Genomic DNA, 56300 nt, shown 5'->3' on the forward strand with positions numbered 1-56300 from the left:
GGAATGTGGGGGGTTTCGCGCTGTCGGGGGGGCCCCGCCCCCGCGGCCGCCCCGTAAGCACGAGCCCGCGCGGCCTGACGCGACGCACGAACCGGTTGCCATGGGCGCCCATGGCAACCGTTTCGTGCTTCTCGAGCGCAGGGACACGGCCGACCTCCCACGTCGGCCGCCGTCCCGACCGCGCCCGCCGCCCTGACGCCCCGTCGGCCGCTCAGGCGGTGATGGTGGCGGTCGAGGAGCCCGACGCGCTGCGGCGCACGTGGATCTGCTCGGAGATCTGGGTCTTGAGGTCGCCGACGTGGCTGACGATGCCGATGGTGCGGCCGTGCTGGGCGAGGTGGCCGATCTCGGCGACGACGGTCTCGAGGGTCTGCGGGTCGAGCGAGCCGAAGCCCTCGTCGATGAACAGGGTCTCCATGCGCACTCCACCGGCCTCACCGGTGACGATGTCCGCCAGACCCAGGGCGAGGGCGAGGGAGACGAAGAAGGTCTCGCCGCCGGAGAGGGTCTCGGGCACGCGCGCCTGGTCGGTGCGTCGGTCCATGACGAGCAGGTCGAGGCCGGTCTTGCGGGCGCCGCGGGCGCCGTCGTCGCGCAGCAGCTCGAGGTCGGTGCCGGAGAAGCGGGCGAGCCGCGCGTTGGCGGCGTCCACGACGTCCTCGAACCGCCGCATGAGCACGAAGGTCGACAGCGGGATGCGGCGGCCGTCGGCGGAGCGGGCGGTGGCGAGGTCGGCGACGCGCACCACCACGCCGGCGCGCTCGCTGACGCCCCTGACCTCGTGCATCGCCTTGTCGAGCGCCTCGAGGACGGCGGCGGAGCGCTCGGCGACGGCACCGAGGCGGGCCGCGACGGCGGAGGCCTCGCGCAGGGCGTTCTGCGCCGCGACGAGCTGTTCGCCGGCGGTGGAGGCGGCGACGCGGGCGGCCTCGAGCGCCTCGTCGCTCGGGTCGGCATCGGACACGCCGTCCTCGGCGAGGCCGTCGGCGTGGCGCGACTCCTCGACGGCGCGCTGCTGGAGGGAGGCCGTGAGAGTGCGGCGCTCGGCCTCCGGCAGCACGGCCTCGCGCACGGCGGCGTCATCGGCGAGGGCATCGCCGTCGACGAGGGCATCGTCGTCGACGAGAACGTCGTCGTTGGACGCGGCGTCGCGCGGCGCGCCCGCCGCCGACGTGTCGTCCTCCGTCCGCTCCTGGGCTGTCCGTTCCGCCTGCTCGCGCAGTGCAGCCCGCGCGTTCTCGCGGGCGGCCTCGGTCTCCTCGGCGAGGCTCTCGGCGCGCGCCGCCTCCTCGGTGGAGGCGCGAAGGGCCTCGCGCAGGGCGGTCGCGGCGCGGGCGCGGGCTGCGTGGTGGCCGCGGCGCGCGGCGATCGATTCCGCCTCGCCGCAGGCGTCCGCCACGCGCGCGCGATCCTTCTCGAGTGTGGCCGACGCCTCCTGCTGCGCGGTGCGCTCGCGCTCGAGGGCGAGGGCCTGCTGGGAGCGCTCGGCGGTGAGCTGCGAGGTCGCCTCGTCGTGGGCGGTGATCGCGGTCTCCGCTTCGGAGGCCTCGGCCTGTGCGGCCGTGGCCTGCGCGGTGGCCTCGCGGGCGGCCGTGTGCGCGGCCTCGGCGGCGTCGGTGTCGAGGCCGCCGGCGCGCTCGCGCAGGGTCTCGAGCTCGCCTTCGATGACGGCCTTCTTCTGCGCGGCATCGTGGTAGGTGCGTTCGGCCTGCTGGCGCTGGGCCTCCGCCTGCTCGACCTGCTCGGCGTCGACGGCATCGTGCGTGGGGGTGGCGGGATGCGGGTGGTCGGCGGATCCGCAGACGGGGCACGGGGCGTCGTCGCCGAGATCGACGGCGAGCTCGGCGGCGATGCCCGCGAAGCGGCGTCGACGCAGGTCGGCCTCGGTCTCGGAGGCGAGGCGCGCGGCCTCGAGGGTGCTCGCCGCGAGGGTCTCGGCCTGGGTCAGCGCGGTCTGCTGCTGAGCGGCGGCGCGGGCGGCCTGCAGGCGTTCGGCGGCGGTCTTCTCGGCGAGGCGCGCGTCGGCGAGGCCGGAGGCACGGGTGCGGGCGTCGTCCCGAGCGGCGAGGAGCTCCTGCTTCGCGGCGGGACGGGCCGCGATGGTCTCGTCGAGGGCGGCGAGGTCGCGGGCGGCACGGTCGCTGCGCTCGGCACGGTCGGCGAGCTGTGCGCCGCGGTTCTCGAGGCCCTCCTCGAGGGAGGCGAGGTCGGCGAGGGCTCCGGCGCGTGCGGTGTCCTCCTCGGCGGAGGCGCCGAGCGCGGCGGGGGCGTCCTCACCGGACAGGAGGTCGGCGATCTCGGGATGCTGGGTCCGGGTGGTCTCGGCGAGATCCGTGAGGTCGCGCTCGGCCCGGGAGGCTGTGCTCGCCGCCTGTTCGCGGCGGCGCAGCAGCTCGGCGACGGGGCGGGCGGCCTCGTCGCGGGCGAGGCGGGCGCGGGCCGAGCGGATCTGCGGCGCGGCGGCGTCGAGGCGCGCGCCCAGGGCGTCGAGCTCACGGCGGCGGTCGATACGTGTGCGCGCGAGGGCGGTCTGCTCTGCGTGGGCGCGGGCGGACGCCTCGGAGGCGGTCTGGGCGTCCTGGTCCTGCGCGGCGTCGGCCGCGGCCTGCCGGCTCGCTTCGAGGTGCTCGCGGGCGGCGGCGCCGAGCTCGTCCAGGCGCAGCGCCTCGGCATGGCCCTCGAGAGCGTCGAGCGGCTCGCCCTCCACGCCGACGGCCTCGACGAAGCGGGCGAGGGAGCGGCCGAGGGATCCCTTCGCGGCGTCGACCTCGCGCTTGGCCTCCTTGCGCATCTCCTCGAGCTGCTTCTCGACGTCCTGGTAGATCTCGGTGCCGAACACGCGCTGCAGCACCTGCTGGCGCTCGGCGGTGCCGGCGCGCAGGAAGCGCGCGAACTCGTTCTGGGGCAGCAGGACGGTCTGGGTGAACTGCTCGCGGCTGAGGCCGACGGCGCGCTGGATCTCACGGCCCACCTCGTCCAGTCGGGTCGCCAGGGGCTCCGCCGCGCCGACCGGGGACGATGCCGCGTCGGCCGCGCCCGCCGCGCCCGCTATGCCCGACGGGGCGTCCGTTCCGTCGGCCGCTCCCCCGGTGACCTCCTCGATCACGCCGGGCAGTTGCTCGGGCGAGCCGAGCCGCCACAGCAGCGCCTTGGCCTGCTGCTTCGTGGTGCCGGTGCCGCGCTTCTTGGCGCGCTCGTACTCGGGTTCGCGGTGGACGCGGAAGATGCCGGCGCCGGTCTCGAAGACGAGGTCGACCACGCTCGCGGAGTCCGCGGAGGCGAACTGGGAGCGGATCCGGTCGCTGCTCGCGCCGCTGCCGGCGACGCTCCCGTACAGGGCGTAGACGATCGCGTCGAGGATCGTGGACTTGCCGGAGCCCGTCGGCCCCTCGAGGAGGAACATGCCGCTCGCGCCGAGCGCGGCGAAGTCGATGTCGACGGCTCCCGCGAAGGGGCCGATCCCTCGCAGGTGCAGGTGGTGGAGCTTCACGAGGCCTCCTGATCGCGCGAGCGCACGGCCGTGTACGCCTCGTCCATGACCTCGTGCTCGCGCGCGCTGGGCTCGCCGCCGGTGACGTAGCCCAGGAACTCGTCCATGACCTCGAGGGGATCGGCCTCGCGTCGCACCTCGGGCGCCGCCTCGCCGGCCTCGCGCCCCTCGGGCTCGTAGGAGGTGAGCAGCAGGTGCGGGTAGGCGGCGCGCAGGCGCTCCTGCAGGTGGGCGGGACGGGCGATGTCGGTCACGGTGGCCTTCAGCCAGTCCTCGCCGTGCGCGCCGGCCTGCGCGAGCAGGGACTCGAGGTCCCCGCGCAGGGCGGTGAGGCGGCGGGGCACGGGCGTCCCGATGCGCTCGACCTCGATCTCCCCGGGTGCTCCGAGCTCGACGAGGAGCACGGACTTGCGGTGGTCCTTCTCGGAGAAGGAGAAGGCGAGCGGGGAGCCCGAGTAGCGGGCCGGGGAGCCGACGGACCGCGTGAGGTCCTGGCATCCGTGCAGGTGGCCGAGGGCCACGTAGTCGAACCCGGCGAGCACGGGCGCCGGGACGGAGTCGACGCCGCCCACCGAGAGGTCCCGCTCGGACTCGCTGGGCTCGCCGCCGCTGACGAAGGTGTGGGCGAGCACGACGGTGCGGGCCCCGGGATGCTCGCCCGCGCGCTCGCGCACCCGGTCCAGGGCGGCGCGGGTGACGGCCTCGTGGCTGCGGCCCAGCGGCTCCTCGCCCTCCGCGACGAGCCGGTGACGGGCCGTGTCCGGCTCGAGATAGGGCAGGCCGAAGAACAGCACCTCGCCGTGCTCGTCCTCGACGCTCACCGGATGGTCGAGCCCGGGGGTGTCGGTGAGCAGGTGGACGCCCGCACGCATGAGCTCGCGACCGAAGCCCAGGCGGTCCGCAGAATCGTGGTTGCCGGGAGTCAGCACCACGGTCGCGGTCTCCGCGAGGCGCGAGAGGGTGCGCCCGAGCAACCGGATCGCGGGGATCGGCGGCACGGCGCGGTCGTACACGTCGCCGGGGATCACGACCACGTCGACCTCGCGCTCGCGCACCAGGTCCACGAGCCAGTCGTGGAAGGCGACCTGGTGTTCGTGCAGGTCCTCGCCGTGCAGGGTGCGCCCCAGGTGCCAGTCCGAGGTGTGCAGGATCAACATGTCAACGAGCCTATGCGGAGGCGCGGACATCCGAGCCGGCGACGCCCCGGCCGCGTCCGGTGCAGACCGCCGTCCGGCGCTGACCGCCGTCCGGCACTGATCGCCGTCCGGTGCGGCTCGTCTTGAGCCGCTCGGACACCGGCGCGAGGATGGCTGCATGACGTTCACCCGACGCACCCTGCTCTCCGCCGCCGCGATCACACCGGGGGTCCTCTCGGCCTCCGCGGCCTGCGCCGAGCCCGCTGCCGACGCCGAGCGGGGAGGCGCACGGCGGGGCTTCCGCCGGGCGCTCGCGGACCTCGAGACCGCCCACGACGCCCGGATCGGGGTGAGCGCCCGCGTCGTCGGCGGCTCCGCTGCTCTCACCCACCGCGGCCACGAGCGCTTCGCCCTCGCCTCCACGGGCAAGGTCCTCACCTCGGCGCTCGTCCTGGGAGAGGCCACCGACGAGCGGCTCCAGCAGATCATCCGCTTCACCGCCGAGGATCTCGAGGAGTACTCCCCCGTCACGAGCGAGCACGTGGACGAGGGGATGCGCCTCATCGAGCTCATCGACGCCGCGCTCACCCGCAGCGACAACACGGCCCAGAACCTGCTGTTCACGGAGCTGGGCGGACCGCGCGCGGTGCGGCGCCGACTCCGGCGCCTGGGCGACAGCATCACCCGGACCGACCGCACCGAGCCCGAGCTGAACACCGCGATCCCCGGCGATGCCCGCGACACGACCACCCCCGCCCAGATGGGGGCCGACCTCGCGCACGCGACGCTCGGCCACGGCCTCGGGCGCAATGCCCTCGGACGCGACCGCTCGGCGCAGCTGCTCGCGATGATGCGCGCGAACACCACGGGGGACGCGGCGATCCGCGCGGGTGTCCCGTCGACCTGGACCGTCGCGGACAAGACCGGCGCCGGCGGCTACGGCACCAGCAACGACGTCGCCGTGATCACCCGTCCGCATGCGGCGCCTCTCGTGCTCGCCGTGTACACGACGGGCCGCACCGAGGACGCCGAGCTGCCGACGGACCTGATCGCCCAGGTCACCCGGCACGTGGTGAACGGCCTGGGCTGAGCGCGCACCGCGTCGTCCCCGACGCGGCCCCGCAGGGCGTGGCACGATCCTTCACACGGCGCGAGGAGCGGGGTGCGTGATGGGGCGGACGGCAGCACCGGGCAGGGACGCCCGGATCGAGGCCTATCTCGGCGCGTGGGGCGACCTGTGGAGCGCCATCGACGCGCTCCCTGCCGAGGCCTTCGCCGACCCCTCGGGGTGCCGAGGCTGGCTGGTGCGCGACCTCGTCTGCCACCTGGTGATCGACGTGCAGGACGTGCTGATCACGCTCGCGCCCCCGGCCGGGACGTCGGCAGAGGCGCGGGGCGCGATCCCGGTCGGGGCGCACGCCGGGACGTCGGCCGACGCGGAACCGCAGCGCCCCGTCGACGCGGCGGGCTACTGGAGCATCGTCGACGCGCCCACGGGCGAGGACCCGCTCGATGCGCTCATCCCCCGCCTCGCGCGCGATGCGGGACGCCGACCCGCACCGCCTCGTCGAGACGCAGGGCATGGTGCTGCGCGCGGGGGACTTCGCGGACGCCTACGTGCTCGAGTGGACTCTGCACCATCTGGACCTCGTCGAGGGGGCATCGGGCACCCCCGGTCCGTCGGCCGCCTCCCTCGCGCGCGCCCGCGAGCTGCTGTTCCGTGTCATCGCCGGACCGGGCGACGCACCGTCGATCGACGTCCCCGACGCGGATCTGCTGCGGATCCTCACGGGCAGGCGGCTCGCGTCGGCCGGCGAGCTCGCGGCGCTCCCGCCCCGGATCGCGCAGGGCCTCCCCTACCCCGTCGGCTGAAGGAGTTCACGACGCCGTTCGGCGGAAGCCCGCCGCCCGACGGAGCCGGCCGACGCAGCCGGCCGGCGAAACGGGACGGCGACACCCTCCGACCGATCAGCCGCGATAGGTCGACTCGTCGAGCCCCGACATCGTCGGGTCGTGGTCGAGGTGTCCCACCGCGTCCATCGAGCTCATCCAGTGGTAGAAGTTGTCGCCGCGCTCGCGCAGGCGCTCGTAGAGGTCGGCGAGCATCGCCCGGCGCGGCTGCTCGAGCAGGGGGTCCTCGAAGCGGTTGGAGAGCTCGTCGGGATCCGACTCCAGGTCGTAGAACTCGTTGCGCGACTCGGGATTCACCACGAGCTTGAAGCGGGGCCCGCGCAGCATGCGCTGGGCGATCGGGAAGTGGTGGCCATGGAACTCGCACAGCACGTTCTCATCCCACTCCGGACGCTCGCCCCGCACGATCGGCAGCAGGGAGCGGGAGTCCACGGCGGGGTCCGTCGGCCGACCGGCGAGATCCAGGAAGGTCGCGGGCAGGTCGATGAGGCTCACGAACTCCTCCCGCACCTGCGCCGGGCAGCCGGGGACGCGCAGGATGCCGCCCGTGCGGTAGATGTCGTCGTACATCGCCGGGCCCTTGTCGTGCAGACGGTGGGAGCCGGTGAACTCGCCATGGTCCGAGCTGAACGCGACAGCGGTGGTGTCCGCGAGGCCGAGCTCGTCGAGCGCGGCGAGGATCCGCCCGAACTCGCGGTCGATCATGGTCACGTAGCCCCAGTAGACGGCGATGAGCTTGCGCGACTGCTCCTCCGTCATGGTGTCGAACGCCCAGTGCCCGGAGTAGTTGCGCTGCACCGGCGGCTTGTCGGCGAAATCCTCGGCGACCGATCGGGGCAGCTCGACGTCCGCCGGGTCGTACATGTCGAAGTACTCGTCGGGGATCACGTAGGGCAGATGGGGCCCGGAGAAGCTCGAGACCACGAAGAACGGCGCCTCGCCGCTGCGCGCCCCCTGCGCGTAGCGGGCGAGCATCTCGATGGTGCGGTCGGCCAGGTAGTGCTCGAAGGTCGCCTCTACGGGCTGGTGCAGGCGCGCGGCCATGAGGTTCCCGACCTCGCCGTTGGGGAAGGTGCCGCGGATGCGGTCGCTGATCTCGTACGGAGGATGCCCGTTCTCCTCGAGCCACGCCAGGTAGTCGGGGTGGTCCACGGCGTTGTGCCAGCCCGGGTAGTGCTCGGCCTCGAAGCCGAAGTCCGCGGCCGTGCGCTCCTCCCCCACGTGCCACTTGCCGACCAGCCCGCACTCGTAGCCGCTCGCCCGCAGGTCCTCGGGGACGGTCCACTGGTCCTCGGGCAGGTCCTCGATGTAGCCGACGTTGCGCTCGTGATTGGCCAGCAGCTTGTGCCGGAACGGGGCCGCCCCTGTGAACAGGGACGCGCGCGCCGGCGTGCAGATCGCCGTGGGCGTGAACCAGTTCTCGAAGCGCGTGCCCTGGGCAGCGAGGGCGTCGAGGTGCGGGGTGCGGCAGACCGGACTCCCGTAGCAGCCCAGGGTGTCGACCCGATGCTGGTCCGTCATGAGCATGAGGATGCTCCGTCGGGCGGAGCCGGGGGCGTCGGGGGCTGGGGCGTCGGGGGCAGCGGTGGCGGTGGCGGAGGCATCAGACGTGGGGGTGCCGGTGGCGGAGGTGGCGGAGCCGGAGGTCATGATCGGAATCCTTCCATCGAGGATGTGGAACGTGCGGTGGGACGAAGAACGAGGCCGAGAGCCGCCCCGCACCCCGGGCCCGGAGCCCACTTCGGCCTGAGCCTGGGCCGTGAGAAGTACGAAACCGTTGTGATGGACGCTCTTGGCAACCGTTTCGTACTTCTCACGGCCCGACGGGGCGCGTGGGGCGTCCGGGTGCGCGGGGCGCACGGAGCCCGGGCGCGAGGGGCGCGGCGCGGGACGGTCAGCCGCGGGCGGCGGCGGGGGTGTCGGCGATGTCGTCCATCTGCTCGAGCTCGAGGTTCTTGGTCTCGGGCACGAGCTTGAGGACGAAGAGGATCGAGGCGAGCGCGATCAGCGCGTACACCGCGTACGTGGTCCCGATCGACCACGCCGCGAGCACCGGGAAGGTGAGGGTGACCGCGAAGTTCGAGGCCCACTCGACGCCGCCCGCGACGGAGGTCGCTGCGCCGCGCATGCGGTTGGGGAACATCTCGCCGATCAGCACCCACATGATCGGGCCCCAGGTCCCCGCATAGGCGCCGACGTACAGGCACAGGGCGAGCAGCGCCAGGATGCCGAGCACCGGCGAGGACGCGAGATCGGGGGCGGTGCCGCCGCCGTCCTGCGCGACCTGCGGAGCGGTGAGCATGATGATCGCGGTGACCACGAGCGCGGCGAACATCGAGATCGATCCCCACAGCAGCAGCGGCCGCCTGCCCACCCGGTCCACGAGCAGCATGCCCAGAATGATCGCGACGACCTTCACCGCGGTGAGCACGAGGGTCTGCTTCAGCGCGTCCTGCTCGCCGAAGCCGATGGTCGCGAAGATCGTGGTGGCGTAGTAGAAGATCGCATTGATGCCGACCAGCTGCTGCAGCGCCGCCAGGCCGATGCCCACCCAGACGATGCGCTGCAGCCGGGAGGTGCCCGGGACGAGCAGGGAGCGGAACCCGCTGCCCCGTCGACCGGAGTCTCCCTGCTGACCGGAGCCGCCGCCGGTGAGCGAGCGGGCGATCTCCTCGACGCGCTGGTCCACGCCCTCCTCGCCGACGGTGCGGGCGAGCACGGAGCGGGCCTGGTCGGTGCGCCCGTGGGCGATGAGGAAGCGGGGCGATTCGGGGATCAGCAGCGATGCGACCAGGTAGATCACGCCGCCGAGCGCGACCGAGAGGAACGCCCACTGCCAGACCTCGAGGTGGATGCCGACGAGGCTCAGCTGCGAGGTCGACAGCGGTGCGTCGCCCTCCGGGGCCGGCGCCGCGCCGAGCATCGCGTCGCCCAGCAGGCCGCACACGAACAGGCCGATGATCAGCATGAACTGGCGCAGGGAGACGAGCATGCCGCGCATGGAGGCGGGCGACGTCTCGGAGACGTAGGCGGGGGCGATGGTCATCGCCGCGCCCATCGCCATCCCCGAGAAGACCCGCCAGAACAGGAACATGGCCATCGAGTCGCCCACGAAAGCGGTGCCCACGGAGGAGACGATGAACAGGATCGCGGCGACGATCATGATCGCCCGTCGGCCGATCCGATCCGAGAGCCGCCCCGCGAGGAACGCGCCGAGCACCGCGGTGAGCACGCCGAACGCGACGGCGAAGCCCAGCATCCCGGTGCTCGCGCCGGTGTGGAAGGCGAGCGCGTTCTTGATGACGTTCAGGGACATCGCGTCCCAGCCGAACATGAGGCCGGAGATCGAGGCGGCCAGCGCGGCTCCGAGCGCGCGGCGCCGTGCGGCGCGCGGGACGACCGGCGTCGCCTCGGGGGCGGGGACGTCCGGGCCGGGCCCGGCGGAGGTCGTGGACGGGTCGGGGTGTGTCATGCGATCAGGTCCTTTCCTGGTCGGCGGGGGCGATGCGGGGTGCGGCGGGGTGCGGTCGGGTGGGATGCGGCTGGGTACGAGGCGGAGTGGGATGCGAGGGGGGCGATGTGCCGACGCGACGTCGTGCGCTGCGCCGATGCGCTGGTCGCGGCGGTGGTTCAGGTGCGTGGGTGGAGGACGACGAGGGCGGCGCCGGTGGCACCCGCGAAGGCGTCGAGCCGTCCGCGCTCGAGCGGGATCAGGGGGAACCTCTCCCCCACGTCCTCGGCGACGAGCGGGCGGACCGCCTCGAGGAGGCGGTCGTCGGCGTCGAGGAGGTCGCCGGTGAGGATGACTTCGTCGGGGTCGACGATGGTGGTGGCCAGCACGATCGCCCGAGCGAGCGCACGGGCGACGCGGTCCAGCACCCCGCGCAGCTGCGGGGCGTCGTCCGCGAGGGCCTCGCGCAGGGCGGACGGTGAGCGCAGCACGACGCCGTGGCTGCGCAGAGCGGCGAGCACCGCCGGCGTCGAGGCGACGGTCTCGAGGCATCCGGAGCGTCCGCAGCGGCACGCCATGCCGGGGATCTCGACGGGCAGATGGCCGATCTCGCCGGCCATGCCGTCGGCCCCCAGGTCGAGGACTCCGTCGCGCACGACGGCTCCGCCGACGCCCTGGTAGCAGCGGACGTGCAGGGTGGTGCGGTGGCCATCTCCCGCGGCGAGATGCTCGGCGAAGGCGGCGCAGCGGGTCGTGTTGTCGACGTGCACGGGGACGCCGTAGCGCGCCTCCAGGGCTTCGACGAGCCCGTGCCAGGGTGCGCGCTCGGGACGCGTGAGCGCGGCAGGGCCCGAGATCCCGAGGCCGACGCCGCGCAGGGCGCTCGGGCGGGCCGACGGGCGGCCGTCGGCGCCGTCGAGCTCCGCGAGCATGCGCAGCACGAGCTGCTGGCGACGGGCGGCTCCGAGGCTCTCGTCGTGGGTCTGCTCTCGGCTCGCGAGGACCTCGCCGAGGGTGTTCAGGTGGACGATGCGGACCGCGCCGTGGGCGAGGTCGATGCCGATCGCCCGCACGGCGGCCCGGTCGATCGCGACGCGCTCGGTGGGGCGTCCGCGGCCGGGCTGCTCGTCGTGGCCGACGACCTCGACGGCGCCCTCCTCGACCAGGCGGGTGAGCACGGCGGAGACCGTCGAGCGGCTCAGTCCCGTCGACTCGGCGATGAGCGCGCGGGTGAGCGTCCCGCCGTCGCGGAAGGCGTCGATGACTTCGGCCTCGCGCGGATGGGCGGGAGTCGGCGGCGACCCCGTCGTGGACATGCCCCCACGCTAGGGGTGGCGATTTCCTCCATCTCGCCGGTGCAGAATCACCGACGAGATGAGACGTGGTTCACATCCCACCGAGAGGTGAGTTGTTGTGGTCAAAGCACCCTTTTGACGACACCAACTCACCTCTCGATGTCGCGATGAGGCGACAACTCACCTTTCGATGCTCGATGCGATCCTCGATGCAGCGAGGCATCGCGCTCAGCGATCACCGGCCGCGACGGTTCCGTCCTCGCGCGCACCAGGGCCGTCGGCCGCGAGGCCGCGCTCGTCGGCCGGGAGATGGCGACGCGAGGAGACGAGGATCCCGACCCAGCACAGCGCACCCAGACCCACGATGACGGCGAGCACGACCTGCACGTCGACGAGGTGGGCGACGGCGGCGATCACCGCGGGGGCGAGGAAGCCCGCGTAGGCGGCGGCGTAGAAGACGCCCATGAGCCCGGCGAGGTCGCGCGAGCCGGCGATGCGCTGCACCTCGAGCAGGGAGGAGACCAGCGCGATGCCCATGCCCACGCCGATCACGACGTTCGCGCCCAGGCCGATCGCGACCGACTGCGTGCGGATCGCGAGGGCGACGGCGACGATGCCCAGCAGCATGATCCCCACGGCCGCGACGAGGCCGCGGGCGGATTCGAGCGAGTGCACCCTCTGGGCGAGCGGCTGGATCGCGCTGGAGACCCCGAGCGCGATCACCGTGGCGGCGGTCGCGCACACCAGGCCCCAGCTGCCGGTCGCGCCGGCCAGCTGGGTGGGCAGGTAGCCGTAGCCGATCGCGGCGGAGCCGAAGATCCACGGCGCCCCCAGCAGCACGACGCGCGTGAACCGGCGGTGCCCGGCGCTCGGCACCGCGAGCTGGCGCCACCAGGGTCCGGCGAGTCCGCCGGGGACGCGCCCCTCGGGCAGCCGCGCGACGATGACCAGGAAGGGCACGGTCAGCGCGAGGTGCACGAGGAAGGGCAGCACCTCGGGCAGCGGCCCCCACTGGGCGACGAGCCCGGCCAGCAGGGCGCCCGCCGCAGAGCCGGTCGTGAAGGCGAGGGAGGCGCGGCGCGCACCGGAATCCGCGGAGGCCCCGGGGTCGAAGCGCCCCTGGGAGAGCTCCTTGATCCAGGCGTTGCCCACGGCCATCGCGACGCCGACGGCGATGCCCGAGAAGAGGCGCCCGACGCCGAGGAACACGGCACTGGTGGGACCCAGTGCGAGCAGGACGCTGCCCATCAGCGCGGCGAGCACGCCCACGAGCATGAGCGGGCGCCTGCCGTGGCGGTCCGAGAGGGACCCGGCGATCAGCAGAGCGGGCGCGAGTCCGAGCACGTAGACGCCCAGGAAGATGTTCACGAGCAGGGAGGAGAGGTGCTCGCGGCCCTCGTACATGAGCAGCAGCGGACTGAACTGGTTGCCCGCCCACGAGCACACGAACACCGCTCCCCAGGCGGCGATCCAGGGCTTCACGCCGCTGCGCCGAGCGCGGGCCTCCAGGGCCTCCGACTCCGGCTCCAGCGCGGCAGGCGGGGCCGCCGGGGCCGGCACGGCCGATGGGGCTGACGGGGCCGGCGCGTCTGACGGGTCCGGCGCGTCTGTCGCGGCCGACGGGGACGGTGCGTCCGACGGGGCCGACGGGGACGGTGCGTCCGACGGGGCCGACGGGGACGGTGCGTCCGACGGGGCCGACGGGGACGACGGGGCTTCGAGGATCGTCTCAGCTTCCGTGACGCTCACAGGGCGCCTCGATGGGAGGCGACGTGCTCGTGCAGGGTGCTCGCGTAGGCGGCGGCATCGCCGTCGGCGAGCGCCCGCGCGAGCGCGCGATGGTGCTCGAGGGAGGTCTGCAGCTGCTCGGGCTGGACGCGCATGAGCTGGTGGCGCAGGCGCTGCTGGCGATCGCGCAGGGTCGAGGTGAACATAACGGCGACGGCGTTGCCCGACCCCTCGATGACGGCCGAGTGGAAGCGCGAGTCCGCGTCGATGAAGGCCGGGACGTCCTGGGCAGCGATCGCGCGGGACTGCTCCTCCAGCAGCGCCTCGAGCGCGGGGCCGAGGTCTGCGGCCGCGCCGTCGGCGATGACGCGGGCCGCGGCGGAGGACTCGATGGCCTCGCGCATCTCGAGGACGTCGCGCGCCTCGTGCGGGGACATGGGGCATACCACGGCGCCGCGCCGGTGCTCGAGGTTCAGCAGACCCTCGGCGGCCAGGCGCAGGAACGCCTCGTGCATGGGGGTGCGGGAGAGCTCGAGCTGCTGGCGCAGCGCGTTCTCGCTGATGCTCTCGCCGCCGGCCAGGTCGCCGCGGATGATGGCGCTCTTGACGTGCTCGTATGCGCGCTCGGCCGCAGCCTGTGCGGGCGATGCGCTCTCGTCGTGCTCGGTGTTCACGGCATCAGACTAGACCCTTGCATGCAAGCTTGCACGCAAGCTGCGGACGGCTCGTGATGCGCGGAACGCGCGGGGGCCTCGACGCGCGTAGCGTGGGTCACATGACGAGCGATCCGCGGACCGCCGGAGCCGAGCGCTCCGCCTCCGCTTCTTCCACTTCCGCTGCTTCTCCTTCCCCGACTTCTGCTGCTTCCCCGTCGGCCGACGCCCTCGAGGTCGACGTGATCGTGATCGGCGGCGGGCCCGTCGGTGAGAACGTCGCCCAGTACGCGATCGAGGGCACGGGCCTGACCGCGGCGATCGTCGAGGGCGAGCGCATGGGCGGCGAGTGCTCGTACTGGGCATGCATGCCCTCGAAGGCGCTGCTGCGACCGCTCGACGTGCGCGCCGCGGCCGCCCACCTGCCCGGCATCACCACCCCGGAGATCGACGTCGACGAGCTGCTCGCGCGGCGCGACGACTGGGTCTCCCATTACGACGACGCCGGCCAGGTGCAGTGGGCAGAGGGCGCCGGGCTCACCGTGGTGCGCGGCCACGGAGTGCTCAGCGGCGAGCGCGAGGTGACCGTGCGAGCGGCCGACGGTCCGCCGCGCGTGCTGCGCGCCCGCCGCACGGTCGTGCTCGCGACCGGCAGCGAGCCGGTGATCCCCGCGCCGTACGCGCCCCTCGCGCCGTGGACATCGCGCGATGCGACCGGTGTGAAGGAGGTGCCGGGACGGCTGCTCATCGTCGGCGGCGGCGTGGTCGCGTGCGAGGCGGCGACGTGGATGCGGGCGCTGGGCCGCGAGGTCACGATGCTCGTGCGCGGGGACCGACTGCTCCCGTCGGCCGAGCCCGAGGCGTCCGAGCATGTGCGCACCGGGCTCGAGGCGATCGGGGTGCGCGTGGTCACCGGATCCTCGGCCGACGATGCCTCGCGCGATGGTGTCGCGCGGGAGGCCGACGGGCAGAGCGGGATCGGCCGACGGCACGGCGGCGAGGTGCGGGTGCACGTCGCAGGCGCAGCGGGACGCGCCACGGGCGGCGACAGCAACGGGGCCGGCACCGACACCGACACCAGCACCGGCCCCGGTCCCAGCACCAGCACCGACGGCGACCTCTTCACGGCCGACGAGATCCTCGTGGCGACCGGGCGTCGGCCACGACTGCAGGACGTGGGGCTCGATGCCGTCGGCCTCTCCCCCGAGGACGTGACGGGCGACGCGCTGCCGGACTGGTTGCGCGCCGTCGGTGATGCGAGCGGCGAGGCCCCGCTGACGCACTGGGGGAAGTACCGGGCGCGGGTGATCGGCGAGGAGATCCGCGATGCAGCCCTCGCCGACGTCGAGCCCACGCCCCCGCCGGCGCCGGTCGCCGAGGGCCGCGCGGTGCCGCAGGTCGTGTTCACCGATCCGCAGGTGGCGAGCGTCGGCCTCACCGAGCGGGCGGCGCGGGACGCGGGCTTCGACGTGGTCGTCGCCCAGGTGCCCTTCGAGGGCTCTGCCGGCAGCGCGCTGCTGCGCGATGATGCCTCCGGGGTCGCGAAGATCGTCGTGGACGCGGTGACACACCACCTGCTCGGAGCGACCTTCGCGGGCCCCGACGCCGCGGAGATCGTGCACGCGGCGACCGTCGCGATCGTGGGCGAGATCCCGGTCGACGTGCTGCGCCACGCGGTGCCGAGCTACCCGGCGGCCTCCGAACTGTGGCTGCGCCTGCTCGAGGAGCTGCCGCGCGAGTACCGGCACGCGGCGCCGCGGGGACCACGGGCGTAGTCGCAGAGCTGAGCTGCGCTAGCACCGGGCCCCCGGGATGCGACGCGCCCGGGGCGCCCGGGGCTCAGTACCCGACGCGGCCGTCGATCGCCTCGCGCACGAGGTCGAGGTGCCCCAGGTGCCGGGCGTACTCCTCGATGAGGTGGGTGAGGATCCAGCGCAGGTTGACCTGCTCGCCGTGGCGCAGTCCGCGCACCGGCCCGTCCAGGTCCGTCCAGCCCGCCGCACCCCCGCGCGTCACCTTCATCTCGCGGCGGTAGCGCTCCACGTCCGCGAGCGCGGTGGTCGGGTCGACGTCGTCGAAGTCGCCGTCGGGGCTGGCCTGCGTGCAGTAGTAATCGGGGAGATCCTCGCCGAGGGTGACCTCGCGCAGCCAGTACGCCTCGACCTCGGTGAGGTGGCGGACGAGCCCGATCGGGCTCAGCGCGGAGGGCGGGAGGGGTCGCTCGCACAGCTGCGCGGCGTCGAGGCCGTCGATCTTGAGCAGCAGGGTCTCGCGGTAGAAGTCGATCCAGTGGTCCAGGGTCTCCCGCTCCCCCGCCAGCATCGGCCCGAAGCGCCTCGTGTCGTCCATGGTCCGCAGTCTGCGGGCTCGAGATCGCCCGTGGCCAGGGAAATTCCTTTGTCCCGTGCGCGCCCAGGGACCTACGTTCGCGCCATGAACATCGATCTGCGGCCGCTCCGGCGCGAGGACGCACGCGCGATCGTCGCCGCCGAGGACGACGCGACGGTGAGGTTCCTCAGCGGAGGGCGCAGCACCGTGCAGGGCACCGAGGAGTTCATCGACCGCCTGGACCGCGAGGCGGCGGAGGGGCGGTCGAAGCGCGCCTTCGGCATCTGGGCCGACGAGGCATGCGTGGGCACCGTGGACTTCGACCCGCAGGTCACCGATGGTCTCGAGCCGGGCGACGTGAACATCGCCTACGGGGTCGCGCCGTGGATCCGCGGGAGGGGTGTCGCGGTACGGGCTGTGGATCTGGTCTGCGCGATCATCGCGGAGCGGAACCAGGGCAGACGGGCTGCGATCCGCGCATCGGTCGACAATCCGGCGTCCCAGCGGGTGGCGGAGAAGGCCGGCTTCGTGTTCTCGCACGAGATGCGCAGCGGTACCGACGTCGACGACGAGGGGCGACCGGAGGTGTTCCGCGTGTTCGTGCGGGAGTTGTGAGCCGCCGATCGCACTGTTGCCCTTCTGCGTACGTGCCATACTTAGCTCCATGGCCGACCTACCTCCGTCCGACGCCGCGCAGCCTCGCTGGCCCGCGACCTGGGTGCGCGCGCTCCTCCCGCTCGCGATCCTGGTGAGCCTCGAGGAGCGTCCGCTCCACGGCTATGCGATCGCGCAGAGCGTCGGCGCGCTGGGGTTCGGCGCCCCCAAGGGCGGGTCGCTCTATCCGGCTCTCGCGCGGCTCGAGGAGGCGGGGACGATCCATGCCCAGTGGGTGCCCGGCCCGTCGGGCCCCGCGCGCCGCGAGTACACGCTCACCGCGTCCGGTCACGACCGTCTCGCCGCAGAGCGCTCCCAGCTCACGGCATTGACGGCCGCGCTGGTCCCGGATTCTGGTGACCCCACCCGGACGTCGGCCGATCCCGCGCTGCCCCGGACGATCGAGAACCCCGCCCCGCACCCGAGCACGATCGGAGGTCCTGACGATGACATCCGCTGACCACGACGGATCGCGCTCCCGCACCCCCGTGACCGAGCGTCCGACGGGCGCCGAGCTCGGCCGCGTCGCCCACGCGTTCCGGTCCGCCCGAGGCATCGACGCCGACGCGGACTGGGCAGAGCTCGCCTTCGTGCGCATGATCTTCGGGGACGTGCGCATCGATGTCGCCGAGAAGCAGCTCGTGGACGCGTCCGCCACCGTGCGCGAGGCCCAGGAACCACCCAAGAGCCTGTTCGGAGCACCCTCCGAGTGGGCGGACCAGCAGGTGGAGGAGCTGCGCGGGGCGGGGCTCGACGTCTTCGAGGACCCCCTGGTCATGGGCCCGCGCGAGAGCGCGGTGACCGCACTGGGCGTCGCCTCCGGGCTCAGCGCACTGTTCTTCCTGAGCCAGCTCCTGCACCTGCTGTTCGGCGGTGACGGTCCGGCCGACCTCACGATCGGCTTCGCGCTCATGCCGCTGCTGCTCGCCGCGCTGATCGTCGTGCTGATCGCGGTCTTCAAGCGCGCCGCCGCCCGGTTCCGCTTCCCGATCGTGATCGCGCTGTGCGCGGTGGTCGTCGTGGTCGGTGCCGGGGGCGCCGCGAGCATCCTCATGCCGCTCGGGCAGGAGGGAGCGGGCATCCGCCTGGCATGGGGCTGGAGCATCCTGCTGGTGCCCGTGTATGCCGCCCTGGCCTGGGTGGTCGCGAAGCTCTGGCGGGCGCCGGCCGACGGCGCAGCCGGCGAGGAGGCTCTCACCCCGCAGCAGGTCCTCGAGGCCGCGCACCTGGACGACGACGCCTGGACGAGCCGTGCCCGCGCCGCGCTGCGCCGCCGGGACGACCTCACCGATGCGCGCGTCGACACCGCGATTATCGAAGCGCGGGCCCACGCCGCGGAGGTGGGAGCGACGCTGCTCGAGGAGTTCGGCTCCCCGGAGGGGTACGCCCTGAAGATCCCGAAGGATCCGCGCGCCGTCGCCCGCCGCATGACCGTCTTCTACGCCGTGCTCGCGCTGCTCTGGCTCGCCCTCGCGCTGGCGAACGCCGCCGGTGCGGGGTGGGTGCTGAGCTGGGCCATCGCGGCGCCTGCACTGCTGGTCATCGTCTGCGGCACCCAGGCCATCGGGCATGCGCGGACCTGGCGCCGAGCCGTCCGCGGCGACTGAACGCACCCGGTTCCGCGGTCAGGTCGGCACCGCGACGCTCGCCCGGCGCCTCGAGGCCGACGGCGCAGTGACCGTGCACCGGTGAGCCCGAGACGGGCCCACCGCCCGGTCGGTCGCTGAGGCTCACGCCTCCGGGATCGGCCTGCCGAACTGCTCGAGCGTCATCGAGGCCGGCTCGGGGCCTCCGCGCACGCCCTTCTCGAGGGCGTTGATCCGTGCCAGCTCCTCGTCGGGGAGCTCCACGTCGAAGACATCGAAGTTCTCCGCGATGCGCGCGGGCCGCACCGATTTGGGGATCACCTGACGGCCCTCCTGGAGGTGCCAGCGCAGGATGATCTGGGCGGGCGTCTTCCCGTGCGCCTGCGCGATCTCGGCGATGACGGGATCCTGCAGCGGGCTCGCGTGCTCGGTCGCGTAGTCGATGACGCCGCCGATCGGCGACCAGGCCTGGGCGAGCGTCCCGCGCTCAGCGCCCTTGGCGATGACCTCGCGCTGCTGGAAGAAGGGGTGCATCTCGATCTGGTTGACCGCGGGCGCCACGGTGGTGGCGTCGGCCAGGCGCTCGAGGTCCTCGACCATGAAGTTGCTGACGCCGATCGCACGGACCCTCCCGTCGGCCAGGAGCTCCTCGAGCGCGTTGTAGGCGCCGATCGTGCGGTCGAAGTCCGTGGTCAGCGGCTGGTGGAGGATCAGCAGGTCCAGGGTGTCCAGGCCGAGCTTCCCGGTCGCCTTCTCGAAGGCGTGCAGGGTCTCGTCGTGCCCGTAGTCGGAGATCCAGATCTTCGTCTCCACGAACACGTCGTCGCGTGCCAGGTCCGAGTCGGCGAGCGCCTCGCCCACACCGCGCTCGTTGCCGTAGGCGGCAGCGGTGTCGATGTGCCGGTAGCCGGTCCGCAGCGCCTCGGCGACCACGGTCCGCGTCTCGTCCGGCGGGGTCTGGTAGACGCCGAATCCCAGCGCGGGGATGACGACGCCGTTGTTCAGGGTGATGTCCGGAGTGCTCATGAACCGACGGTAGGCCTGCGGCAGTTTCGGTGCCAGGTACCGTCAGGGACCCCGTCCTCGAAGCCGAAAGTCGCGCGTCTGCCAGACTTCCGGGATGGTGACGACGGTGCTCCTCCTCCAGCACGGCGAGAAGCAGCGCGCTCCGGGCGACCCGTCGCTCACTCCTCGTGGGACAGCTCAGGCGGTTGCCTCGGCACGCTGTACGGCAGCGCTGGCACCCGTGGCCCTGCTCAGCAGTCCCCTCGCCCGCGCCCTCGAGACCATCGCTCCGCTCTCCGACATGCTCGATCTCGGCGTCGACATCGATCCGCGGCTCCGCGAACGCGTCAACCTCCGGGCAGGCGAGTCCTCGGAGGCGTTCATCCGTGCCTGGTCCCGTTCGACCTCCGACAGGTCCTGGACGCCGCCGAGGGGTCGCTCGTCGCTCTCCACCGCGCGCGACATGATCTGCGCACTGGAGAGCCACGCGGTCGACGACGCCACCGTCGTCCTCGCCACCCACGGCGGGGCGACGGTCGATCTGCTGCGCTCCGTCCTGGGGGACGCCGAGCTGGAGCGACGCGCACCGGGGCTCATCCTGCAGGGTGTTCCCGGCGGGGCCGTGACCGCTCTGGTCCGGCACGACGGGACGTGGGAGGTGGATGCGATCGCCGACGACTCGCACGTCCCGTCGGACCAGCGCTCCGGTCACGCACCGGAATGACCCCTGCCCCGTGGTGCCACGGGAGCACAGGCGCACCCTCCGATCAGGGACGCGGCGACACGCAGCGGAACCGCTCGACTCCGGGGTAGACCTCGCCGAGCGAGTGCGTGGAAAACCCGCATGCCGCGTAGAAGCCGACCACCTCCGCGTCGGTCTCCGCCTGCAGCTCGGCGTTCCTGGGAAGGGCGTGCCTCAGCTCGCCCAGAAGCCGCCGGCCGTGCCCCCGCCCTCTCGATGCCGACGACACGGCGATGCCTTCGATGATCCATGCCGACGCGTCGGGCGTCGGCGCAGCGGCCAGTGCTGCGAGCACGACATCGTGGTGGCCGCGCAGGATCCAGGTGCTGTGGGAGCCGACGAGTGCCCGGGCACGGGCAGTCCTGGCGTCCGCTCCGCCTGCGAACGCGGTCGCGAGCAGGTCTGCGGCAGCGTCAGCGGTGGTCGTCTCCACGGGCTCGAATCGTGGCGTCTCCGCTGTCGGCATGCGATGAACCTACTCGGCCCGCACCTACCCTTGCCCCATGACCTTCGTGAACGCAGGCACCCTGGGCACCGTCGCCGGGGCGCGCGACGAGCTCGTCTCCCGACTGACCCAGCGCAACGACAGGCTCCGCGAGCTCGGCTGCCTCGCCTACGAGGTCGGCACGAACGACGAGGAGCCGGACACCGTGTTCGTCGTCGAGATCTGGGAGAGCTCACGAGCGCACCAGGACTCGCTGACAGACCCCGCAGTCTCGGCGGCGATCACCGCGGCGCGGCCGCTGCTGAGCGGCACGTTCGGCGGTTTCCGCTTCGACGTGGCCGGGTCACCGCTGCGATCCGAAGGAGCCTGACCAGTCACCGGCGCCCGTGTCGCTCACTCCCCCGCGCCGGACTCCGAATGCCCTGGCTCCCGCGCCTCGCGCGCCGTCGCGACGTCGTCGACCACGGACACGATGTGGCGCAGGCTCGTCAGCAGCGACCCGTAGAGCGGCCAGCTCGTGCTGCGCAGGCCCTCCCGGCCCGTGAGCTCGTCGGTGAGGACGTCGATGCGCCGCAGGATCGGGGCGACGTCCGCATCCGGATCCGCGACGGACCGCCCGGTGTCGCCGACGAGATCGGCCCAGTCCTCCCGGAACTTCTGGTCCCACGGCCGCTCCGCGCTGCTCGCCTCGCGCAGGGTGCGGGCCATGTGCCGCAGATGGGAGACGCCCTCGTCGATCCTGGCGAGGATCTGCTCGTATCCGCTCCGGTCCTCGGGCGGCGCCTCCCCACCCCCTTCCGGCGAGCGCTGAGAGCGCAGGCGATTGCGAGGATTGGCGCGTCTGCTCTCGTGCGCCGATCGCACCGTCGACCATGCCGACGCGAGGTCGCTGCTCATCGACTCGGTCTCCTCGAGCCATTCCTGGGCGCGATCGGTCTCCCACGACGTGCGGAACTCGTCGGACATGGAGAGGAGGACCTCGCCCATCCGGCGGTTCACGCTGTCCACGTAGCGCGCGGCCTGTCGATCCCGCAGCGGCGGGATCAGCAGCAGATTTACCACGATCCCCACCAGCGCGCCCAGCGCGACCTCGAGGATGCGATCGGTCAGAAGGCTCACGTCGCCCGCCGATCCGGCTCCGAGCACGAAGATCACCGTGGTCGCGATCGCGATGCCCTCCTCCCGGATCCATCGGATCCTGGCCAGGGCGAGCGCCACCAGGAGTGCGACCGCGAGAGTCCACACCGACGTCCCGAGCGTCACGCCGATCACGAAGGAGAGCGCGACGCCCAGCCATGACGCCGCCGTGGACTGCGCGCCCCGCCGGAAGGACTCGAAGACCGTCGGATACACCGTGAGCAGCGCGACCCAGGGCGCGAGGAACGGCATCGTCGAATGCAGGACCGCCGAGGCCAGCCACCAGGCGAACGCGGCCGCGAGCACGGACTTCACGATCTGGAGGAGATCGGTGACGGTCTCGGGGCGCAGACCCCGGGGGCGAGTCATCTCGCGCGGTCGGAACGGGCGCATCCCCGACACGCTACGCACCCGGACCCGCACACGCGAGGACTCCTGCTCACGCACGCCGCCCGCGCGAGCTGAAGCCGTGGGAAGCTTGCGTGCACCGGACGACGCACGAGGAGGTCGACGATGACCAGCTATGCCGTGCTGCTGCGCGCCGTCAACGTGGGCGGGACCGGGAAGCTGCCGATGGCGGAGCTGCGGGAGATGTGCACCGCGCTCGGCTTCGTCGACGTGCGCACCTACATCGCCAGCGGCAACGTCGCGCTGCGCTCGGAGGACGCGGCCGACGCGGTGCGCGGCGCGCTCGAGGCCCGCCTCGAGCAGTACGCGGGACGCCCCGTGGGGGTGAACGTGCGCACCGCCGAGCAGATGCGCGCGGTGCTCGCGGCGAACCCCTTCCCCGACGCCCCCGGGAACCGCGCGATGGTGCTCTTCCTGGACGCTCCTCCCCCGGCCGACGCCCTCGAACGGGTGCGCGGCGCGGCCGACGAGCAGATGGTGCTCGGCGCGCAGGAGATCTATGTGCACTACCCCTCCGGCATGGGCACCTCCCGCCTGCGGATCCCCGCCGCCGAGCACGGCACCGCGCGGAACATCAACACGGTCGCGAAGCTCGTGGCGATGCTCGACGAGTTCGACGAGCACGACGGCCTCGACGAGCACGCCTAGGCCCGCACCATGGACCCCTCCCGACTCTCCCGCGCAGCCACCGCCGCTCTCGAGGTCGCCCGCAACCAGGGACTCGATGCCCACGAGGCGCGAGTCCTCAGCAACTCGAACAAGGCGGTGCTCCTCCTGCTGCCGAGCGCGGTCGTGGCTCGCGTCGGCCCGGCGGACCAGCCGATCGCGGCGTACGAGCTGGATCTCGCGGTGCGTCTCGCAGACGCGGGCGCTCCCGTGGTCGGCCCGGATTTGCGCGTGGAGCCGGCCGCCCGCCTGCGCGACGGCTTCGAGGTCTCCCTGTGGAGCTGGGTGGATCCTTCCGGCAGTCCCGATCGGGCGCCGACGGCTCCCGCCGCCCTCGCCGAGGCCCTTGCACACCTGCACGCGGCGATGCGCAGCGTCGGCGTCCCGGCGCCGCGCTTCACCGATCGCGTCCGCAGCGCGCTCGAACTTCTCGACGACCGCGAGCGCTCCCCACGGCTCCGCACTCCGGATCGGGATCTGCTGCGCGGGACGCTCATGGAGCTGCGCGACGCCGCGGGATCCACGGGTCGCGAGCAGCTCCTGCACGGCGAGCCGCATCCGGGCAACATCCTCGACTCGCCACGCGGCCCGTTGTTCATCGATCTCGAGACATGCTGCCGAGGACCGGTCGAGTTCGACCTCGCACATCTTCCGCCCGAGGGCGCTGAGCACTACCGCTCCGCGGCGAGCACCGATCACGGCGGCCCCGCGCACCCCGACGCGACCCTGCTCGCCCAGTGCCGACGGCTCACCCTGGCCCTCGCCACGACCTGGCGGTTCGACATCGAGGACGCGTTCCCCGACGGCGCACGAGTGGGCGAGGAATGGCTCGCTGAGCTGCGGACGGCGGCCCGCCTCGAATAACCGGATGCCGCCTCCGTCCTGCGGATGAGAACCTCGGACCATGCACACCACCGCCTCTCCCGAAGACCACGACGCGGCTCTGCGGCTGATCCTCGAGTTGCAGCACGGCGCAGCGACGGCGTGCGCGTATCTCGGCCGCGACGAGGCGGGGATCCGCGAGGATCTCGAGAACCTCGACCAGGACTGGCGCGAGACGCTGCGCGTGAGCCGGGGCGCCGATGGACGGGTCGACGGGGCCGCCCTCATCGAGTGGGACACGGAGCTGGATCGCTCGTGGGTCCACGGGCCCTGGACGCGGAAGGGGCGATGGGAGCAGCAGGCGCCTGGACTGCTGGAGTCCGTGATCTCCCAGGCCCCCGTCGACCGTCACGAGATGTACGCCGCGGTGGAGAACGCGCAGATGGCGAGGCTCGCCGAGCGCTGCGGATGGTCCGCCGGCGAGGCGAACTTCGAGTACACGGCGTCGCTCGACGACGACCCGTCGGCTCAGCGCACCGCGCACGATGCCGTCCGAGCAGCGCGGCCCGAGGATCTCCCGCGCCTCGCCGAGCTCCACGAAGCGGAGTTCCCCGGCACCTATGCGTCGGCGTCGGGCCTCCTGGAGCACGGCGGCTCCTACTCGACGTTCGTGCACTCCGAAGGAGGATGCGTGCGGGGATACCTCAGCGGTCAGATGCAGGGGACCGACACCCTGTACGTCGACTTCCTCGCGGTCGCCCCCGAGGCCCGACGGCGCGGCATCGCCCGGGGCCTGCTGGACACGGCGGCGCAGCGCAAGGGCGCGCGCACGATCACGCTGACCGTCGACGAGCATCGACCGGACGCGAAGCGCCTCTACGAGGCGCTCGGCTTCTCACGCACCGCGGCGACCCGTCCGTACCGACGAGGCGGCGCGGCTGATCGGTCCGCGCCCCCTCCCGCCGGCAGCGACGCGGCTCAGATGTAGGCCATCCTCGCGACGAGGCGGGAGTCGATGTCGGGCGGCCAGGTGAAGGCGGTCGAGACGATCCTCTGGTGCGCGAGCCCGTGCATCGCGACCCACAGCGCGATCGCATCGGCGTCCGGATCCGTGCTCTGCGAGCTGCCGTCGGCGACGCACGCCGCCAGGAGCTCCTGGAGCAGCTCGAGCGTCGCGATGCCCAGGGCGGCCACCTCATGGCGCGGGACGGAGTCATCGGCCATGTCCTGCGCCGCGTTCCAGACCCCGCCGTACATGACGAGGTACCGGTGGGGACGGGCGCGGGCGAAGTCGAGGTAGCCCTCGCAGAGCGCCAGGAGCCGGTCACGGCTCTCCGGCCCCGCCACCTCGACGACCCGGCGCAGCTCGGCGTCGATCTCGGCGAAGGCGCGGGTGAGTGCGGCGAGCAGGATCTGCTGGCGGTTCTCGAAGTGCCCGTAGATCGACGGGGCGGAGATGCCGACCCGGCGGGCGACGGCCCGCAGCGTCACCGCGCCCGCATCCCCTGTCTCGTCCAGGAGTGCGAGTGCCGCATCGCTGATCTCGCCCTTGAGGCGCTCCCCTTCGCCGCGCGGATTGCGCCTGCGTGCGGGCGGCGCACCCCCATCAGTCGTCGACGTGCTCATGCTCTGACCTTACATGCGTTCACCGAAGATGTCGGAGGGTCTTGCGCACGTTGAGTAAACGCCCGTAAGGTTACGATCGTTCGGCCACATTCGCCTCGCCGGCTCCCCTCGAGCCGGCCACCGTGGACAGAGGAACCGCCATGACCATCACCCGACGCCCCCTACGCCTCACCCTCGTCGCTGCTGCCGCCACGACCATGTTCGCCGTCGCCACCGCGTGCGGCTCCCCCGCACCCGACGCCCGTTCGGCCGCCGACGACGCCGACCCGTCCGCCACCGAGGCCTCGGACGGCTCGGACGGCTCCGATGCCTCCGATGCCGGCGGGTCGGCGCAAGCCCCCGCCGACGTCACCACGAGCACCGCCGGCAAGGCCACGTGCGGGGGCGAGGGCATCGACACCTCCGCCTCGGCGACGAGCGCGCACGACCTCCTCGTCGACGCCCCCGCCGACACGGTCTGGAAGACCCTCACCGATGTCGAGACGTGGGCCGACTGGCAGAGCGCCGTGACGAGCATCGAGCGCCTGGACTCCGGGCCGCTCGCGAAGGGCTCCCAGTTCCGCTGGACGACGCCGGTGCCGGAATCCGACATCTCCGCCGCGGACACCCTGCACATCACCTCCACCGTGAGGCAGATCGACCCCGGTCACTGCGTGCTCTGGGAGGGCCCGGCCGTCGGCGACACGCTCACGATCGACAAGGGCACCCACCTCTGGACGGTCACGGAGACCGACGACGGGACGCTCGTGCACACCGAGGAGTCCTGGGACGCCGAGGTGCTGGACTCCCTCGAGGGAGACGATGCCGAGGCCGCCGCGCAGATGCTCGGCGGAGGGCTCGTCAGCTGGCTCGACGACCTGCGCACCACGGCGGAGGCGGCACGATGAACCGCACCGGCCGCGCCCTCCCCCGCACCGCCCTCATCTCCGCCGCCGCCAGCGCGGTGCTCGTCGCCGGAGGGTTCGCGATGATCGCGGTGCTCCCCGTCGTCCTCACCGCGCTGAGCGTCCTGCTCGATGCCCGGCTGCGTCCGCTCCGCCTCTGGACCGCCCTGCTCGTCATCGCCTACGGCTCCGGTCTGGCACTGCACCTGGCCGGCCCGGATCCGGCCCCGAGCCTCACCAAGGACCTGCATCCGCTGCATGCCGTCGTGATCGTCCTCGCGGCCCTCGCCGTGGTGGCCCGCGCACTCCTGATGCGTCGGGAGGCACGACGTGCGGCTCGCGCCGATGCGCCCACGGACACGGACGCGGGCAGGAACACGGGCGCGGACGCGTGAGAGCGCGGCCCCGCGCCCCTCAGGCGCTGCTCACTCGTGCCAGCGCACCTGCACGTCCCCCGCGGTGACGCCGTCGAGGACGATCTCGTCCTCGCTCGCACCGAGCGCCCACTCCCCCGGCGCCTCGATGCGCGGGTGGCCGTGGATCCCGAGCTCCGCACGGTCCAGGACGAGCTCGGCGCGGGTGTTCGGCGGCACGTGCACCCGGAGCCGACCGGCGTCACGATCCAGGTCGACGTCGACGGGCCCGCGGATGGTCGGCACGACCCCGCGGATCCGTGCCAGTGGGCCGGGATGCGGGGCGATGCGCACCCGCGCGGCTCCCGGCTCGATCACCTGGACGCCGAGGACCCAGCGCGCGATGACGTTCACCGGCGCGGTCCCCCAGGCGTGCGAGAAGGACATGTTGGGCTTCTGCGCGGGGTCCCAGGCCTCGGGGACGATGCTCGCGCCCAGGTCGTCGATCTGGTGCAGCCAGCTCTCGGTGGTCCGTGCCGTCATCAGCGCGATCGCCTCGCGGGAGCGTCCGGCGGCGAACAGGGCGTCCAGCAGGAACTGCGCCCCGTAGACGCTCATGCGCATGCCGCCGGAGGCGAGGAACCCACCGAGGGCGGGCAGTCGCGCGGCCGGTGCGAGGCCGAGGGCGACGGGGATCGCGGTCGCGTGCTGGGAGCGGTGCTCGCTGCCCTCCCCGTCGGCGTAGGAGGGGCCGTCTCCGAGCATCCGGTCGTTCAGCGCGGTGGTCGCCGCTGCGGCCGATTCCGCATAGCTCTGCGCGACGCGCTGGTCCCCGATCGCCTCGCCGATCCTGGCGAGGGCGCGGAACGCCGCGGCCTGGAAGGCGTTGACGACCGTGTTGACCTCGGTGAACTCGAAGCCGTCGCGTGAGCCCTGGGGCCAGTCGACGAGGTCGGCGTCCCACTCGCTCGCGCTGCCCGGGTCCTTGCGGACCAGGCCGCCGTCGAGGAGGTGCTGGTAGCCGCCCTGCTCGAGGAAGTGGAGGTCCTCGTGCAGGCGCCGGTCATCGCCCGTGGCGAGATAGTCCTCCCAGGCCATGAGCGGCGGCATCAGGTGGTACTCGGCCGGCCAGGTGGGACGGCGGGCGAGGAAGGCCAGCGAGCTGCGGGCGAGCGCGAAGGACGGCTCCACGGCGTACTGGGAGCGCTGGTTGACCAGGGCGTCCCCCTCGTAGGGGAGGCGCTCGCGGGACTGGGTGTCCACGTAGAGGTCCTGGCTGGTCGCCTCGATCGAGTACCGGCACATCTCCCACACCCGGTCCAGGTCGGGGTCGGAGGAGGTGAAGGAGCCGCCGCCCATGGCCGGCGATCGCAGCACCACGGGTCGCAGGGCGCGGGAGAGGTCGAGGCCGGAGCCGGCGTCGGCCTCGAGCTCGACGTGGCGGAAGGCGCGCAGCCCCCAGTGCTCGATGGTCTGCGGGCCGTCGCGCAGGGTCCACGTCTCCTCATAGACGTTGCTCGTGCGCAGGCGGGAGCGCACCGTGCCGTCGGCCTCGAGCTCCTCGCCGAGCCGCACCCGGATCCGCGCGCCCGCGCGACCGACCACCTCGAGGCGGATCCCGCCGACGATCTCCCGGCCGAGGTCAGCTCGCCAGATCTCGCCGCCGCCCGCCCGTGCCGACGAGCCGGTCGGGGACCCGGCGACCGGGGGCCCGGCCGGCGCGGCCCCGGCCGGCGCGGCCCCGGCGGGAGCGGGGCCGGCGGGAGCGGACCCGCTCACCCGGTGGGCGCGCACGGTCTCGCCCAGGTGGTGGCGGATGCTGACGGTCGCGGGCATCGGCGGCGGCAGCTCGGCCTCGCTGGGCCGGGCGCGGTCCCACCCGGAGTCGTCGAAGCCGGGGCTCTGCCAGCCGCGGGGCTCGTGCCGCGCGTCCCAGTCCTCGCGCGGAGCCCGGAACCAGCCGCCGCCGATGTCCCCGAGCCCCGGCAGCATCATCGCCCCGCTGAACGCCCGCCAGCGGGTGGAGGTCGGCACCTCGAGGCGGGTGCCGTCGGCCAGGACCACCACCACGCGGGCGCTGAACGCCCGCCCCTGCTCCGCCCAGCACAGGGCCGCGAGGGCGTTGCGGCCGGGCCGCAGCACACCGGTGAGGTCGTGCGTGTGGTACATCGCCTCCTCGAAGCCCGAGCGCACGCTGCCGTAGCCCACGACCTGCGCATTCGCCCACAGCTTGTACACGTGCTGGCGGCCGCCGCGGGGGCCGTGGGGCGTCGGCCCGCCCTCCGGGGACAGGCCCGCGGCCTCGACGAAGGCGGCGCGGACGGGCTGTGCGGGCAGATCGAACTCGGTGCGCAGCAGCACCCACGGGATGTCCTCCGCGGTCCACTCGTCCATCGCGACCGGGCCCCAGATGGCCTCGCCGCCCCAGGCGTCCGCCGCGGTGACGAAGCACTGGGCGCTCGACCAGTCGCCGGGGGCGTCGGTGTCCACGGCGACCCGCCACCAGTACGGGGTGGAAGGGTCCAGGTCGGGCCCCTCGTAGGGCACGGCCACCGAGCGCTCCGAGGTCACCCAGCCGGTGTCCCAGAGCGGGCTGCCGAAGCCGCGCGGCGAGCGGGCGACCTGGATGCGGTGCAGCCTCTGCATGGAGTCGCCCAGCTGCGGGACCACCCAGGAGAAGCGGGCACCGCGCACGGGGATGCCGACGGGAAGGTGCTGGAGGTCGACCCGCAGCTCCTCCGGGCGCGGTCTGGCGCGGGAGGACAGGTGACGAGGTGACATGCCGGGAGGACCTCCGCGCGTGGAGTCGGACGCGACCGTTCGATCCTACCGAGCCGAGGCGCCCCTCGGCGGGCCGACGGGCCGGCGGGTCCGCGGGCCGATGGGTCCGCGGCGGGAGCGGCCTACGGCCGGGACACCAGCCCCTGCTCGACCATGAAGTCGAAGGCGACGTCCGCCGGCAGTTCGCCGCCCTCGTCGACCCGCAGGTTGAGCGAGCGCAGGGCGTCGTCGGTGAGCTCGGGCGTCACCGCCTCGTAGACGTCCTCCAGCTGAGGGTGCTTCTTCAGCGTCTCGGTGCGCAGCACCGGGGCCACGTTGTACGCGGGGAAGTAGTGGCGGTCGTCCTCGAGGATCGTCAGGTCCAGGCTCTGGATGCGCCCGTCGGTCGTGAAGACCTCGCCGAAGTTGCAGCTGCCCCGGTCGGTCGCGGTGTACACGGCGCCGGTGTCGTAGAGGCTGATGTTGCCGGCGGGGACGCCGTCGTCCTTCCCACGGGGGATGTCGTAGGCCTTGAGCAGCGGCACGAGACCGTCGGCCCGAGAGTTGAACTCCGACTCCACGCAGATGGTCCGGTCCTTCACGGGGAGATCCTCGAGCTGGCTGAGCTTGGTGATGCCGCCCAGCTCCTCGACGGCCTCGCTGCGCACCGCGAGGGCGTAGGTGTTGTTCAGCGGCGCGGGCGGCAGCCAGGTGAGGCCGTTGTCCAGGTCCGCGTCGTGCACGGCCTGCCACTGCTTCTTCTTGTCGGGGATGCCCTTGGTCTCCCCCAGGTAGGTGAGCCACGCGGTGCCCGTGTACTCCCAGGTCATGTCGGCCCCGCCGTTGGTCATGAGCTCGCGCACGGGGACGCTGCCGGGGACGTTGGTGAGGTCGTCGACCTCGAAGCCGGCGGCGCGGGCGGCGATCACGCCGATCTTGCCGAGGATCAGCTGCTCGGTGAAGTTCTTGCCGGTGACGGTGATCCGCGCGTCCTGGGGCAGGTCGTCGATGCGCTTGATCTTCCCGGGGGCGACGTCCGGCGCGTAGGCGGTCGCGGGACGCAGCCCGCAGCCGGCGAGCGGCAGCAGGCCGAGCGCCGCGAGGAGCCCCAGCCGTCGGCGGCTGAGGCGGCGACTGCCGAGGGGGCCGCCTCCGCGGGCAGAACCGGCGAGGGAGGAGCCGCCGGGAAGGTCCGCGGACCCGGGGGCCGGACGGTCGGCGGGCCGGCGGCCGGGCCGGCCGGTGGGCGTGGTCTCGTGCATGCTCACAGTCCCTTCGGTCGGGCGACGTGCTCGACGACGCGGCCGGCCCAGTCCACGATCAGGGCGAGCACCGCGACCAGCAGCGCGCCGGAGATCAGGACCTTGAACAGGTACAGGTTGATGCCGGTCGTGATCAGCAGTCCCAGTCCGCCGCCGTTGACGAAGGCGGCGAGCGAGGCCGTGCCCACGAGCAGGACGAGCGCCGTGCGCACGCCCGAGAGCATGACCGGCACCGCGAGCGGCAGCTCGACGCGCAGCAGCACGGAGAAGGCGGTCATGCCCATCCCCCGCCCCGCCTCGACCAGGCGTTGGTCCACGCCGCGCACGCCGATCATGGTGTTCCGCAGCACCGGCAGGATCGCGTAGAGCACCAGGGCGATGATCGAGGCCTGGAACCCGTTGGGCACGAAGGCGGCGAGCAGGACGATGAGGCCGACGGCCGGCGCGGCCTGCCCGAAGTTCGCCACGGCCAGCACGGGCTCGGCGACCTTCCGGAAGGGTCCGCGGGTCAGCAGGATCCCCAGCGGCACGCCGATCACGAGCACGATCACGGTCGCCACCAGGGTGAGGGCGAGGTGCTGGCCGGTGAGCTCGAGGATCGTCGAGGGATTCAGGGTGTTGCGCTCGGTCGCAGTCAGCGGCGCGAGCAGCAGCCACGCGCCGTAGACCACGAGGATCGCGAGCAGCGCCAGGATCTGCACGATGAGGGGGCGCCAGGGGCGCGGCGCGGGGGCGCGCCGCGCGCCGGCCCCATCGGTCGTCGCCTCGGTCGCGGCGCCGGTCGCGGCATCGTCCGCTGCCTGGGCGGCGGTGTCGGTCGCTGTGCGCTCAGTCATCGCGGGCCGATCCCTGCGGGGCGGTGACGGCCGTGCCCTCGTCGTCGATGACGACATCGACCGCACCCGTGTTGGTGCCCACCGGGGCCTCGCTCGAGCGCTCGGCGGCGCTCTGACGGGCCATGGTGATCGCGTCCATGATCGTCTCCACGTCCACGACCCCCTCGAAGACGCCGCCGCGGCCCGTGACCAGGGTGGCGCCGGCGCTCGAGACGAGCATCGTGTCCAGGGCGTCGTTGAGGGTCGCGCCCGAGCCGACGACGGGCAGCGCCGGGTCGAGCTCGGTGGGCAGGCGCGTCATGCGGGAGAGCTCGCGGCGCGAGGGCCAGGAGATGGGGCGTCCGCGCTCGTCGACCACGACCGCGTGGTTGTGGCCCGCCTCCTCGGCGCGGCGCAGGGCCTCGGCGGCGTTGCCGCCGGCGTGCGCGACGACCGCGTCGGCCGCCTCGACCTCGCGCACGCGGCGCAGGCCGAGCTGCTTGAGGGCGGCGCCCGAGCCGATGAAGTTCTCGACGAACTCGTCGGCCGGCTCGGCGAGGATCCGCTCGGGGGTGTCGTACTGGACGATCTGCGCGCCCTCGCGGAAGACCACGATCCAGTCGCCGAGCTTCACGGCCTCGTCGAAGTCGTGGGTGACGATGACCATCGTCTTGCGCACTTCCTGCTGGATGCGGATCAGCTCGTCCTGCAGGCGCTGGCGGGTGATCGGGTCGACGGCCCCGAAGGGCTCGTCCATGAGCAGCACGGGCGGATCGGCGGCGAGCGCCCGGGCGACGCCCACGCGCTGCTGCTGTCCGCCCGAGAGCTCCTTGGGGAAGCGCGAGCGGTAGACGTCGGGATCGAGGCCGACGAGCTCGAGCAGCTCCTCGACGCGCTCGGCGATGCGGGCCTTGTCCCAGCCCAGCATCTTGGGCACGAGCGCGATGTTCTGGGCGACGGTCATGTGCGGGAACAGGCCGCCGGCCTGGATGACGTAGCCGATGCGGCGGCGCAGCTCGTCGCCGTTGATCGTGGTGACGTCCTCGCCGCCCAGCACGATGCGCCCCTCGGTGGGCTCGATGAGGCGGTTGATCATCTTCAGCGTGGTCGTCTTGCCGCAGCCGGAGGGGCCGACGAGCATGACGACCTGTCCCTCGGGGATCTCGAGGGTGACGCCGTCGACGGCCGGCCGCTCCTGCCCGGGGTACCGCTTGGTGACGGCGTCCAGGAAGATCGAGCGGCCCGTGGCCTCGCCGGAGGCGGAGTCCGCGGCGGTGGTCTGGGTGCGGGGGTCTGAGTCGGTCACCGGATGCCCTTCGAGGTCGTGAGCCTGCCGAGGCCCAGCAGCAGGAGGTCGAGGATGAGGGCCAGGAGGATGACGCCGACGGTGCCGGTCACCACCGATTCGATCGCCCCGGCGCCGCCGAGGCGCGAGAGGCCCTGGAAGATGAAGCCGCCGAGCCCGGGACCGAGCACGTAGGCGGCGACCGCCGCGACGCCCATGACCATTTGGGCGGAGACGCGCACTCCGCTGAGGATCACGGGCCAGGCGAGCGGCAGCTCGATGCGGAAGAAGATGCCCAGGCGGCTCATGCCCAGGCCGCGCGCCGACTCGACGAGCGCAGGATCCACCCCGGCGAGTCCCACGATGGCGTTGCGCAGGATGGGCAGCGCCGCGAAGAAGACGACCACGATGACGGCGGGCTTCACCCCGAAGCCGAAGGGCGCGACCATCAGACCGATGAGGGCGAAGGACGGGATGGTGAGCCCCACGGCGCTCACCGAGTTCGCGACGGCGCGGCCGAGGCTCGAGCGGTGCACGAGCGCGGCGATCGCGACGGCGAGGACCGTCGCCAGGACGACGGACTGGGCGACGAGGCTGAAGTGCTGGGCGGCGGCGAACAGGATCTCGCTCGAGCGGGAGCTGAGGAATTCGCCGAAGTCCACGGAATCGCCTGCGCTCTCGTCGGGGGTCGGGGTCTGCTCGGAGGTCGGAGCCGCAGCGCCACGGTGGGCGGAGCCGCACCGACACGCCGCTGGGCGCCTCGTCGACCGTAGGGTGCCGCGCACCACAACTCAACTCCGCACTGCCCGCGCACCCGCCGGGCGGCGCGTGGCGCCCCGTCCGCGACCCTTCGACCTTCGGCTGCATTCGCGCCGGTCACCGGTTCTTTTCCCGCGAGGTCCGACGTGCCTTGGTCACAATCGCGTCACAGTGTCGCCACGACGCGAGCGCACCGCCGTCCCGGGGCCCACGGGAGCGGGCGCGGCTTCCCCGAGGGCGGGTGCGGTGCCTCCGGGGCGGGCCCGGTCCTCTCAGAGGAGGGGAGCCTCCTCGGCGGCGCCGGGGATCGCGGCGATCAGCTCACGGGTGTAGTCCGTCTGCGGGTCGGTGAGGACGTCCGCGGTGGCCCCGCGCTCGACCACCTCTCCGCGGCGCATCACCAGCACGTCCCGGCAGACCTGGCGGAGCACGCCGAGATCGTGGGTGATGAACACGAGGGCCAGCCGGTGCTCGTGCTGCAGGCGCGCGAGCAGCGCCAGGATCTGCGCCTGCACGGTGACGTCCAGGGCGGAGACCGCCTCGTCGCACACGAGCACCTGCGGCTCGACGCTGAGCGCGCGGGCGATCGCCACCCGCTGCAGCTGCCCGCCTGACAGCTCGTCCGGGCGCCGGCCCGCGAGCACGGGGTCGAGCCCCACGTCCCGGAAGAGTCGCTCGAGCAGCTGCCGTCGAGCGGCGCGGGGTCGCGGCGCCAGCGCCCGCACCGGTTCCAGCGCCGACCAGCCGACGGTGCGCGCGGGGTCGAAGGAGGAGTGGGGGTTCTGGAAGACGGGCTGGACGACGCGGCGGATCGCCCTGTCGCCGCGGGTGACGGCGCGACCTGCGACGTGCACGTCCCCCTCGTCCGGGCGGGTGAGCCCCAGCAGGATCCGCGCGAGCGTGGTCTTGCCCGAGCCGGACTCCCCGACGATCCCGATGCTGTCCCCCGGCCGCACCTCGAGATCGGTGGGCAGGAGCGCGGTGACGGGCTCGCGCCTCGACCCGAAGGTCCGGGCGATGCCGCGAGCCCGCACGAGCGGTTCGTCCCCCGGCGAGGGCCGCGGCGACTCGATCTCCTCGAGGGTGCGGGAGCGGCCCGGGATCGCCTCGACGAGCGCGCGGGTGTACGGGTGCTGCGGGTCGACCAGGAGGCTGCGACTGGGGCCCTCGTCGACGACCTTCCCGGTGCGCAGCGCCAGGGTGCGGTCGGTGCGGTCCGCCGCGATCGCGAGGTCGTGGGTGATGAGCAGCAGCGAGGTGCCGTGCGAGCTCGTCAGCTCCCCGATCCGATCGAGGATCCGGCGCTGCACGGTGACGTCGAGTGCGCTGGTCGGCTCGTCGGCGACGATCAGCGCGGGCTCGGTGACCATCGCGGCGGCGATCAGCACCCGTTGGCGCTGCCCGCCGGAGAGCTCGTGCGGCCAGCGACCGGCGAGGGACCGCGGATCGTCGAGCCCCGCGTCCCGCAGGGCCTGCAGCGCCCGGTCCCGATGCTGCCGCGGATCGCCGATGCGATGGATGCGCAGCGGTTCGACGACCTGGTCGAGGACCCTTTTCAACGGATCCAGCGAACCGCCGGGGTCCTGCGGGACGTAACCGATGTCGCGACCCCGCAGACGGCGCGCGCCGCGCGCCCCGAGCTCGAGCACGTCCCGCCCCGCGACCTCCACCGACCCGTGCACGCGGGCGCGCTCGTCGAGCAGCCCCAGCACGGACCGCGCGATCGTGGTCTTGCCCGAGCCGGACTCCCCCACCAGCGCGACGGACTCGCCCGGCGCGATCTGCAGGGAGACCCCGTCGACCGCCGTGGTCGAGCGCCCGCGGCGGACGTACTGCACGGCCAGGTCCTGAATCCGTAGGACGGGGGACGCGGCGCCGTGCAGCGCGCGTCCCGAGGATGTCCTCGTGCTCTCGTTCATCGGTTCTCCCTCGTGCCGATGCCGCGGCTGACCCGGTTGACGCTCAGCACGGTCAGCGCCGCCACCAGAGACGGGAACAGGGTCCACCACCAGGCGCTCGCGATGTACGTGCGCCCCTCGTTGATCTGCGATCCCCACTCGGGCTGCGGCGGGACGGCGCCGAAGCCCAGGAAGCTCAGGGACGCGACCGCGAGGATCGCGCCGCCCAGGTCGATCCCGGCGACCACGGCGATCGCGCCCGAGGCGTTCGGGACGACGTGCGTGAGGATCGCGATCACCCGCCGGGTGCCGCTGGTGGCCGCCGCATCCATGAAGGGCAGCCCGATGATCCGCAGGGTCTCGGCGCGCGCGATCCGCACCATGCCGGGGATGCCGGAGATGCCCACCGCGATGGCGACCTTGTCCACGCCGAAGCCGAGCGCCGAGATGATCGCGAGCGAGAGCAGCAGGCCCGGGATCGAGACCAGCACCTCGACGGCGCGCGATATCACCGCGTCCAGGATCCCGCCGGCGTAGCCGGCGACCATGCCCAGCAGCCCGCCGCACACTAGCGAGATCGCGATCGCGACGAGGCCCGCGAGCAGCGAGGAGCGCGCTCCGTGGACCACGCGGCTGTAGACGTCGCGCCCGTTGAGGTCCGTGCCGAACCAGTAGTGCGAGCTCGGCGGGGCGAGCGACGGTCCGACGGCCTCGATCGGGTCCGTGGGCGCGAACAGGTTCGGCGCCAGGATCCATCCCACGAGCAGCAGCAGGAACAGGCTCGCGAGCGCGACGCCCGGCCGCGCCCCGAGGACGCGCAGCGCATGCCGGGCCCGCTGGGGGTGCTGGGGGCGCTGCGTCTGCTGCGGGTGCGGGGCCTGCTCGGCCCGCTGGTCGCTCGTCATCGTCGGCCTCCTCGATGCGCCGGGGAGACCACGCGCGGATCGATGAACGGGTAGCTCAGATCGACCACCAGCGTGACCAGCACGTACAGCCCGCCCGTGAGGACGATCAGCGCCTGGATCAGCGGGAAGTCGCGCGCGGTGACCGCCTCGACGTAGAGGTTGCCGATCCCCGGACGGCCGAAGATCGTCTCGATGATCGCCGCGCCGGACACCACACCGCCCACGAGCATCCCGATGATCGTGTACACCGGCAGGCTCGCATTGCGCAGCACGTGGCCGAGGACGACGCGGACGGGGCCGAGCCCGCGAGCGCGGGCGACCTCCACGTACCCCTCCGCGGAGACCTCGCGGATGCTCCGCGAGAACACCTGGCTCAGTGTCCCCGCGCCGAGCAGCGCTATGGTCAGCGCAGGCAGCAGCACGGCGCGCGGTCCGTCGGCCCCGAAGGCGGGGAACCATCCCAGGCGGAAGGAGAAGATCTGCAGCAGCAGGATCGCCATCACGAACGAGGGCACTGCGATCCCGATGACGGTCACGGCCTGGAAGGCGGAGCGCAGGGCGGCCGTGGGCAGCAGGACGCCTCCCAGCGCGAAGGCGATGCCGAGGATCACCAGGAACAGCAGGCTCACCAGCCCCAGCTCGAGGGTGGATCCCAGGCTGTCGCCGATCACGGCCGAGACCGCCTGGCGCTGCCGCGAGTAGGCCGTGCCCCAGTCGAGGGTGAGCACACGGTGCAGATAGCTCAGGTACTGCACGAGCAGCGGTCGGTCCAGTCCCATCTCGTCGCGGATCCGGCCCAGCTGGGCCTCGTCGGCTGCGCCGGCATCGCCCTGCCCGCTGCCCATGACGATGAGCCGGGCCGGGTCCCCCGGGGTCAGCTGGACGATGATGAAGGACAGGGTGATGGCGCCCAAGAGGACGACCACCGCCTGCCCGAGGCGTCGCAGGACGTAGCGGAGCACGGCGGTCAGTCCGCGGGCGCGAGATCGGCGAAGGCGGGCTTGTTCTCGGCGTCCAGGGCGATCTTCCGGATCTTCTTCGAGGCTGCGCTCACCGAGATCGCTTCGACGAGCGGGACGGAGTACCCGCCCTCGAGCAGAAGGCGCTGGGCCTTCTCCGATGCCGTCGCGCGCTCGTCGGGATCCGTCGTGCTCTGCAGGGCCAGCAGGGCGTCGTCGATCTCGTCGACCGGGTGGCCGTAGAAGAACGACTGGTTCTCGTAGAAGGAGCTGTAGACCACGCGCAGCACGTCGGGATCCGCCCGTCCCTGCGTCCACGTCGAGAGGTCGTACTTCGCGTCGTAGAGGCCGGTCTCGCTCGCCTGCGCCTCGGTGACGGGCTTGAGCTCGAACTCGATGCCGACCTTCTTCCACTGCGCCTGCAGCAGCTGGAAGAGCTGTTCGTAGACCGTGTTCCCGCTGGTGTACTGGATGGAGACGCTCAGCCGATCACCGTCGTCGTTGGTGCGGATGCCGTCCTTGCCGACGGTCCTCCAGCCGGCGTCCTCGAGCAGCTTCTCCGCCGCCTCGGGATCGTGCTCGAGGAACTCCGAGAGGTCGGCCGCACCGGGGGTGGAGGCCGTGAGCAGCCCGGTCGCGGGCTTCACCTGGCCCTGGTAGATGCGCTCGGCGATCTCCGCGCGATCCGTCGCGGGGTTCAGCGCCCGCCGCACGCCGTCGTCCTCGAAGATCTCCCGGTAGATGAAGGGGATCAGCGGGAAGGAGATGCCGCGCGTCGGGTTCTTCGAGACCTGCAGCTGGCCGCCCTCGACGGCGGGCAGGGTCGACGTGTCCAGCAGGAACGCGAAATCGACCTGGCCGGAGGAGACCGCGCCCGCGAGCGTCGTCGGGTCGGGGATGAACGAGATCCTGATGCTCTCGTAGGCGGCGGCCTTCTGGTTGCTGTAGACCGACGAGCCCCAGGCGTAGTCGTCGCGGCGAGCGAGGGTGATGGACTCGCCGGGCGTGTAGTCCGCGAGGGTGAAGGCGCCGCTGCCGATCACCTTCCCGGCCGCGACCTCCTTCGGATCGAGCTCGAGGGTCGCGTCGGCGAGCATGCTCAGGGTCTGGGTGCTGGCGGCCTGCAGGAACTGGGCGTTCGGGCCGTCGAAGGAGACCTTCGCCGTGCGTTCATCGACCACCTCCGTCTTCCGGTAGCCGCGCAGGTGGCTCGCGCCGATGTAGGCGAGCGCCCCGAGGTCGACGACCCGGTCGAAGTTCTTCTTCACCGACTCGGCGGTGAACGCGGTGCCGTCGGAGAAGGTCACTCCGTCGCGCAGGTGGAAGGTGAACTGCGAGCTGTCCTTGTTCACGTCCCAGGACTCGGCGAGCCAAGGCACGATCTCCCCGGACTCCGGGTCCTGGTCGACGAGGGTGTCGGCGATCTGCCGGGCGACGGCGCGCGAGACCGTGTACGGCGGCTGGTGGGGGTCGTAGTTCTCGCTGTCCTCGGGGAAGCCGACCTTCAGCACGGAGGTGTCCGCGGAGCCACCGGATCCGGAGGAGCCTCCGCAGGCGGCCAGCAGGGGCGAGGCGACGGCCGCGAGCGCGGCGGCGCCGGCGAACGAGCGACGGGAGATGCGGGAGGGGGAGGACGAGGGGGACACGGGACCACCTGGGGGTGTGAACGGGGCGTGGAGGCGGCGGTCGGCGAGTGCTCGTCGGCGCACCACACACTATTAGTGATTATGGGCTTCACAGCGTCAACTTATGTGAACGGGGTCGCATCGCGTTGGTACTGTCTGGGGGTGCACCCCTCCGACATCCGCCACCTGCTCTCCGTCTCCACGCCCGCCCTCGCCCCCGACGCGACCTTCGCGATCGTCGCCGTCTCCCATCCGGACGAGGGCGCCGACCGCAGCGTCGGCCAGCTCTGGCGCATCGAGCTCGACGGCGCCCGGCGCCGGCACGGAGCACAGCGGCAGGAGAGCAGCGCGCGTCGGCGCCTGACCCGCGGGATCTCCGACTCCGCGCCGCGCCTCTCCCCCGACGGCTCCGTCCTGGCCTTCCTGCGGCCCGACGCGCGCGGTCGCGCGCAGATCCATCTCCTGGACCCCCGCGGCGGCGAGCCGAGGCAGGTCACGGACGCCCCGCTGGGCGTCGGCCAGTTCGTCTTCTCGCCCGACGGCTCCCGCCTCGCGTTCCTCGCGCGGGTCCCCGAGCCCGGCCGCTACGGCACCGTCGACGGGATCGGCCCCGATGCGGAGCCCGCACGCCGCGTGGACAGCGTGCGCTGGCACGCCAACGGCGTGGGCTGGAGCATCGACCGCCCCCGCCAGGTGCACGTCCTGGACCTGCCGTCCCTGGACGACGAGCCCGAGTACCCGCAGGCACCGCGGGTCGTAAGCGGCACCGACGAGGGGCACGACGGGGCTCTCGGGTCCGACGGCGACGCCCGCACGTCCCTCGCGGCCCGGCAGATCACCGAGGGGACGGACGACCACACGGCCCTCGCCTTCGCCGCCGACGGCACGCGCGTGCTCGCCGTGCGCGACCGCCTCGAGTCCGACGAGCGCGATCTGCGCTCGGTGCTCGTCGCGATCGATGCCGAGGCCCCCTCGGCCGCATCGATCCTGCTCGAGGAGGCCGACGGCCTCTCGATCGACCAGCTCGTCGCGCTCCCGGGCGGCGCCCTCGCCCTGCTCGCCTCCGAGCCGGTCGACGGCCGGGATGCGATCGCGCCGGACCGAGCCCTCTGGCTGCTGGATCCGCCGACCGCCTCTGCGCCCGCCCGTCCGCGCCGGATCACCGACCCCGACCAGCTCGAGCTGACGACGGCCGGACCGCTCGTCACGGCGGGCGATCGGGTGCTCGTCCACGAGCTCACGCGCGGGCGCATCCACCTGCACCTCGTCTCCCGCGACGGCTCCACGCAGGAGGTGCTCGGCGGGGACCTCGAGGCGCACGGCACCGCGGCCGTCTCCCCGTTCGGCGAGGCCGGGGAGGTCGTGGTCTTCGCCGCGGTCTCGACCCCCACCAGCGCGGGCGAGCTCGTGCAGGTGCGGGCCCCGGAGCCGGGCGGGCCCGACGGGGGCGAGGCGCGGGCCCTGCCGTCGGCCCCTCGCGTGCTCACCGAGCTCGGAGCCGACCTGCGCTCAACCGGGATCGTCGCCCCGCGCGAGCTCGAGGTGACGGGCCGCGACGGCTACCCGGTCCACGGCTGGCTCGCGGTGCCCGAGGGCGAGGGACCCTTCCCCGTGATCCTCATGATCCATGGCGGCCCCTTCGCCCACTACGGCGTCAGCGTGTTCGACGAGGTGCAGGTGCTCGCTGGCGCCGGGTTCGCGGTCGCCTACTGCAATCCGCGCGGCTCCGCCGGGTACGGGCGGGCGCACGGCCGCGCGATCAGGCACCGCATGGGCACCGACGACTTCGCCGACGTCCTCGACTTCCTCGAGGGCGCGATCGCCGCCGACGCCGAGGACCGTCCGGGCCGGCTCGACGCCTCCCGCCTGGGCATCATGGGCGGCTCCTACGGCGGCTTCCTCACCGCGTGGACGATCGCCCACGACCATCGCTTCGCCGCGGCGATCGTCGAGCGCGGCTTCCTGGACCCTGCGAGCTTCCAGGGCACGAGCGACATCGGCTCCTACTTCGGCGACGAGTACGTGGGCACGGACCCGGCCGACATCGCCCGGCAGAGCCCGTTCGCGCACGTCGGCGACGTGCGCACACCCACCTTCGTCATCCACTCCGAGCAGGACCTGCGATGCCCGCTCGAGCAGGGCACCCGCTACTTCTCGGCGCTGCGCCGCAACGGGGTGCCGTCCTCGATGCTGGTGTTCCCCGGGGAGGACCACGAGCTCACGCGCTCCGGCCGTCCTCGGCACCGTCTGCAGCGCTTCGCCGCGATCCAGGAGTGGTGGGAGCGGGCGCTCAGCGGCCGCTCGTGAGCGCCTCCCAGGCGAGCGTCGCGAGCAGCAGCGCCTGGTCCGCGAGCACCTCGTCGTCGAACATCGCGTATGCGGAGTGGTTCGAGGCCGGCGGGTGCTCGGGGTCCCAGTCGGCGGCCACGCCCACGAAGCCGTAGGCGCCGGGCACCGCCTCGAGCACACGCGAGAAGTCCTCGGATCCCGTGCGGGGGCGTTCGAGCTGCTCGACGCGGTCCGCGCCGAACAGGTCGCGCGCCACGCGCGCGAACTCCTCGGCGGCGGCGTCATCGTTCACCGTCGCCGGCAGGACCTCGCGGAACTCGACCTCCGCCTCCAGACCTTGGGCGGCGGCCACGTGCCGCACCAGCTCGGGCAGCTCGCGCGCGGCGCGTCGGACGGCCTCGGCGCTGAACGTGCGCACGCCGGCGCGCAGCCGCGCCTGATCCGGGATGACGTTCGGGGCGGATCCTGCGTGGAGCTCGCCGACGGTGACCACGACCGGGTCGAAGACGCTGAAGCGTCGGGTGACCTCGGTCTGCAGGGCGAGCACGATCTCCGCGGCGGCGGGCACGGGGTCGCGGGCCTCCTGCGGACGCGAGCCGTGGCCCCCGGTGCCCAGCACCGTCACCTCGAGGATCGAGTAGGCCGCCATCAGCGTGCCTCCGCGCACGCCGATCCTCCCGGTCGGCGAGTCGGCGTGGACGTGGATGCCGAAGGCGCTGGTGGGGCGCTCGCCGGCGACGTCGAGGAGTCCCTCGGCGAGCATGCGGCCGGCCCCGTCGTACCCCTCCTCGCCCGGCTGGAACATGAGGATGACGGTGCCGGGCAGCTCGTCGATCCGCGCGGCGAGGAGCCGGGCGGCGCCGATGAGTCCGGCCACGTGCAGGTCGTGCCCGCATGCGTGCATCGCCCCGTTGGTCGAGGCGAACGGGAGGCCCGTCGCCTCCGTGATGGGGAGTGCGTCCATGTCGCCGCGCAGCAGGGTCACTGGTCCCGGTCTGCCGCCGCGCAGTACGCCCACGACCGATGTCAGGTCGCGGCCCCGGATGATCTCGAGCCGGCTGCCGTCGAGCCCGAGGCCCTCGAGCTCGCGCAGGACCCTCTCCTGGGTCCACGGCAGCTGCAGTCCGACCTCGGGGTGGGCGTGCAGATCCCGGCGCAGCGCCTGGAGATCGGCGAGGAAGCCGTCGGGGAGGGAGAAGGGTGCGGGCATGTGGTCTCCTCGGTCTGCGGGGTTGAGGGCCGACGGATCTGCGGGCTCGGCCGTCGTGGGATCGGGTCCAGTCTGCCCGGATCAGTGCGCCCGCGCGTCGCGGGTGCCACACTGGTGGCGCGCAGGAGGTGATCGCCTTCTCTTTCCACGCCTGGGGTGGAGACCGCGACGGGGGAAAGGACTAGCATCGATCCGGCCCTCGATACCGTCGTGGAGGACAGCCTCCGGGGACGCGGTCGAAGCTCACGCCCCTCGGGATGTCCGCCCGCCGTGATCCTCGCGCCCGCCAACCCCCAGGCGTGCCCGCCGCCGACACGTCTCCATCCCGTCCATCGAGGAGAAAGATGTTCGAGTTCCCCTTCGGCAGTCGCCGGACCGTTCCTGCCAAGGACGGCGCGAGCTGGCCTCACGTCATCATCATCGGCGGTGGCTTCGCCGGTGCCAACGCCGTGCTGGGCCTGCGCGACACTCGTGTGCGCGTCACCCTCATCGACCGCAACGTCTACAAGACGTTCCAACCGCTGCTGTACCAGGTCGCGACCGCGGGGCTGAACCCGGGCGACGTCACCATGTTCCTGCGCGGCCTCTCGCTGAACGTGCCGAACATGCGCTACCGCCAGGGCGAGGTCGTGGGCGTCGACCCGGAGCAGCAGGTGGTCCGCCTCGAGAACGGCACGAACAGCCCCGACGAGCTCTCCTACGACTACCTGGTCCTCGCCAACGGCGCGACGACCACGTACTTCGGCACCCCGGGCGCCGAGGAGCACGCGATGCCGATGTACACGCGCTCGCAGGCGATCGCCATCCGCGACCGCGTCTTCTCCGAGCTCGAGCGCACCAGCCGCATCGAGGACACCGACAGGGTGCACGTCTCGATCGTCGGCGGCGGGCCGACGGGCGTCGAGATCGCCGGCGCCCTCGCGGACTTCCGCATGCAGGAGCTGGACATCCTCTACCCGGAGATGGACCCGGGCACCCTCCAGATCACGCTCCTGCAGCGCGGCGGCGAGCTCATCAAGGAGTTCCGCGAGGAGTTCCGCGAGTACGCGGCCGAGGAGCTCGAGGCCCGCGGCGTCGAGCTGCGCCTGGGCCACGGCGTGAAGTCCGTGGGCTACGACTTCGTCGAGCTCGACGACGGCTCGATCCTCGAGTCCGACATCACCGTGTGGGCCGCAGGCGTCGCGATCGCGGAGACCGTCAAGGACTGGGGCCTGCCCCAGGACTCGCGCGGACGTCTCGACGTCGACGAGAACCTGCAGGTCAAGGGCTTCCCAGGTGTGTATGCGGCCGGCGACATCGCCGGCGGCGAGAACGCCCTCCCCCAGCTCGCGCAGCCCGCCATCCAGTCCGGCCGCGCCGTCGCCCGCATGATCGACGCCGACGTCCGCGCCCAGGGCAAGGGCAAGAAGCCGTTCCACTACGTGGACCTGGGCACCATGGCCACGATCGGCCGCCGCGCCGCCATCACCGAGCTGCCCGACCTGCCGATCGCCGGGTCGATCGGCCTCTCCGGCACGGTGGGCTGGTTCGCCTGGCTGGGCGTGCACGTCACGAAGCTGCTGGGGCACCGCAACCAGCGCGCGGTCTCGATGAACCTGCTGAGCCTGTACGCCGGCACCCGCGCCACCCACCAGCCGAACCCCGTGGTCGGCGAGGTCGACTCGATCGCCGCCGCCACGACCTTCCGCGAAGAGGCCCAGCACCGCCTGTTCGGTCCGGACAAGCAGCACAGCTGAGCCCGGGGCGGCGGGCCGACCCCAGTGCGGCCGCTCCGGGCCTGGACGTCGTCGATCTGCGGATCGCGGGGTCCTCAGTGCGCGGTCTCGGCCGGCGCGTGCACGACGCGTAGTCAGAGGTCGGGTGACGTGCTCCATTCGTCGCGACCCGACCTCCTGCTACGCGAAGTGCACGGGGCGCCCGGAGACCCGCGTCAAAGCAGCGGCCGCGGCGCCATCCCTTCCGGCGATCGCGCCCTGGCCGCCCCGTCGCGGAGAGCCCGGTCGCGGAGGGCCCCGTTCTCACCGTAGTGATCGACGCTTGCGGTGCAGACGATCGGCGACGATGGACCTCAGGAGCTCCCGGGTCCGTTCCCACTCCTCGATGACGTCCTCCCAGGTCAACCGCAAGACCACGTACCCCAGCGCGATCAGCAGCTGGTCCCGGCGCCGATCCTCCGCGTACGCCTCCGGGTCGGTGTGATAGGCAGCGCTGTCGCATTCGATGATCAGACGCTCACCGACACGGATGTCGGTGCGGCCCACGCCGTCGACGAACCATTGCGGCTCCACGCACACCCCCAGACGCTGCAGGTACCTGCGCACCCGGGTCTCGGTGCCCGACTGGGCACGCGGGTCGATGATGCCGATGCTCTGGCGCAGCTTCACCGGCAGACCCGCGAGCACCCCGTCGATCTCTTCCGCGCTCAGCAATCCCTGGTTCGCCACGGACTCGAAGGCGATCGCGGCATCCTCCGCTCCGCGGCAACGCGCGAGGTGGTCCAGTGCGATGCGGATCGGCATGATCGGCTCGAAGTCGGGCCAGCGGTGCTGGTACTTGTGGGACACGACCTCGCGATCGGACGTGCGCGGCTTCTCCCCGCGCAGGGTCGCCACATGCAGCATCTCGTCGCGCACCACCCAGACGCCGTGCAACTCCAAGGCGTCGCCGCAGGTGAGCCGGGCCCCGATCTTCAAGGCGCTGGCTACCTTCTCGGGAGTCTCCGGCGTTCCGTACCACCCGCGCCCGAGCTGGACGAGCGTCCCCAGTGCGATCTGTCGCGCGATCACCCGGCGGGAGATTCCGCTGTCCTCGCGCACGGACGACGGGATCACGTGCAATTCCTTCTTGTGCTCCGATTCCATGACCCGGAGCCTCTGCCGTGCACGGGGCCCCCACCAGGCCTCCGCGCCGATTGTGGATGGCAGCGTCCGCCCCGACGATGTGGAGGACTCGCGGTGCCCGGCCTTGCTGAGTCATCGGAGCGGCACCAACAGGCGCACTGCCCCGGCTCCGGCGGGTCCTCGGCCGGGGGCGTGCACTACGCGTAGTCAGAGGTCGGGTGACGTGCTCTATCCGTCGTGACCCGACCTCCTGCTACGCGAAGTGCACGGGGCGCCCGGAGACCCGCGCCGACACGACGGCGCGGGCCCGGGCGGCCGGTCATGCCACGTGCGCGTGGACCCGAACCGCGCGCTCAGTCGACCCCGGCGACGCGGAAGCCGACGCCTCCGGAGCGAGCCGCCGACCTGCTGATCGGGTGGCCCGAGCTCTCCGCCTCCTCCTGCAGACGCCGGGTGACGTTGGCGGTCGCGACGGCGGCCTCGGCAGCCTCGGCACCCTTGTCCTCGACGGAGCCCGCGAGTCCGGCACGATCGAGCGCCTGCTGCTCGGTGTCGCAGGTCAGCAGGCCGAATCCGATGGGGATGCCCGTGCGCAGGGTGACATCGGTGAGCCCCTGGGTCGCAGCCTGGCACACGTACTCGAAGTGCGGCGTGCCGCCGCGGATCACGGTGCCGAGCGCGATGACCGCGTCGGCCGAGGCCGCGGCGTGGAGGGCGGCGACGGGCAGCTCGAACGAACCGGGGACGCGCACCAGGTCTACCGAGCTGACCTTCGCCTTCTCCAGGGCGCGCGCGGCGCCGTCGATGAGTCCGTTCATGATCTGCTCGTGCCAGCTCGCGGCGACGATCACGACCCTCAGGTCGCTGCCGTCCGTGTTCAGCTGGGGCGCTCCTGCTCCGCTCATGACTGGGGTGTCCTTCCTGTGGTGGTGAGAGGTGTGCTGGCCTGTGTTGTCGTGGCCGGGGTCGTGGTGGTGTCGAGGGGGATGAGGTGCCCCATCGCCTCGGCCTTGGTGCGCAGGTATCGGGCGTTGTGCGCGGTGCGGCCGACGAGCAGCCGGGTCGTGCGGGCGACGTCGATCCCGTGCCGCGCGAGCTCCTGCGCCTTCAGCGGATTGTTGGTCAGCAGGTCGACGTGCTCGAGGCCCAGGTCGAGCAGGATCGCGGCGGCCGCGCCGTACTCGCGCAGGTCTCCCTCGAATCCGCGCTCGAGGTTGGCGGTGAGGGTGTCGAAGCCGTGGTCCTGCAGGTCGTAGGCGGCGATCTTCTCGAGCAGGCCGATGCCGCGGCCCTCGTGCCCGCGCAGGTAGATCACGGCGCCGCCGCGCTCGGCGACCTGGCGCAGCGACTCCTCGAGCTGCGGCCCGCACTCGCAGCGCAGGGATCCGAACGCCTCACCCGTCAGGCACTCCGAATGCACGCGGACCAGTGTCGGGGACGCCGGGGCCGGCTCGTCCGGGCGCTCGGGCGCGTCTGCCACGAGGGCGACGTGGTCTGCGCCCGTGCGCAGGTCGCGATAGCCGTGGATCCGGAACGCGCCGTGCCGGGTCGGCAGGTCGGCGCTTCCCGTGTGCTCGACGCGAGCCGGAGGAGAGGCCCGGGGCTCAGGCTCAGGTGCAGAGCTTCGAGGCTCATCCCGCTCCGGGCCCCCGCGATGATCCGAGTGCTCCCCGAGCCCGTCGACGAGGTCCGCGATCGTGAGCAGGACGAGGCCCTCGTCGGCGGCGAGGGCGCTCGCCTCCTCGAGCCGCATGACCTCGCCGTCGTCCCTGACCAGCTCCCCGATCGCGCCGACGGGCGGGAGGCCCGCGGCGCGGCACAGGTCGACGGCGGCCTCGGTGTGGCCGGGCCGCTCGCCGACGCCTCCGGGCACGGCGCGCAGCGGGATCACGTGTCCGGGGCGGATGAGGTCCGCGGGCACGGCCCGGGGGTCGGCGAGGGCGCGCAGGGTCGTGGCGCGGTCGCTCGCGGAGATCCCGGTGGTGACTCCGCGCGCGGCGTCGACGCTCACGGTGTAGGCGGTGCGCAGGGAGTCCTCGGTGCGGGGCACCATCAGCGGCAGCTCGAGGTGGTCCGCGATCTCCGCGGGCATGGGGGCGCACAGGTAGCCGGACGTCCGCCGCACCATCCAGCCCACCCAGCGCGGGGTCGCGAGCTCGGCGGAGATGATGGCGTCGACCTCGTTCTCGCGGTCCTCCGAGTCCGCGACGAGCACGGGTCGGCCCGCGCGCAGCTCCGCGAGCGCCGCGTCGATCCTGGCCCCGCGCGCCCCGGGGATCAGCGCGCCGACCCCCGTCCCGGCCGCCGCCGGCGTCGGCCCGTTCATCGCCGCGCCGCCTCGGGCTCGGGGGCCTCGGGCGCGTCAAGCGCGTCAGGCGCGTCAGGCGTGTCGGGGGCCTCGGGGGCGGTCGGATCGGGTGCGTCGGCCCCGATCGCGCCGGTCTGCTGGAGACGCGCCACGTATCGCGCGAGCACGTCGACCTCGATGTTCACGAGGCCTCCCTCCGCGAGATCGCCCAGGGTGGTGGCCCCGAGGGTCGCGGGGATGAGGGAGACGCCGAAGCTGTCGTCGCCCGCGGAGGTGACGGTGAGGGAGACGCCGGAGACGGTTATCGCGCCCTTCTCGGCGATCAGCGGCGCGAGTGCGGGGTCGATGGAGAAGACGAGGTCGACCCAGCGTCCGCCGTCGCGGCGGCTGCGCAGGGAGGCGATGCCGTCGACGTGCCCCTGGACGATGTGGCCGCCCAGTCGGGCGTCGGCCCGCAGCGCTCGCTCAAGGTTCACGCGCGAGCCGGGGGCGGCGTCGCGCAGGGCGGTGCGGCGCAGGGTCTCGGGGACCGCGTCGACCGCGAATCGGCGGTCGCCGGTGAGGTCGACGACGGTGAGGCACACGCCGTCGACCGCGATCGAGTCGCCGAGGCGGGCGTCGGACGCGGCGAGCGGGCCGCGCAGCTGCAGGCGGGCCTCGCCGCCGGGCAGCGGGGTGAGGGTCTCGAGGGTGCCGATCTCCTCGACGATGCCGGTGAACATGGGGTCTCCTTCCGGGAGCGGACGGTGGGTGATCCGGTGGTGGGTGGGCGACGGGTGGGTGCGGGGATCAGAACCCAAGAGCGGGGGTCAGGAGCCGGGGGCAGGCCCGGGAGCGGCGCGGCGGGCGATGAGGAGCACGTCATCGCCGAGGCGCTGCACGTGCTCGGTGCGCCAGCGCGGGGCCGCGGCGAGGGTCGCGATGTCGAGGTCGGCGAGCGCCGAGCGGCCGCTCTCCCCCAGGTGCAGGGGCGCGAGGTAGGCGTGGATCTCGTCGACCAGGCCGGCGCGGAGGAAGGCGGTGGCGAGCCCCGGCCCGCCCTCGAGCACGGCGTGGCCGACGCCGCGAGCGGCGAGCGCAGCGAGGACCTCCCGTGGCTCGTGCGTGCGCAGGTGCAGGAACCTTCCGTCGCTGCCGCGCACTCTCGCGTCCTCGGGGACGTCGCGTCGGCCGACGACGACGCGCAGCGGCTGCGTCCGCGCGGCCGGGTCGGGTCCCGCGGCAGGGTCTGGCTGCGCGGCGGAGTCGGGCTGCGCGGCGGAGTCGGGCTGCGCGGCAGGACCCGGCCGGGCGGTGAGCGACGGGTCGTCGGCCAGCACGGTGCCGGTGCCGACGATGATCGCGCCGGTCCGGGCGCGCACCGTATGGGCGTGCGCACGGGAAGCCTCGCCGGTGATCCACTGACTGGTGCCGTCCGCCGCGGCGACCTTGCCGTCCAGGCTCGTCGCCGTCTTGAGCACGAGGTGGACGGGAGCGTGCTCGGGATTCGGCGTCCGCCCGGGGGCCCGGGCGGCCCGCGCGTACCAGCCTGCCACGAGCTCGCGCGACTGCTGCTCCCCCGGGCCGCGGACCACGTCGACGCCGACTGTCGCGAGCTCGCGAGCACCTCCGCCCGAGCTGGCGCCGGGATCGGCCAGGGCATACACGACGCGGGCGATCCCGGCGTCGCGCAGCGCCTTCGTGCAGGGGCCGGTGCGGCCGGTGTGCGCACAGGGTTCGAGGGTGACCACGGCGGTCGCGCCGTGGGTCACGTTCTCTTGGGCGCGCGCATCGGCGATGGCCGCGACCTCGGCGTGGGGTGTGCCGGCGCCGCGGTGCCAGCCCTCGCCGAGGGTGGTCCCGTCGACCGCCAGGAGGACGCAGCCCACGCGGGGGTTCGCGTCGTCGGCGGGGCCACGGGCGGCGAGCACGAGGGCGCGATCCATCGCTGCGCGCTCGTCGGGCGTCGCGGGTGCGGCGGATGGGGGCGTGTGGTGCCCGTGCACGGAAGCCTCCGGATCGGCGGTGGTCCGGGGCGATGGCACGGCGGCAGAAGCGTCACCGGGGCGGACGACGGCGAGCCGACGCCGCGCACAGCGACGCCACATCTCCTCCCATCCGGACTTTTACCGTCGGTCCTGGAGTTCCACCAGGTCAACCGACTCCCGAGGGAGCCGGGTCGCGGACTGTCACCGCCGGTTCAGAGTTTCACTGACCCCGGAGAATGTGGTTCATTCGCAAGCGAGACTAGCACCGCGCTCCGGGTGCTCGAGAAGTCGGTGTCGCGGTGTGAACACTCCCCCGCTCTCAGGCACCGCGCGCAGGGAACTCGACCCTCATGCCGTGCACGCGGTATCCCGCGACGACGTCGTCCCAGGAGATCTCGGGGGGACGAACGAGGCGGGGGCCGGCCGCTAGCAGATGCTCCAGCAGCACCGCCGACTCGGTGATCGCGAGATGCTCGCCGGGGCAGCGGTGGGGCCCGGCGCCGAAGCTGAGCCCAGCCGGCGAGACCCCGCGCGGCAGCGAGCGGCGGGGCCGAATCTCCAGCGGATCCTCGCCCATGACCTGCGCGTCCGCATTGGCGTCCCGGACATGGACGTCGATCAGGTCACCGGGATGGACGTCGGCCGTCGCGGGGCATCCGGGCACGTCGAAGGGCTCCCGGGCGCGGCGGTAGAGGTGGCCGACCACGGGTTCGAGGCGGATGATCTCGCGGAGGATCGCGGCCTTCTCGTCGCGGTCGCAGTCGAGGAACTTCGCGCGCAGCGCCTCGTCGTCCAGGAGGTGCCAGCACGCCATCACGAGGAACTCGCGTGTGGTGATCATCCCTGCGCTCGCGTAGGTGACGCACTCGACGAGGATGTCGGCGCCCCGCGCGCCCTGGTCGAGCAGGTGGCTGATGACGTCGTCGGCGCGGTGGCGGCGTCGGCGGCGGATCGCCGGGCGCACGTCGCGCAGGTGGAAGGCGGCGAGCGGCCCGAGTCCGCGGACGGCGGCGAGCGCCCATTGGGGCAGGGACCGGCCCCAGCGCGGGCGGGTGAGGTCGACGCCCGGCTGTCGCTGCAGGCGCACGAGCCGGCGCGACATGTCCTCCAGGGGCGAGGCGGTGAGGCCGACGATCTCGCGGCTCACCGCGACCGAGTAGAGCAGGGCGAGCTGACCGAGGTCGCAGCCGCCCTCGCGGACCGCGTCGCCGACGAGGCGGACGGCCTCGCGCTCCATGGTCGCCGAGCTGGAGCGCTCGATGCCCTGCGGAGAGAAGAAGCGGCCGACGGCGCGGCGCTGGGCGTCGTGGCCGGGACCGTCGGACAGCAGGATCGGGTGGCTGCGCAGCCAGCCGCTCGGGATCGCCTCGGCGGTGAACCCCGCCTGGGTCGTGCCCTCACGGCGGCGGAGCACCTCGCGCGCCGCCTGGTGCGGACGGATCCGCCAGACGCGCGGGACGCGGGCGCCGTCAGGCCGGTCGGCGCCGGTCCGGTCGCCACCAGGCCGGTCGCCACCAGGCCGGTCGGTACCAGGCCGATCGGCGCTCCCCGAGCGCCCCGCTCCCGGCTCCGCGCCGGGCACCCTCGGGTCCCGGAGCAGGGACCGCAGGCCGAGGGGGCCCGCGCCGGGGATGTCGCTGTGCAGCGGACAGCCGTGCTCCTCGGGTCGCTCCGAGCGTCGGCCGCCGGGGCCATGGGGGCCGGTCCCGCGGGTGGGCTCGCGGCCGGTGGGGTCACGGGTCACCGCGCCCTCCCTTCGAGCTCCTCGATCACGGCGCCGAGCACGCGGGCGGCGGGCGCGGGGATCAGGTCCCCGGCATCCGCCAGGACGGCGCGCGCCTGCGCCACCTCACGGGCCACGAGCGCCTGGACGTGCGCCTCGGCGCCGCAGTCCGAGAGCAGGCTGCGCACGTGGCGGCCGTCGGGGGCGCAGAGGTCCGCGCGTCCCAGGGCCGCGTCGATGAGCGGCCAGTCCGGGGTGCTGCGCGCGAAGTCGGTGATCGCGGTCTGCTTGCCCTCGCGCAGGTCGGAGCTGGGGTCCTTGCCGTGCTCGACGGCGGTCCCGAACACGGAGAGAGCGTCGTCCTGATGCTGGAACGCGATGCCGAGGTGCCGCCCGGCGCTCGTGAGCGCCTCGCGCGCGGGCTCGGGGGCGTCGGCCAGGACGCAGGCCGCGCGCAGCGGCAGCTCGAAGCTGTAGGTCGCCGTCTTCGTACGGGTCATCTCGGCGATCACGTCCGCGTCGGGAGCGATCACGCCGTCGCTGAGCGAGACGTCGAGGAACTCGCCGACGGCGGACTCGGCGACGGCGTCGCCCAGCGCGTCCAGCAGCGCGAGGCGCTCGGCGCGGGGCAGATCCGCGCGCGCGAACACCTGGTGGGCCAGCGCGAGCATCTGGTCGCCGACGAGGACGGCGGTGCTGCGCGCCCAGTGGCTGCGGGTCCAGTGGCCGCGGTTCTCGTCCGTCCCCGCGGAGGCCGAGCTCGGGGCGAGCAGGGCGCCGACCAGGTTCGCGCGGCCGCGCCGGGTGAGGTCGTTGTCGATGACGTCGTCGTGGAGGAGGAAGGCGAAGTGGAGCACCTCGAGCGCCGCGGCGAGACGCACCGCCTCGGCCCGCTCGGCGACGGGCCGGCCCGTGCGCGAGGGAAGGGCCGCGCTCAGGGCGTCGAACGTCTCCAGCAGCAGACGCGGCCGCAGCAGCTTCCCCCCTTGCAGGTGGTCGGCGGCGACCTCCCAGAGCTGCAGGACCTCGGACCCGTGGCGGCGTGCGCGCCGGGCGCCCTCGTCCATCAGACGTGCCGTCGCGCGGCGGACGTCCTCGCTCACGACCATGACGCCATCGCCGGGGCGGAGGTCAGCGTCTCCCACGGCGTCGGCGTGCTGCGGCGCGGCATCGACGTGGTCCTCGACGGCATCGATCTCCTCCATCGCCTCGCTGCTCATCTCCACCATCGTCCCCCTGTCTGCACGGTATCCGCACCGCGCGCACCCGCGGATCCGAGCGGCGCCGCGGGGTGCCTCAGCATGTCATCTTCCTAGGGAAGATTCCAGCCGTGGAAGCAGAATTCGTCGTCCGGCAGTAGGGTGGCCGCCATGACCGAGCCCGGCACGAGCGACACCGCCGCACCCGAGTCCCCCGCGAGCGCCCGCGGCCGTCGGCCCTGGCGCGTCCACGACCTCGCCGCGAGCTATCCCGACGGGGAGCTCGCCGACCGCTCGGGACTCGACGAGTCCGCCGAGCACGAGATCGACGAGCTGATGGCGGCGCTCGTCGCCCTGCGCCGGGCCGAGGAGGAGCTCTCCACCGCGTCGAGGGCCTTCATGGACCTCGGCGCGACGGACATGCGCGCGCTGCACTACCTCATCGCCGCAGCCCACACGGGTGAGCTCGCGACGCCGGGGGCGCTCGGCGAGCACCTGGGCATCTCCTCGGGCGCGACGACGAAGCTGCTGGACCGGCTCGCCCGCGGAGGGCACATCACGCGCGGGCACCACCCCGCGGACCGTCGGGCGGTGACGATCGCCGTGTCCCCCGCGACACGCCGCGCGGCGATGGACTCGATGGGGCGGCAGCAGGCGGGACGCGTGCGCGCCGCCGCCCGTCTGAGCTCGGACGAGCGCGGGACCGTCACCCGCTTCCTGCTCGACATGGCCCGGGAGCTGTCCCCCACCGGCCTGGACTGGGCAGAGGGCGCGACGAGGAGCGCAGGGGCGCCGCATGCACGGTGAGTACCTGATCCTGCTGGGGCTGTGCCTGCTGGTGACGCTGCCGCTCGAGTTCGTGATCGGCGCGCGCGTGCACCGCAGCCCGCGTCGGCTGCTCGCTGCCCTCCTCCCCACCGCGATCATCTTCCTGGTCTGGGACTACGTCGGCATTCACAGGCATCACTGGTGGTACGACCCGGCGAAGATCTCCGGGATCACGCTGCCCGGCGGCATGCCGCTCGAGGAGCTGCTGTTCTTCCTGGTGATCCCGATCTGCGCGCTGCTCACCCTCGAGGCCGTGGAGATCCTGCTCGGCCGGATGCGCCGCCGGGCCCGCCCCACCGACGAGGAGCGGGGGTCCCGGAATGCCTGAGTACACGATCCTCACCGTGATCGCGCTGATCGCCGTGCCCGCGCTCGAGCTGCTGTGGCTGCGCACGGGCCTCTTCCGCCGCCCCGCCTATTGGATCTCGATGGCCATCGTGCTCGGTTTCCAGATCCTCGTGGACGGCTGGCTGACGAAGCTCTCCGCCCCGATCGTGCTCTACGACGACGCGATGACCCTGGGCATCCGCTTCCCCTTCGACATCCCGATCGAGGACTTCGGCTTCGGCGCCGCGATGGTCACGCTGGCGATGCTGCTGTGGACACGCGCCGGATCGGCGGAGGCCGCGAGGCCGGCGGGAACCGCGGCTGCGGCCGACGGGGCCGACCCGGCCGACGGGGCCGATGCGGCCGACGCGCACGGCAGGGCGCAGCGATGAGCGCTCACCCCGGCCGCGACCGCCGGGCCGTCCTGCATCGCGGGCCGGCGGGGCGCGAGGACGCACCGTCGACCGACGTCGTGGTGATCGGAGGCGGGATCGCGGGCATCTCGGCCGCCACCGTGCTCGCCGAGCGGGGCGTGCGCGTGCACCTCCTCGAGGCGCGCGAGACCTGGGGCGGCAGGGCGCGCTCGTGGGACCTGGGCGACGGACGCTCCATGAGCCGCGGCTTCCACGCCTTCTTCCGCCAGTACTACACGCTGCGCCGACTGCTCGCGCGCGCCGACCCGTCCCTGGCGGCCCTGCGGGACATCGGCGACTACCCCCTTCAGCTCGCGGACGGGCCCCGCGACACCTTCCGCGGCATCCCCCGCACCCCGCCGTGGAGCGTCGCCGCCTTCGCCCTGCGCAGCGACAGCTTCCCGCTGCGCGAGCTCGCGCGGGTCGACGTGCGCCGCGCCCTGGACCTGCTGCGCGTCGACTTCCCCGGCACCTTCCGCGCGCTCGACGGGAGGAGCGCGCAGGACGTGCTCGACGGGCTCCGCTTCCCCCACGACGCCCGGCACCTCGCGCTCGAGGTCTTCGCGCGGTCCTTCTTCGCCGACCCGCGCGAGTTCTCCGGCGGGGAGCTCGTGGGCATGTTCCACGCCTACTTCATGGGGTCCGCGGAGGGCCTGATCTTCGACGTGCCCTCCGACGTCTACTCCCCCACGCTCTGGGATCCGCTCGTCGGGCGACTGCGCGGCCTGGGCGCGGACGCGCGCACGGGCGTCGTCGTGCACGGCATCGACAGCCTGCCGCGCCCTGCGTCCGACGGGCCCGGAGGAGCGCCGGGGCTCGTGGTGAGGATCGCGGAGGGCGACCTGCGCACCGACGCCGTGGTGATGGCGGCCGATCCGCGCTCCGCGCGCGGACTCCTGGGCTCCACCGCCGCCGCCGTGCCGGGATGGGAGGGCTGGCTCGATCGGGTCTCCGCCCAGCGCAACGCTCCGCCCTTCGCGGTGCTGCGGCTCTGGCTCGACCGACCGGCCGCACCGGACGCCTCCGCGTTCCTGGGCACCAGCGGCTTCGGGCCGCTGGACAACGTCTCGGTCGTGGACCGCTTCGAGAGAACGGCCCACGAGTGGGCGCGCCGCCGGGGCGGGAGCGTGGTCGAGCTGCACGCCTACGCGCTCGACGCCGCCGCCGACGACGCCGCGCGGGACGGGCGGCTGCGCGACGAGCTGCTGCGGCAGATGCACCGCCTGCACCCCGAGCTCGCCGACGCGCGCATCCTCCACGAGCAGTGGCTGGTCGAGGACGACTGCCCGCTCGTGGGCACCGAGCCGTGGGACGAGCGGCCGGGCGTGGACACCCCGGATGCGCGCATCGTCGTCGCCGGGGACTGGCTGCGCACACGGGAGCCGGTCGCCCTCATGGAGCGTGCCGCGCTCACGGGAGTGCACGCGGCGAACAGCCTGCTCGCCCGCTGGGGCGTGCGCGGCGAGGACTGGTGGACGGTGCCGATGACCGGGGTGCTGCGCCGCGCCCGGTCGCGGCGGCGATAAGACCCCAGCGGTCTACAGCGGCTCCGGCAGCGGCGTGCTGCTCGTGTCCCCGCGCAGGCGCTTGAGCACGTTCTCGGCGCTGATCAGGCACATCGGCACTCCGACGCCCGGCACGGTGGTGCCCCCGGCGTACAGGAGCCCGTCGACCTTCCTGCTGCGGTTGCTGCCGCGCAGGAACGCGGACTGCCGCAGCGTGTGGGCGGGCCCGAGGGCGTTGCCGCGCCAGGAGTGGAAGGCGTCGGTGAAGTCGCCGGGGCCGACGGTGCGGCGCAGCTCGATGCGGTCGGCGAGGTCCGGCACGTGCGCCCTCTCGGCGATCTGTGCGATGGCGCGATCCACCGCCTGCTCGACCTCCGCGTCGCCCGCGCCATCCATGCCGCCGCGGCCGATGCCCCGGCCGTCGGCCGTCTCCGGGGCGACGGGGATGAGCACGAAGAGGTTCTCCCTGCCCTCGGGCGCGACCGTCGGGTCCGTGCGCGAGGGCGCGCACACGTAGATGCTCGCCGGGTCCGGCGCGCGGGTGGCGCCGCGCGCGTCCACCGGCGTGATCTGCGCGAAGTTCCGGTCCCAGTCGTCGGTGAAGAACAGGGAGTGGTGCAGCAGCTCGGGCACCCGTCCGCGCACGCCTAGCATGGCGAGCACCGCCCCGGGCCCGGAGGTGCGCCTCTTCCACGCGGATTCCGGGTAGGTCTGCAGCTCCCGGGGCAGCAGCGCGGTCTCCGTGTGGTGGAGGTCGGCCGCGGAGACGACGACGTCCGCGTCGATCGTCTCGGTCGACGCCCCCGTCGCGCGGGTCTCATCCGCGGCGAGGGCCTCGTCCGCGGCACGCACCTCGACGCCCGTCACTCGCGCGCGGCGCGCACCGACGCCCCGCCCCCTCGGCGCAGTGCGGATCGCGGTGACCTCGGCGCCGATGCGGATCTCGGCGCCCGCGTCCTCGGCGAGCGCGCGCAGCACCTCGACGAAGCGGGTGAACCCGCCGCGCGGGTAGCGCACGCCGTCCTCGAGGTCCATGGCGCTCATCAGGTGGTAGAGGCTCGGCGCGGTCCGCGGGGTGGCCCCGAGGAAGACCGCCGGGTAGC

At 73.2% G+C, this 56300-nt stretch carries 48 protein-coding genes, 1 pseudogene and 1 riboswitch (1 of these 50 running past the window's edge); of the genes and pseudogenes, 19 read left to right on the forward strand and 30 right to left on the reverse strand.

Annotation, left to right across the window (positions count from 1 at the left end; genetic code table 11):
- Positions 1-211 precede the first annotated feature (211 nt).
- Together ACFQ53_RS08770 and ACFQ53_RS08775 are read right to left on the reverse strand one after the other, a co-directional pair.
- Entirely contained in the window at positions 212-3490 is a 3279-nt protein-coding gene (locus tag ACFQ53_RS08770) for an AAA family ATPase (protein ID WP_377858264.1), read from the reverse strand.
- Positions 3487-4647 carry an exonuclease SbcCD subunit D gene (locus tag ACFQ53_RS08775; protein ID WP_377858267.1) on the reverse strand — a complete coding sequence of 387 codons (1161 nt, stop codon included), beginning with the start codon at positions 4645-4647 and terminating at the stop codon, positions 3487-3489. The genes ACFQ53_RS08770 and ACFQ53_RS08775 overlap by 4 nt, the downstream gene beginning before the upstream one ends.
- Before the next feature lie 157 nt (positions 4648-4804).
- Between ACFQ53_RS08775 and bla the strand changes: the two genes are divergently transcribed.
- Both bla and ACFQ53_RS08785 read left to right on the forward strand, forming a co-directional pair.
- The gene (bla, locus tag ACFQ53_RS08780) at positions 4805-5716 is read left to right on the forward strand and encodes a class A beta-lactamase (protein WP_377858270.1); all 912 of its coding nucleotides are present in this window, start codon (positions 4805-4807) and stop codon (positions 5714-5716) included.
- 79 nt (positions 5717-5795) lie between these two features.
- Positions 5796-6269: pseudogene (locus ACFQ53_RS08785) on the forward strand (maleylpyruvate isomerase N-terminal domain-containing protein); the annotation flags it as partial.
- 325 nt (positions 6270-6594) lie between these two features.
- Here ACFQ53_RS08785 and ACFQ53_RS08790 read toward each other — a convergent pair.
- The 5 genes from ACFQ53_RS08790 to ACFQ53_RS08810 all read right to left on the reverse strand — a co-directional run bounded on the left by ACFQ53_RS08790 (position 6595) and on the right by ACFQ53_RS08810 (position 13685).
- A complete protein-coding gene (locus ACFQ53_RS08790; RefSeq protein WP_377858273.1) occupies positions 6595-8187 on the reverse strand; it encodes a sulfatase-like hydrolase/transferase in 1593 nt (530 codons plus the stop codon).
- Positions 8188-8431: 244 nt separating this feature from the next.
- The gene (locus ACFQ53_RS08795; RefSeq protein WP_377858276.1) at positions 8432-10009 is read right to left on the reverse strand and encodes a sugar porter family MFS transporter; all 1578 of its coding nucleotides are present in this window, start codon (positions 10007-10009) and stop codon (positions 8432-8434) included.
- A 158-nt stretch (positions 10010-10167) separates the two neighbouring features.
- A complete protein-coding gene (locus ACFQ53_RS08800) occupies positions 10168-11304 on the reverse strand; it encodes an ROK family protein (protein ID WP_377858279.1) in 1137 nt (378 codons plus the stop codon).
- A 207-nt stretch (positions 11305-11511) separates the two neighbouring features.
- Positions 11512-12765 (reverse strand): MFS transporter, encoded by a 1254-nt coding sequence (locus ACFQ53_RS08805; RefSeq protein ID WP_377858281.1) that lies wholly within the window; start codon positions 12763-12765, stop codon positions 11512-11514.
- Between the two features lie 263 nt (positions 12766-13028).
- Positions 13029-13685 (reverse strand): GntR family transcriptional regulator, encoded by a 657-nt coding sequence (locus ACFQ53_RS08810; protein WP_377858284.1) that lies wholly within the window; start codon positions 13683-13685, stop codon positions 13029-13031.
- A gap of 101 nt (positions 13686-13786) precedes the next feature.
- On the opposite strand from ACFQ53_RS08810, the gene ACFQ53_RS08815 reads away from it, so the two are divergent.
- Positions 13787-15439 carry a dihydrolipoyl dehydrogenase family protein gene (locus ACFQ53_RS08815; protein WP_377858287.1) on the forward strand — a complete coding sequence of 551 codons (1653 nt, stop codon included), beginning with the start codon at positions 13787-13789 and terminating at the stop codon, positions 15437-15439.
- Between the two features lie 64 nt (positions 15440-15503).
- Here ACFQ53_RS08815 and ACFQ53_RS08820 read toward each other — a convergent pair whose 3' ends face one another.
- Complete coding sequence (locus tag ACFQ53_RS08820; protein ID WP_377858290.1) at positions 15504-16013, reverse strand: DinB family protein; 510 nt, start codon at positions 16011-16013, stop codon at positions 15504-15506.
- Positions 16014-16097: 84 nt separating this feature from the next.
- On the opposite strand from ACFQ53_RS08820, the gene ACFQ53_RS08825 reads away from it, so the two are divergent.
- From ACFQ53_RS08825 to ACFQ53_RS08835, 3 genes are read left to right on the forward strand one after another with little or no spacing between them, the layout of a single operon-like run.
- Positions 16098-16607 (forward strand): GNAT family N-acetyltransferase, encoded by a 510-nt coding sequence (locus ACFQ53_RS08825; RefSeq protein WP_377858293.1) that lies wholly within the window; start codon positions 16098-16100, stop codon positions 16605-16607.
- A 49-nt stretch (positions 16608-16656) separates the two neighbouring features.
- Positions 16657-17106, forward strand: a complete 450-nt coding sequence (locus ACFQ53_RS08830; RefSeq protein WP_377858296.1) for a PadR family transcriptional regulator — start codon at positions 16657-16659, stop codon at positions 17104-17106.
- Entirely contained in the window at positions 17093-18253 is a 1161-nt protein-coding gene (locus ACFQ53_RS08835) for a hypothetical protein (protein ID WP_377858299.1), read from the forward strand. Before ACFQ53_RS08830 ends, ACFQ53_RS08835 begins: the two co-directional genes overlap by 14 nt.
- 123 nt (positions 18254-18376) lie before the next feature.
- Here the strand turns inward: ACFQ53_RS08835 and ACFQ53_RS08840 are convergent, their stop codons facing one another.
- Positions 18377-19258, reverse strand: coding sequence for an aldo/keto reductase (locus tag ACFQ53_RS08840; protein WP_377858302.1), 882 nt, complete (start codon positions 19256-19258; stop codon positions 18377-18379).
- 94 nt (positions 19259-19352) lie between these two features.
- Here ACFQ53_RS08840 and ACFQ53_RS08845 point away from each other — a divergent pair, with 94 nt between their 5' ends.
- Entirely contained in the window at positions 19353-19961 is a 609-nt protein-coding gene (locus tag ACFQ53_RS08845) for a histidine phosphatase family protein (RefSeq protein ID WP_377858305.1), read from the forward strand.
- 43 nt (positions 19962-20004) lie between these two features.
- Here ACFQ53_RS08845 and ACFQ53_RS08850 read toward each other — a convergent pair whose 3' ends face one another.
- On the reverse strand, positions 20005-20412 hold the full coding sequence (locus ACFQ53_RS08850; protein WP_377858308.1) for a GNAT family N-acetyltransferase: 408 nt from the start codon (positions 20410-20412) through the stop codon (positions 20005-20007).
- Positions 20413-20482: 70 nt separating this feature from the next.
- Here ACFQ53_RS08850 and ACFQ53_RS08855 point away from each other — a divergent pair, with 70 nt between their 5' ends.
- Positions 20483-20794, forward strand: coding sequence for a putative quinol monooxygenase (locus tag ACFQ53_RS08855; RefSeq protein WP_377858310.1), 312 nt, complete (start codon positions 20483-20485; stop codon positions 20792-20794).
- A 23-nt stretch (positions 20795-20817) separates the two neighbouring features.
- On the opposite strand, the gene ACFQ53_RS08860 is transcribed toward ACFQ53_RS08855, so the two are convergent.
- The gene (locus tag ACFQ53_RS08860) at positions 20818-21954 is read right to left on the reverse strand and encodes an aromatic acid exporter family protein (protein WP_377858313.1); all 1137 of its coding nucleotides are present in this window, start codon (positions 21952-21954) and stop codon (positions 20818-20820) included.
- A 120-nt stretch (positions 21955-22074) separates the two neighbouring features.
- Here ACFQ53_RS08860 and ACFQ53_RS08865 point away from each other — a divergent pair, with 120 nt between their 5' ends.
- The 3 genes from ACFQ53_RS08865 to ACFQ53_RS08875 are packed head-to-tail and all read left to right on the forward strand — an operon-like array spanning position 22075 to position 24445.
- Positions 22075-22617 carry a DUF1697 domain-containing protein gene (locus tag ACFQ53_RS08865; RefSeq protein WP_377858316.1) on the forward strand — a complete coding sequence of 181 codons (543 nt, stop codon included), beginning with the start codon at positions 22075-22077 and terminating at the stop codon, positions 22615-22617.
- Between the two features lie 9 nt (positions 22618-22626).
- Entirely contained in the window at positions 22627-23499 is an 873-nt protein-coding gene (locus ACFQ53_RS08870; RefSeq protein WP_377858319.1) for a phosphotransferase family protein, read from the forward strand.
- A 40-nt stretch (positions 23500-23539) separates the two neighbouring features.
- Entirely contained in the window at positions 23540-24445 is a 906-nt protein-coding gene (locus ACFQ53_RS08875; RefSeq protein WP_377858322.1) for a GNAT family N-acetyltransferase, read from the forward strand.
- Here the strand turns inward: ACFQ53_RS08875 and ACFQ53_RS08880 are convergent.
- Positions 24436-25083: a TetR/AcrR family transcriptional regulator gene (locus tag ACFQ53_RS08880; RefSeq protein WP_377858325.1), complete on the reverse strand. Its 648-nt coding sequence runs from the start codon at positions 25081-25083 to the stop codon at positions 24436-24438. The two genes, ACFQ53_RS08875 and ACFQ53_RS08880, sit on opposite strands and share 10 nt — an antisense overlap.
- 140 nt (positions 25084-25223) lie before the next feature.
- Between ACFQ53_RS08880 and ACFQ53_RS08885 the strand changes: the two genes are divergently transcribed.
- Both ACFQ53_RS08885 and ACFQ53_RS08890 read left to right on the forward strand, forming a co-directional pair.
- Positions 25224-25970 carry an SRPBCC family protein gene (locus ACFQ53_RS08885; protein ID WP_377858327.1) on the forward strand — a complete coding sequence of 249 codons (747 nt, stop codon included), beginning with the start codon at positions 25224-25226 and terminating at the stop codon, positions 25968-25970.
- The gene (locus tag ACFQ53_RS08890; RefSeq protein ID WP_377858330.1) at positions 25967-26362 is read left to right on the forward strand and encodes a hypothetical protein; all 396 of its coding nucleotides are present in this window, start codon (positions 25967-25969) and stop codon (positions 26360-26362) included. Before ACFQ53_RS08885 ends, ACFQ53_RS08890 begins: the two co-directional genes overlap by 4 nt.
- Before the next feature lie 30 nt (positions 26363-26392).
- Here the strand turns inward: ACFQ53_RS08890 and ACFQ53_RS08895 are convergent, their stop codons facing one another.
- The 9 genes from ACFQ53_RS08895 to ACFQ53_RS08935 all read right to left on the reverse strand — a co-directional run bounded on the left by ACFQ53_RS08895 (position 26393) and on the right by ACFQ53_RS08935 (position 38609).
- Positions 26393-29101 (reverse strand): family 78 glycoside hydrolase catalytic domain, encoded by a 2709-nt coding sequence (locus ACFQ53_RS08895; RefSeq protein ID WP_377858333.1) that lies wholly within the window; start codon positions 29099-29101, stop codon positions 26393-26395.
- Positions 29102-29223: 122 nt separating this feature from the next.
- Complete coding sequence (locus ACFQ53_RS08900; protein ID WP_377858336.1) at positions 29224-30342, reverse strand: glycine betaine ABC transporter substrate-binding protein; 1119 nt, start codon at positions 30340-30342, stop codon at positions 29224-29226.
- A gap of 2 nt (positions 30343-30344) precedes the next feature.
- The gene (locus ACFQ53_RS08905; protein WP_377858339.1) at positions 30345-31178 is read right to left on the reverse strand and encodes an ABC transporter permease; all 834 of its coding nucleotides are present in this window, start codon (positions 31176-31178) and stop codon (positions 30345-30347) included.
- Positions 31171-32463: an ABC transporter ATP-binding protein gene (locus ACFQ53_RS08910; protein WP_377858341.1), complete on the reverse strand. Its 1293-nt coding sequence runs from the start codon at positions 32461-32463 to the stop codon at positions 31171-31173. The genes ACFQ53_RS08905 and ACFQ53_RS08910 overlap by 8 nt, the downstream gene beginning before the upstream one ends.
- Positions 32460-33104 carry an ABC transporter permease gene (locus ACFQ53_RS08915; RefSeq protein ID WP_249477245.1) on the reverse strand — a complete coding sequence of 215 codons (645 nt, stop codon included), beginning with the start codon at positions 33102-33104 and terminating at the stop codon, positions 32460-32462. The genes ACFQ53_RS08910 and ACFQ53_RS08915 overlap by 4 nt, the downstream gene beginning before the upstream one ends.
- A 369-nt stretch (positions 33105-33473) precedes the next feature.
- Positions 33474-35120, reverse strand: a complete 1647-nt coding sequence (gene nikE, locus ACFQ53_RS08920; RefSeq protein WP_377858345.1) for a nickel ABC transporter ATP-binding protein NikE — start codon at positions 35118-35120, stop codon at positions 33474-33476.
- The gene (locus ACFQ53_RS08925; RefSeq protein ID WP_377858348.1) at positions 35117-36004 is read right to left on the reverse strand and encodes an ABC transporter permease; all 888 of its coding nucleotides are present in this window, start codon (positions 36002-36004) and stop codon (positions 35117-35119) included. Before ACFQ53_RS08925 ends, nikE begins: the two co-directional genes overlap by 4 nt.
- Entirely contained in the window at positions 36001-36966 is a 966-nt protein-coding gene (locus tag ACFQ53_RS08930) for an ABC transporter permease (protein WP_377858350.1), read from the reverse strand. The genes ACFQ53_RS08925 and ACFQ53_RS08930 overlap by 4 nt, the downstream gene beginning before the upstream one ends.
- A gap of 5 nt (positions 36967-36971) precedes the next feature.
- Positions 36972-38609, reverse strand: coding sequence for an ABC transporter substrate-binding protein (locus tag ACFQ53_RS08935; protein ID WP_377858353.1), 1638 nt, complete (start codon positions 38607-38609; stop codon positions 36972-36974).
- A 141-nt stretch (positions 38610-38750) separates the two neighbouring features.
- On the opposite strand from ACFQ53_RS08935, the gene ACFQ53_RS08940 reads away from it, so the two are divergent.
- Positions 38751-40895, forward strand: a complete 2145-nt coding sequence (locus tag ACFQ53_RS08940) for a S9 family peptidase (RefSeq protein WP_377858356.1) — start codon at positions 38751-38753, stop codon at positions 40893-40895.
- Here ACFQ53_RS08940 and ACFQ53_RS08945 read toward each other — a convergent pair.
- On the reverse strand, positions 40879-42087 hold the full coding sequence (locus ACFQ53_RS08945; protein WP_377858359.1) for a M20 family metallopeptidase: 1209 nt from the start codon (positions 42085-42087) through the stop codon (positions 40879-40881). The two genes, ACFQ53_RS08940 and ACFQ53_RS08945, sit on opposite strands and share 17 nt — an antisense overlap.
- A 344-nt stretch (positions 42088-42431) precedes the next feature.
- Between ACFQ53_RS08945 and ACFQ53_RS08950 the strand changes: the two genes are divergently transcribed.
- Entirely contained in the window at positions 42432-43823 is a 1392-nt protein-coding gene (locus ACFQ53_RS08950) for an NAD(P)/FAD-dependent oxidoreductase (RefSeq protein ID WP_377858362.1), read from the forward strand.
- Between the two features lie 282 nt (positions 43824-44105).
- Here the strand turns inward: ACFQ53_RS08950 and ACFQ53_RS08955 are convergent, their stop codons facing one another.
- The 7 genes from ACFQ53_RS08955 to ACFQ53_RS08985 all read right to left on the reverse strand — a co-directional run bounded on the left by ACFQ53_RS08955 (position 44106) and on the right by ACFQ53_RS08985 (position 52145).
- Positions 44106-44903 (reverse strand): DUF559 domain-containing protein, encoded by a 798-nt coding sequence (locus ACFQ53_RS08955; RefSeq protein ID WP_377858364.1) that lies wholly within the window; start codon positions 44901-44903, stop codon positions 44106-44108.
- 377 nt (positions 44904-45280) lie between these two features.
- Entirely contained in the window at positions 45281-45832 is a 552-nt protein-coding gene (gene ribH, locus ACFQ53_RS08960) for a 6,7-dimethyl-8-ribityllumazine synthase (RefSeq protein ID WP_377858367.1), read from the reverse strand.
- Positions 45829-47253 (reverse strand): 3,4-dihydroxy-2-butanone-4-phosphate synthase, encoded by a 1425-nt coding sequence (gene ribB, locus ACFQ53_RS08965; protein WP_377858369.1) that lies wholly within the window; start codon positions 47251-47253, stop codon positions 45829-45831. Before ribB ends, ribH begins: the two co-directional genes overlap by 4 nt.
- Positions 47250-47957 (reverse strand): riboflavin synthase, encoded by a 708-nt coding sequence (locus ACFQ53_RS08970; protein ID WP_377858372.1) that lies wholly within the window; start codon positions 47955-47957, stop codon positions 47250-47252. Before ACFQ53_RS08970 ends, ribB begins: the two co-directional genes overlap by 4 nt.
- An 87-nt stretch (positions 47958-48044) precedes the next feature.
- Positions 48045-49160, reverse strand: a complete 1116-nt coding sequence (gene ribD, locus ACFQ53_RS08975) for a bifunctional diaminohydroxyphosphoribosylaminopyrimidine deaminase/5-amino-6-(5-phosphoribosylamino)uracil reductase RibD (RefSeq protein WP_377858375.1) — start codon at positions 49158-49160, stop codon at positions 48045-48047.
- A gap of 156 nt (positions 49161-49316) precedes the next feature.
- A riboswitch (FMN riboswitch) is annotated at positions 49317-49444 on the reverse strand.
- Between the two features lie 77 nt (positions 49445-49521).
- A complete protein-coding gene (locus ACFQ53_RS08980; RefSeq protein WP_377858378.1) occupies positions 49522-50946 on the reverse strand; it encodes a cytochrome P450 in 1425 nt (474 codons plus the stop codon).
- Positions 50943-52145, reverse strand: coding sequence for a polyprenyl synthetase family protein (locus ACFQ53_RS08985; RefSeq protein ID WP_377858381.1), 1203 nt, complete (start codon positions 52143-52145; stop codon positions 50943-50945). The genes ACFQ53_RS08980 and ACFQ53_RS08985 overlap by 4 nt, the downstream gene beginning before the upstream one ends.
- A gap of 150 nt (positions 52146-52295) precedes the next feature.
- On the opposite strand from ACFQ53_RS08985, the gene ACFQ53_RS08990 reads away from it, so the two are divergent.
- From ACFQ53_RS08990 to ACFQ53_RS09005, 4 genes are read left to right on the forward strand one after another with little or no spacing between them, the layout of a single operon-like run.
- Entirely contained in the window at positions 52296-52931 is a 636-nt protein-coding gene (locus ACFQ53_RS08990) for a MarR family winged helix-turn-helix transcriptional regulator (protein ID WP_377858384.1), read from the forward strand.
- On the forward strand, positions 52921-53280 hold the full coding sequence (locus tag ACFQ53_RS08995) for a lycopene cyclase domain-containing protein (RefSeq protein ID WP_377858387.1): 360 nt from the start codon (positions 52921-52923) through the stop codon (positions 53278-53280). The genes ACFQ53_RS08990 and ACFQ53_RS08995 overlap by 11 nt, the downstream gene beginning before the upstream one ends.
- Positions 53273-53671, forward strand: a complete 399-nt coding sequence (locus ACFQ53_RS09000; protein WP_377858390.1) for a lycopene cyclase domain-containing protein — start codon at positions 53273-53275, stop codon at positions 53669-53671. The genes ACFQ53_RS08995 and ACFQ53_RS09000 overlap by 8 nt, the downstream gene beginning before the upstream one ends.
- On the forward strand, positions 53668-55218 hold the full coding sequence (locus ACFQ53_RS09005) for an FAD-dependent oxidoreductase (protein WP_377858393.1): 1551 nt from the start codon (positions 53668-53670) through the stop codon (positions 55216-55218). Before ACFQ53_RS09000 ends, ACFQ53_RS09005 begins: the two co-directional genes overlap by 4 nt.
- Positions 55219-55230: 12 nt before the next feature.
- On the opposite strand, the gene crtI is transcribed toward ACFQ53_RS09005, so the two are convergent.
- On the reverse strand, positions 55231-56300 hold the 3' portion of the coding sequence (gene crtI / locus ACFQ53_RS09010) for a phytoene desaturase family protein (RefSeq protein WP_377858396.1). Its footprint extends 1546 nt past the window's final position; the window shows 1070 of its 2616 coding nt (coding positions 1547-2616); the start codon falls outside the window, past its right edge — the gene reads right to left on this strand; the stop codon is at positions 55231-55233.

Origin of the sequence: Brachybacterium sp. NPDC056505 (assembly GCF_042794925.1) — a bacterium.
In the GTDB taxonomy this organism is placed as follows: domain Bacteria; phylum Actinomycetota; class Actinomycetes; order Actinomycetales; family Dermabacteraceae; genus Brachybacterium; species Brachybacterium kimchii.

Excerpts from the sequence above, each read along its gene's own strand:
- ACFQ53_RS08775 (WP_377858267.1), bottom strand. The coding sequence starts at position 4,647 with ATGTTGATCCTGCACACCTCGGACTGGCACCTGGGGCGCACCCTGCAC.
- ACFQ53_RS08990 (WP_377858384.1), top strand. The coding sequence starts at position 52,296 with ATGACCGAGCCCGGCACGAGCGACACCGCCGCACCCGAGTCCCCCGCG.
- ACFQ53_RS08970 (WP_377858372.1), bottom strand. The coding sequence starts at position 47,957 with ATGTTCACCGGCATCGTCGAGGAGATCGGCACCCTCGAGACCCTCACC.
- ACFQ53_RS08890 (WP_377858330.1), top strand. The coding sequence starts at position 25,967 with ATGAACCGCACCGGCCGCGCCCTCCCCCGCACCGCCCTCATCTCCGCC.
- ACFQ53_RS08950 (WP_377858362.1), top strand. The coding sequence starts at position 42,432 with ATGTTCGAGTTCCCCTTCGGCAGTCGCCGGACCGTTCCTGCCAAGGAC.
- ACFQ53_RS08995 (WP_377858387.1), top strand. The coding sequence starts at position 52,921 with ATGCACGGTGAGTACCTGATCCTGCTGGGGCTGTGCCTGCTGGTGACG.
- ACFQ53_RS08870 (WP_377858319.1), top strand. The coding sequence starts at position 22,627 with ATGGACCCCTCCCGACTCTCCCGCGCAGCCACCGCCGCTCTCGAGGTC.
- ACFQ53_RS09000 (WP_377858390.1), top strand. The coding sequence starts at position 53,273 with ATGCCTGAGTACACGATCCTCACCGTGATCGCGCTGATCGCCGTGCCC.
- ACFQ53_RS08880 (WP_377858325.1), bottom strand. The coding sequence starts at position 25,083 with ATGAGCACGTCGACGACTGATGGGGGTGCGCCGCCCGCACGCAGGCGC.
- ACFQ53_RS09005 (WP_377858393.1), top strand. The coding sequence starts at position 53,668 with ATGAGCGCTCACCCCGGCCGCGACCGCCGGGCCGTCCTGCATCGCGGG.
- ACFQ53_RS08905 (WP_377858339.1), bottom strand. The coding sequence starts at position 31,178 with ATGACTGAGCGCACAGCGACCGACACCGCCGCCCAGGCAGCGGACGAT.
- ACFQ53_RS08895 (WP_377858333.1), bottom strand. The coding sequence starts at position 29,101 with ATGTCACCTCGTCACCTGTCCTCCCGCGCCAGACCGCGCCCGGAGGAG.
- ACFQ53_RS08820 (WP_377858290.1), bottom strand. The coding sequence starts at position 16,013 with ATGGACGACACGAGGCGCTTCGGGCCGATGCTGGCGGGGGAGCGGGAG.
- ACFQ53_RS08985 (WP_377858381.1), bottom strand. The coding sequence starts at position 52,145 with ATGAGCAGCGAGGCGATGGAGGAGATCGATGCCGTCGAGGACCACGTC.
- ACFQ53_RS08925 (WP_377858348.1), bottom strand. The coding sequence starts at position 36,004 with ATGACGAGCGACCAGCGGGCCGAGCAGGCCCCGCACCCGCAGCAGACG.
- nikE (WP_377858345.1), bottom strand. The coding sequence starts at position 35,120 with ATGAACGAGAGCACGAGGACATCCTCGGGACGCGCGCTGCACGGCGCC.
- ribD (WP_377858375.1), bottom strand. The coding sequence starts at position 49,160 with ATGGATCGCGCCCTCGTGCTCGCCGCCCGTGGCCCCGCCGACGACGCG.
- ACFQ53_RS08840 (WP_377858302.1), bottom strand. The coding sequence starts at position 19,258 with ATGAGCACTCCGGACATCACCCTGAACAACGGCGTCGTCATCCCCGCG.
- ACFQ53_RS08795 (WP_377858276.1), bottom strand. The coding sequence starts at position 10,009 with ATGACACACCCCGACCCGTCCACGACCTCCGCCGGGCCCGGCCCGGAC.
- ACFQ53_RS08845 (WP_377858305.1), top strand. The coding sequence starts at position 19,353 with ATGGTGACGACGGTGCTCCTCCTCCAGCACGGCGAGAAGCAGCGCGCT.
- ACFQ53_RS08885 (WP_377858327.1), top strand. The coding sequence starts at position 25,224 with ATGACCATCACCCGACGCCCCCTACGCCTCACCCTCGTCGCTGCTGCC.
- ACFQ53_RS08875 (WP_377858322.1), top strand. The coding sequence starts at position 23,540 with ATGCACACCACCGCCTCTCCCGAAGACCACGACGCGGCTCTGCGGCTG.
- ribH (WP_377858367.1), bottom strand. The coding sequence starts at position 45,832 with ATGAGCGGAGCAGGAGCGCCCCAGCTGAACACGGACGGCAGCGACCTG.
- ACFQ53_RS08860 (WP_377858313.1), bottom strand. The coding sequence starts at position 21,954 with ATGCGCCCGTTCCGACCGCGCGAGATGACTCGCCCCCGGGGTCTGCGC.
- ACFQ53_RS08800 (WP_377858279.1), bottom strand. The coding sequence starts at position 11,304 with ATGTCCACGACGGGGTCGCCGCCGACTCCCGCCCATCCGCGCGAGGCC.
- ACFQ53_RS08825 (WP_377858293.1), top strand. The coding sequence starts at position 16,098 with ATGAACATCGATCTGCGGCCGCTCCGGCGCGAGGACGCACGCGCGATC.
- ACFQ53_RS08900 (WP_377858336.1), bottom strand. The coding sequence starts at position 30,342 with ATGCACGAGACCACGCCCACCGGCCGGCCCGGCCGCCGGCCCGCCGAC.
- ribB (WP_377858369.1), bottom strand. The coding sequence starts at position 47,253 with ATGAACGGGCCGACGCCGGCGGCGGCCGGGACGGGGGTCGGCGCGCTG.
- ACFQ53_RS08815 (WP_377858287.1), top strand. The coding sequence starts at position 13,787 with ATGACGAGCGATCCGCGGACCGCCGGAGCCGAGCGCTCCGCCTCCGCT.
- ACFQ53_RS08830 (WP_377858296.1), top strand. The coding sequence starts at position 16,657 with ATGGCCGACCTACCTCCGTCCGACGCCGCGCAGCCTCGCTGGCCCGCG.
- bla (WP_377858270.1), top strand. The coding sequence starts at position 4,805 with ATGACGTTCACCCGACGCACCCTGCTCTCCGCCGCCGCGATCACACCG.
- ACFQ53_RS08835 (WP_377858299.1), top strand. The coding sequence starts at position 17,093 with ATGACATCCGCTGACCACGACGGATCGCGCTCCCGCACCCCCGTGACC.
- ACFQ53_RS08855 (WP_377858310.1), top strand. The coding sequence starts at position 20,483 with ATGACCTTCGTGAACGCAGGCACCCTGGGCACCGTCGCCGGGGCGCGC.
- ACFQ53_RS08945 (WP_377858359.1), bottom strand. The coding sequence starts at position 42,087 with ATGCCCGCACCCTTCTCCCTCCCCGACGGCTTCCTCGCCGATCTCCAG.
- ACFQ53_RS08865 (WP_377858316.1), top strand. The coding sequence starts at position 22,075 with ATGACCAGCTATGCCGTGCTGCTGCGCGCCGTCAACGTGGGCGGGACC.
- ACFQ53_RS08790 (WP_377858273.1), bottom strand. The coding sequence starts at position 8,187 with ATGACCTCCGGCTCCGCCACCTCCGCCACCGGCACCCCCACGTCTGAT.